This is a genomic window from Prevotella rectalis (assembly GCF_900607215.1).
GTDB classification, from domain to species: domain Bacteria; phylum Bacteroidota; class Bacteroidia; order Bacteroidales; family Bacteroidaceae; genus Prevotella; species Prevotella brunnea.
Genome location: NZ_LR027822.1, coordinates 738,600 through 786,976, shown reverse-complemented (window position 1 = coordinate 786,976; position 48,377 = coordinate 738,600). Strand labels below are relative to the sequence as shown.

Sequence of the window (48,377 nt, the reverse complement as noted above, 5' to 3'; positions counted from 1 at the left end):
ATTGAGAATACAAATAAACTAATCAGACAATATATACCGAAAAAGGATTCGTTTGAACATTACACAGACAAGAGAATTATGTCGATACAAAAGAAATTGAACGAAAGACCGAGAGAAAAATTAAACTTTTCTACTCCAAAGTGTGAATTCTTCAAATACGTTTTATAATTTTGCACTTGCTGGTTGACTCTGCGGTTTGAAGATTTGTATAAGTTTGTTGTTTCCTTTTAAGCAATAAATTGTGAATTTGAAGTTTTTTGTTTATCTTTGCAAAAGTAACGCGCGCGCGTGCCGATGGGTGTGTCGCGCATGGTCGTTTGGATGGCTTGCGGGAACAAACAAGCGAAGTGGAAAATTTTGCCTTGTGTGGTTTCGGCTTTTGGGGCATTTGCTTGTGTGTCATCGTGAATGAGGATGTTTCCCCATGCCATTCCGATATATTCCGAAAACAGTTTTGAACGAAACAATCGAACAATCAATCATCAATCAAAAACAAACAATAAACTTATGAACAAAAAAACTTGGATGGTCTGTGGGCTTTTCTGCCTTTCTCTCACTATGCAAGCACAGACAAAGGGTGGCGGTATCGACACGAAGATGATGCAAAAAATTACCACGGGACATAATTCCGCGGCAAATCGAGCAATCTCCAATGCCATTGCCACCAACTCTATCGACAATTTGGCTAAGAATTTCCGCAATTCGGGTGCCATTGACACACACTTCAGCGTAGAAACACCCAAACAAAACATTCACGACCAGAAAAGCTCCGGTCGCTGTTGGCTCTTCTCGGGTTTGAATGTGTTGCGTTCTAACTTCGCACACCGACATAATGACTCGCTACGTGTGGAACTGTCGCATGTTTATCTCAGTTTCCACGACCAGTTAGAGAAATCGAATCTCATGCTTCAGGGAGTGATTGACAACGCCGCAAAGCCCATGACCGACCCCATTGTGCAGTTCTTCTTCAAAAGTCCGATAGGCGATGGGGGTACTTTCTGTGGTGTGTCCGACTTGGTGGACAAGTATGGATTGGTGCCCATGGAGGTCATGCCCGAAACCTATTCTGCGGAGAACACTTCGAGAATGGCTCGCATCGTGTCTTCAAAACTGCGCGAATTTGGATTGGAACTTCGCAAGATGGTGGCTAACAAGAAATCGGCAGCTGCCATTAAGTCGCGCAAAACCGAGATGTTGGGTGAGATTTACAACATCCTCGTGCTCTCTTTGGGCGAGCCGGTGAAAACCTTTGAATATGCTTTCAAGGATAAGAACGGCAGACAGGTGGGGAAACCAAAGACCTACACGCCACAGACATTCCGCGATGAGGTGGTGGGCAGAAAACTGTCCGGCACGTTTATCATGGCGATGAACGATCCACGCAGGGAATATTACAAGACTTACGAGGTGGAATATGATCGCCATACCTACGATGGACAAAACTGGAAATACATCAACTTGCCGATGGATGACATTGCGAAGATGGCGATTGCATCGTTGAAGGATTCCACGAAGATGTATTCCAGCTACGATGTGGGCAAACAACTGGATCGCAAACGTGGCTATCTTGACTTGAATAACTATGATTATGGAACGCTCTTTGGCACCACATTCCCCATGAACAAGGCGGATCGCATCGCCACTTTCGACAGTGGTTCCACCCATGCCATGACACTTACCGCCGTTGATCTTGACGAAAGCGGTAATCCTATAAAGTGGAAAGTGGAAAACAGTTGGGGTCCGACGAATGGTCAGAATGGCTGTCTCATCATGACCAACGACTGGTTCAACGAGTATTCTTTCCGCTTGGTGGTGGATAAGAAGTATGTTCCGGCACATATCTTGAAAGCCGAGCAACAGACTCCCATCATGGTTATGCCTGATGACCCCTTGTTCCAAGAGGATAAGTAAGCGGATAAGGGCAGGTTCAGACCTTTCTTATATCATTTCTCCCTCAATTGGTTTTCCGATTGAGGGATTTCTTTTTGCCACTCACCAAGTGATGGCGTTCTTGATGTCTCATGTGGAAAACGGTTCGGATAGGCGTTTTTTGTAATGAGGAGTAAGAAAAATAGGGAAAACAGATGAGAAATAAGACGAAAATCACTACATTTGTAACAAGAATTAAATAAGAAACAGACAAATGGTTCTACCGATAATATTATTTCTCTTATTGCTGATAGCCCCCGATGTTTATCTTTGGATGGCATACATCCTGCCTTGCGAATCGGTGATGATGGATGTGGCGTGGTTCTTGCCATCAATCGCCACTGTTGCCTCGTTCGTTCTCGTGAATCGTGGCGTGTATCATAACACTTTCTTCAGGATTATGTTCGCCTTGGTGTTGTTCTTTGCCTTGCCGAAGCTCGTTTTCGTGCTGCTGCAATTCTTCTTTTCGTGGAAGACAGCGATAGTAGTGCCGGTGCTGATACAAGCTGTGTTCTTCTACGGAATCTTCTTCGGTTGGCGAAGGATAGTGGTGCGCACAGCCGTATGCGAGTCGCGGCTTCTTCCCAAGTCGTTCGATGGATATAGAATCTTGCAGTTCAGCGACCTGCATCTCGGTACGTTCCGACAAAATCCAAAGTTTATCAAGTCGTTGGTTGAAATTATTAATGAGCAGAAAGCCAACCTTATCGTGTTCACGGGCGACCTTGTGAACATCCATGCCGAGGAAGTGCGTCCCTTCCTGTCTGACCTTTCCTCGCTTTCCGCTCTCGATGGGGTGTATAGCGTAATGGGAAACCACGATTATTGTGAGTATGGAATGGACGCTGCCCGGGAAAAGAATGCTCGGAATGTGAACCATCAACTTTCAAAGGCAGAACGCAATCAGCGCGTGTTACAATATTTGGAAACAAAAATGGGTTGGAGAATGCTGATGAACGAGCATGTGAACATCTCTCGTTTGCGTCGGGAGGATGGGGTGATTAAGAGTGAATCCATTGCCATCATTGGAGTGGAAAACACCGGAACGCCACCATTCAAGGATATGGGAAACCTTCCGAAAGCAATGGAAGGACTTGTGCCCGGAACATTCAAGGTGTTGTTGAGCCATGATCCGACCCATTGGCGCCGCGAAGTGCTGAAACAAACCGATATTGCCTTAACGCTGTCCGGGCACACGCATGCCGGACAACTGAAGATAGGTAAGTTCTCGCCTGCCAAATGGGCGTACAATGAGTGGGGAGGCAAGTATGTGGAGGGCGAGAGCATGCTCTACGTGTCTCTCGGATTGGGCGGAACGGTTCCTTTCCGTTTTGGGGCATGGCCCGAAGTAAATGTCATCACGCTGAAAAGGAAAGCATAAATTTCCTTCCTTGTTGTGGTAAACGACCGCACGACTGACCCTCGAGTTTGTTTCTACGAATGAAACGATTTTCAGATAGGGGATTGGCTGCACTGAACAGCACCGTGAAATTATATTACAAAAACTGCGTTCGAGATACGCTTCCTAATCTATTGATAATCAAGACAATATTAATTGCAATTTAAAAGCTTAGCTTTTGCACTCCAATTCATGACCTTTTGCATTGCAAAAGCTTACCTTTTGGAAAGCAAAAGGTAAGCTTTTGATAGATGAATGAAGAAAATTTAGGACACTATTGAACTTTTCCCATATCGCGGGGGAAGGATTTTCGCGTTTTCAATGCCTCGGCTAAATAAAGAGAATTGGGATAAAAGAACGGACGCAGCGTGCGCCTCCTTTCCATTCGTCTTGCGAAATTGGGGTTGGCATCACTGCGTCCGTGCAGATGATTCGTGCAGAAGATTACTTGATGATTATCTTCTTTCCTTTATGAATGTAAACACCGCCTTTCACGGGGTTCGTTATCTTTACACCACTGAGCGTGTAGTAAGGTTCGTTATCGATGGTGGCTTCTGTGTTCACTTCGTCAATGCCTGTGGCATTCTTATGAACCATGACATTACCGGCAACACAATTAAAGTTGTAGTTCTTTGCTTCAGCGTTTTCAGCGTAGATGGTGTAGAGCCCGGTCTTATCCATTGCGGTTACCACATTGCCATCTTTGTCTTTAATGATGAAGGTCGGTTCTTGCGTGAGGGTACAAGTGGTCTCACCATTCTTGAGGTTGCTCAAAGTGTAGGTCGGGGTATAAGCATCGCCAAGGTTGATGGACTTGCTGTCCACGGTGAGGGTAGCATTCGCTTTCGTTACGACGAGCGTGCCGGGGACGAGTTGCAACATATCCGATTCGATGGTGCCTTTGGCTATCTTGATTTCGTATTCGCCCACTTCATCAGTTGGTTTGGCTGCACAGGTGATGGCAGGTTCGCCCACGAAGTCGTCGCCCTCGAAGCGATAACCGAACTCAGGATTTTCTTCTCCGTAGGTACGAGTTGCAGTGCGTACGTAGATGTCTGTTCCGAATGGAACGATGTTATCGTAATCCACGAAGAAGTCTTTCCATTGGTCCGCAGTCTTGTAAGCGTCCTCGGAATGGAGCGGAACATAGAGCTTGGTAATGGCTTTGTTAATGTCGGTAAAAACGCCTTCACCCAATTGACATGGTGTCTTGGCAAACACGCGAATGCTGTTGAACGCGTAGCTACCTTCAAATGCGCGACTCTCTATTTTCTGCACTGTTTCGGGTATCATAACATCAGTGATGCGCTGACAGCCGGAGAAAGCGTAAGGACGGATGGTCTTCACCTTGGAGTCCACCGTGAATTTCTTTGCCACCAACGGCAATACCTCGATGAGCTCCGTGCCGTCCTTAGAGTAGAGTACATTATCGCGCAACGTATAATCCTTGTCGGCTCCCTGTGGGATGACAATTTCGCGGATTCCGCCGAGCTTTCCGAAAGCACCATTGCCTATCTTCTTGATAGATGTGGGCAATATGAGCTTTTTCAGACTCTGACAACCGAAGAAAGCGCGTTCGGGAATTTCGTTGTTTGCCGTTGTGAGGTTGCCTTCCACGAGATAAGGCTCACCTCCTGCAATGATGTTGGCATCTTTGAGGTCGATGGTTTCAACGGCACCGTTTGTGGTGTTGCCGTTTTCATCCCTGCCGGTTAGACTGCGAAGGAACTTGAGGTCGGTGGAATTGATGGAACCCTTTACGATAAGGGATTGGAGAATGTCCCGATCGGAAGTCGTGATATTGCCTTTCAGTGTTCCCGGCGTAGCGAGCGTAACCGTAAGTTCCTTGTCTCTTGCGGGGCGGTTGGGCGCAATTCCTATAATCATGCTCTGAGCTTCTGAGAATTGGTAGTTGCTCGGATTCAGGAGGTTGATGTCGTAGTAACCCTTATCTTCGCCATTCCATCCCCAGTTTACATAGATTTTCCCCTCTTCGTTGTAACCGCAGAGCACGAAAGCATGTCCGCCGTTACTCGGGTTCTTATCGCTTGCTCCATAGAAGATGGCTCGGTGCTCACTTATTTCCTTGAAAATAAGATCCATCCATTCTACATCCTTGCCAATATAGTCGATTCTGTAAAGCAGCTGTAGGGTTTCGGGATATTTAAAGTAGGTTTTCAGTCCCGTGAAAGCCTTGCTAATGGGCGTACCGGATACATCAGAACCGTAGTCCATCTCGGAAGCGAAACCACAGTCGCGCATCAAGAGTGCTACGGCATTGGCCTCGGTCTCGCTATATGCACCCTTCTTATATACGTCAAGCATATCGTTCCATTTGTATTGGCTCTTTGAGAAATCCACGGTGAATTCCTTTTTTGACTTGTCTGCTTGAACCACGTTCAAAGTCTTTGTACCAATTCCGCTATCGGGGTACTTGTTATAATGAAGGATTTGAGCCATGGCGGTGGCTACACATCCGGTTACGGCTCTCTCACCTCCCTGATAGTTCTGTCCGGGAATGTTCCCTTTCTTTCCGGCGGGTGGACAAAGAAGGTTATAAGGCTCTTGTTGCCCCCATTCCACGTTCACGAACGATTCCACTTTCTGCGGATATTTGCTGGGATTGGGCTTGATACTCTTCAGCGATTGACCTTTGGCTACAATGTTTTTAACGGCCTTTTCGGCAGCCTGTAGATACCATCTGAAGTTTTCGTTTTGTGCGTTCGTGCTGAATTTTGTTTCCGAATAGCCTAACACTTCCGGCGCAAGGTCGTCGTTACTGATAATGGCAAATCCGCCTTCGGGAATCCCTACCACGGTAAAAGCTTCGTTCTCGGATAGTATTTGGAGTTTTGCTCCGGCTTTTACACGTGCCTTATGTTTGGCGGAACCGGCTGTCAGGGCACGTTGTGCAGCCTTGATGATGGCAGCCTTGTCTCTTGGTGCTGCATAGGTTGTTAGCGCGAAGGTGGCAAACAAGGCTATGCAAGCAATGTTTCGTATTTTGTTGTACATGATTTCTTTTTGTTTTATTTGATAACGATAGGGCAAAGTGAGCTGTTTTTGCTCACTTCGCCAATACCGTTTACTTGTTAATCATCACTTTCTTACCATTGATAATGTAAACACCGCGGTGCAAAGAGTTGAGGTCTTTCGCGTTCTTCAACACTTGTACACCGTCTAAAGTATAAACATTGTAAACTGATGTACCGTCGCTCTCAATGTTGCGAATGTCGGTTACTACTTCAATACTTACCGGTTCCGACTCCATGCCTCCCGCATAAACAGCGGTTATACTGTAAGTATGGGTTCCATCCGTGTCGGGTTGGTCGTTGAAGCTACTGTTCTTGCTGTTGCCAATCAAGATTCCATCGCGATAGATGTTGTAGCTTACCGGCGTATTGCCCTTCATGAAGGTGATATCGTCGAGCATGAACATGGTGACGGTTTTTGCCGGTGTGTTCTGACGGATGGCAAAGAAGCGCGTGTTTTCAGGCAACTCAGCCGTGAATTCCGTCCATTCACCGGTTTTTACCGTGTACGTATCGCCAATCTTCTTAAACTTAAGAATGTTTTTCGGATTGGTATCGGTGGAGTAGCGCACCTCAAAAGTCTCCGCGAAACTTCCCGAGTTCTTCGCCCAGAAGCTGATGGTCTGAGCCTTGCCGGGCAACGCCGGACTGATGAGCCAGTTGTCGGAAGCCATTGGGACGGCTTTGGAGAGGTTTGCAACCTGTAGGAATGACATGGCACACTTGTCTCCGGAATGTGTGGTAACATGTTTCTTGTACTTGTTGTCCGGGTAATCTTTCGGTTGAGCCACGATGAATGCAAACTGTTCGCGGTTGTGTGGGAACTTGAAGTTCTCACCGTCAAGCGATACGTTGTAGCCTTTGTCGGCATCGACGAGTGTCCACTCACCCATGGTTGTTGTCCAAGGATCGTAGCTCTCGAAATCTTCTGTTATTACGGGTGTCTCGATTTGCGGTTCTTCCCAGCTGATGCTTACGCTCGACTGATTGTCGGCAGATTTGGTAATGTTGGTAGGCTTTGGCATGTTTGCTTCTGCATAAGCGATGGCAGCGGTGCTGGTATTGTTGTTCTTTTCGATATCTCCCGGCGTGATTACTTCCGCTTTCACGTTAATTTGTTCCCCATTGTCGTTCAAGGAGGTCTGATAGTTCACCGGAATCACTTCCGACTCGGTAGTCTTCAGTGTCTTGGTGAGTGCGATTTGCTCCGTTTCATTATCGTTTACGAATACTGTTACAAGCGTATTAGCGGTCAAGTCGCTCTTTCCAAGGTTTGTAACTCTTACCTTGAAGTCTGCCTTATGTCCTTTGTTTACCGTGTTTGGAGCTATCAATTCCACAGCGGCATCGGTAGGCAGAGGGTCGATGAAATGAATATTGTCGATATAGACAGGAGCATCCGCCTGTTCTTCTGTTGCATCTCCGAGGATGCTGAAGCGAATATAGTTCTTCTTGGTTAGTTCTTTCGGCAGGTCGATGACAGCCTTTTGCCAGTCGGTGGCATCTGAAACAGTGCTGAAGTCCTTGATTACGATGCGCTCTGCCGCTCCGTTCATGGGCTGGGCAATGAACATTATCTTGCGTTTTGCGTTGGGAGCAGCCTTGTAATCAAATACAAGTTGAGGATTAACGGCACCACGCAGACTTACCTTTCCAAGCATAATCATAGCAGTTCCGGTTTTCTTTGGGTCGAAGCTGAGACATCCATTGTCGCCGTCTGCCGATTCTCCCTTGAGCAAGACCCATTCATCGCCATTGGCTGTTGGTATGCTTGCCATGAACATCTTGTCTTCCGCTCCGGGAGCGAAGTCGTAGTGATGTGGCATTTGGTAAGGTTTGCCCACCAGCATGGTGGTAATTTTCATGCCACCGCTACCTGATGCGTTGCGTGGAGTAACCGCCCAATAGACAATTCGCTGTGGACCCTCAAAGGTTTTGTAGTCGTCTATGGTAAATTCTGTAACACCCTTCTCGGTCTGTCCGATTTCCTCGATTTGCGTTGCCGATTTTACTTCATGGATTTGATACCATATACCCACCGGATTAATGACCCCTCCGTTTGCTGCTTTTGGAGCGTTCCATGATAGTTTAACTGAATTTAGCTGATCTGCAATGGTTATCGCGTCAAGTTTGGCTGGTTTGTCTTGTCCCACTTTGATGGTAATGGTGGCTTTCTGTCCCACGCCGTCTTCGTTATAGGCAAAGATGTCGTAAGTGTTATTGTCGTGTTGTGCATCTTTGTCGATTACGGTGTATTCCTTACCCGGAACGGCGGGTTTAATAGTTTGAACCTCGCGTTCACCTGACATTACCACAATCTTTTCGAGTGAAGTGATGGCTTCGCCCTTACGGTTCTTCGTTGGGGCGTTGAACGTGATGAATGCCTGATCCAATCCGCTTGGCTCTGTTTCACCTCTTAAGTTGGTTACCACGTCCGGTGCGGTTGGCAGCGGACCTATTTCCACCTTGAAGTTATCCATTGCAACGTAGAAAGAGCCGGCATCGGAAACCGCGTGGAAACCAAAGTTATAGTTTCCGTCTTCAGTCGGTGTGATTTCCTTTTCGTAGTGTGTAGTTTCCGAATTCTTTCCGGGATAAAGCGTAACGGGCATCAATACTTCTGTCAGTTTTTTCTCATCTTCCGAGGCATCTTTTCCCCATTTCACTTCCAGCTTTTCCTTGTAAGCTGCAGGCGTGAGGATATCATATTTCACGAAGTATGTATATCCGGCTTTCAGATGTATGGGAGGAGAGATTAACCAGCTATCGCTCTTGCCCTTTAAGCTGCTGCCGCATTTCATGTACTGACCTTCTTCATCCCATGCCCAATCGTTGTAACTCATCGCTACGTGATTGATTTTCACGAAAGAATCGCCACTTGCTTTTGTATCGAATGTCTCTTCGTAATTTGGTTCATAAGCCTTGCCGAAGTAGAACTCTTTTGTCTCGTTGTAGTCGCCCTCAACGTCGCCATTAACGGCTTCCACCAAATAATAGTAGCTGCTGTATTTTCCCGGTGTGAGATCTTCCTCGAATGAGAGCCCTGACTGCTTTTCGCTGACGAGTGTTTCCTCGTCGTTATGCACTCTGTACACGTTATAGGTAACGTTGCCCACGTAGGTTCCGTTGAGGATTTCCGTTGGAGCGTCCCATGTTAGCTTGATGTGAGCGTTGTTCTCACCACTTCTTGTCAGTTCGATGTTTTCCGGAGCGCCCAATTCAGCGAAGCCCACCCAAAGGTTTTCGGTGTATTTGGAACCTTCTCCCGCAGCGTTGGAAGTAGTAATTTTAAAGTTGTTCATTCCTGCTTCAGCCGTAACCGTTGCTTCAGCCATTGCTCCCGGATTTACGTTTCCTTCGGCAGCCTTATTGCCATTGATATAGATGGTGTAGGTCAGTGCCGTGGCAGGTAATGTTTTTCCCGCGTAGGTTGTAGTGGGTGCGGTGAATTTCACTTTACCCGTTAGCGATTCTTTGATAAACTCATAGGAAACATTCGTTACTTTGTTTGGTGCGTCATCCGCTGCATCGGCAGCCGGGATTGCCATTCCGACTATTGCATTGGGGAGTGTGCCAACTGCATTAGCCGCGCCTGTTTGAAGATTAACGGTATAGAGTTTTGATACTCCGGTGGCATCCGTTGCTGCCCAATAGAATATGCCTGAAACCGGATCAATCTCACCGGTCTGTTCGTAGTAGGTTTTGTCGGATTTCAATAAGTTTACTCCCGTTGCGCCCACGAGCGTTTCGTTACCTGTCGCCGGGTCGATCTTGTACAGGTTGCCGTCGGTTGCCACACCGTAAGCGAAATGATCTTTTCCGTAACCCAATGCCACATAACGGTTTTGGCAAGCCTTGATGGTTGTACGGCTCTGTGAGGCATAATCGATAAAGCCCCATTCCAGGTTTTTCAGATTTTCATCGAAGAATTGTCCGAACACTTTGTTGGAACTCGGGTCTTTGGCTGTTTCCGTAGCCAGCAATGACTTGTTGAAAATCATGGCAGGTTCGTCTGTAGTGGGTTTCCATGTGTCGGTGTTGTACTCGTAGAGGTCTAACATCGTGTATCCCCCAAAAGTAGATACGCTCATTCCGTAGAATTTGTTACCGATGAGCGCGCAACCTCCATTGAACTTCACTTCGAAGCCCATATTCGCGAGCGTGTTGAGGCTGATGGAGGCAGATGGGGTGAAAGATACTATCTCGCCATAGTCGTCTTTCACGAAACTACCCAATAATTCCGTTTTACGAGCCGTTAGTGTGGGGTCGTTGGGTACGGATGTTGTGGGATATACCGGCATCATGGCAGGGAAGGGAGTTGCCATGCTTTTCTCTTTTGGTATCATTTGGTTGAATAACGAAAAGTCAGCGGAACGATTGCCACGCTGTTGTGAAATTCGTTTTTGAATTTCATGCTTGCGCGTCAAATGCTTGTTCAGCCTCGACTGCCCCAACGCGGGGACGGTCATGCAGATTGCAATCAGACACGCACAGAAAAAGGTAAATCTTTTCATGTCATTGTGATTTTGTTAAAATACTATTCTTTTAAAGTTATTTTCATATTCTGTTGTCTTTTACCGGCTTGCGATGGATGCCGGCAGAACGATTGTTCGGAAACTCCTTGAGACTTGAAACTTGACTCGGTATAAGCAGTTGAGAATTTGTTTAACGCTCAAGCAAAATCCGGTTCAAGGAAGTTCCAAAGAACCAAAACAGTCTTTCGCTAAATAATTTGTCATTTCATAATAAGGTTAAAATCCAGACACCTTAGCTTAGGTCGGTGCTAAATTATACATTTTTTTTAAAACATCCAAATTATCATGGTTTTTTCTGATTAAAATTCTCCTTTTCGGAACATTGCGTGTCTAAGGATAAGGATAAAACATAAATCAGCACTCAATTTAGCCCCCAAAAATCAACTTTTATCAAGGTTGAAAGAGATGTCGATGGAAAGAGAAAAAATTTGATTTGAAAACACATTGATAATCAGATGTTTACAAACTGCTTTTCAAAAGCTTAGCTTTTACAACGCAAAAGCTTAGCTTTTGGCATGCGAAAGCTAAGCTTTTGAAAAGCAATAGCTAAGCTTTTGCAAATCAATTGCTATCTTATGGAAATCTTATCGCTTTCGGCTTGTTTCCAAATGCCCGATTTTTGGTTTACCGTACTTGCCGTGTTTTGCGTCCGGCTTGTATGCCGCGATGAAGAAAAAATGAGATTTGTGGGGCTGAATGCTCATAATCGAAAAAAAATACGTAAGTTTGCATCACATTGTACAACTATGGAGAAGACTAACAGCAAACCGGACAAAACATCGCAAGTTGTCATCCGTGTAGCAGCGCATCATCTGTCGTTTTCGATTGCCGATCCTCAAACGAAAGAGAAGATGGTCTATGAGAAATACGATCTGAACGAAGGCATCGCCATCGCTGCCAATCTGCGGGAGGCTTTCCGACATTCCACCTTGTTAAGAAGCAAGTGTAAGCGGGCGTTGTTGCTCATTGACAGTAGCGTAATGTTAGTACCTGTCGATGAGTTTCGGGAGCAAGGCGCGGAAACTCTCTACAAACACACGTTTCGGCTAAGTCGCAGCAGCGATGTGGTGAAAACCATGCTGCCCGACCTTAACGCCATGGCGGTGTTCAGCGTAAACAAAGACCTGAGATTGGTGGCAGAAGACAATTTTGAAGAAGTGGGAATACGTCCGCTCATGCAACCGGTTTGGTCGCGTCTCTACCATCGAGCTTTCGTGGGAACACGCAGAAAATTGTTTGTTTATTTTCATGACAAACAACTGGAAGTCTTCTGCTTTCAGCAAAATCGTTTCCGGTTCAGCAACGTTTATGAAGCAACGCGATTGAACAATATCCTGTATTACATTCTTTATGTTTGGAAGGAATTGGGCATGAACACCGCTTGCGATGAGCTGCTGCTTTTGGGAAACATTCCAAATCGCGAACAATTGGATGAGGAGTTGCGCAAGTTCCTGCAGCGTTGCTATGTCATCGACGATGAGACCGACTTCGCCAACGCTTCCATATCAAAGCGCAAAGACATTCCTTACGATTTAAAAGCCTTGTACTTGGAGTAGAACATCAGAACAATTGTGCGTTCCAAGCAAATCGAGACTTAGCGAAGGGAACGCAAAAAACCTCACCACACACCATGCGAATCATCACGGGAAAATATAAAGGCAGACGTTTCGACATTCCTCACACGTTCAAAGCCAGACCCACCACCGACTTTGCGAAAGAAAACATCTTCAACGTCTTGAACCAATACGTAAGCTGGGAAGACGCCACGGCACTCGATTTGTTCGCGGGTACGGGCAGCATCTCCCTCGAATTGCTCTCGCGGGGATGCAGAGAGGTGGTAAGCGTGGAGAAAGATCGCGACCACGCACGCTTCATATCGGAATGTATGGGAAAGATTGACGCACGGAACGACATTCTTATCCGTGGAGATGTGTTCAGGTTTCTCAAGAGTTGTCGCCAACAGTTCGACTTTATTTTCGCAGATCCTCCTTACGCGCTTCCCGAACTTCCTACCATCCCCGACATTGTCTTTCAAAACGAGCTGCTGAACGAGGACGGCATCTTTGTTTTTGAACATGGGAAACAATACGATTTTGCGGAACATCCTCATTTTTTTGAACACAGGAGTTACGGAAGCGTGAACTTTACGTTGTTTCGGAAGATGAAACTATAGCAGCGGACTTAGCAAACGCACTAAAGACTCCCACAAGCGTTGCAGGAAAGAACGATGTGTGATGTCCTTTAGCTCCTCTAAAGGAACACTATGGGCTTCATCCTTATAAAACAATTGTTTCACTTTCAGTGCCATTCGTTCATCGTAGAAGAAAACATTTGCCTCGAAATTATTTTCAAAACTCCGAAAATCAACATTACTGGAGCCGATGGAACACAGGCTGTCGTCGCTGACGAGTAGCTTGGAATGATTAAATCCGGTCTTATAGAGCATTACTCTCACTCCGGCTCTCACCGCCTCCATGACGTAAGTCCGGGAAGCCCATTCCACAATCTTCGTGTCGGTTTTCAAAGGAATCATCAAGCGCACGTCAATTCCCGATACAGCAGCGGTTCTCATGGCAAAGAGGATTGGCTCGGTGGGTAGGAAATAAGGCGTTTCCATATAGACGTAAGTCCTCGCGTTCAAGAGAATTTTCACATATCCTTGCTCTATCTCCGGCCATTGGCTGGTGGGACTGCTCGTTACTATTTGTGCCAAGCAGTCGTTCGGCTCAACACGTGTGTTGGGATAGTATTTCCTATCCGTAATAAGGGTTCGGTCCACATAGAACCAGTCGATGAGAAATGCACGCTGCAAGCCATATACCACTGCTCCAGAAATCTTTACATGCGTGTCGCGCCATGGTTGTTTGCCGCTTCCTTGTATGTAGCGGTCGGCAATATTCATCCCACCGATAAACCCCACCGTTCCATCAATTACGCATATCTTGCGGTGATTGCGATAATTCACTTTCCTTGTGAAGAGCGGAAAACGAACGGGCATGAACGGATGTACCTCGATTCCTTCCTCTCTCATCCGCTCGAAGAAACTATCCTTCGTTTTCCAAGAGCCGACATCATCGTAGAGAAAGCGTACTTCCACCCCCTCTCGGGCACGAGCTATCAGCGCATCAGCCACAAGATGCCCCGTGGCATCGTCCGTCATGATGTATGTAATGATGTGGATGTGATGCTTTGCTTTCGCGATGGCTTGGAGAAGAGCCGGGAAAAACTCATAACCGGATTCGTAAATCTCAGTTTCATTGTTCTTGAACGGCAATGCCCAGTTTTGGTTTACGAAGAGTCCTATCAATTCCCGGTGCCGATTGGGTAGTCGAAGGTTTCTCTGCTCCACGAATTCGAGCATGGAACGTTTCGTGAGTTGATCGAGACTGTTCTGCCAAATATGCTTTTCCTTGCGTGTTCGTTGCCCGAAGAAGAAGTAAAGAACTATGCCCGCCAATGGCATGAACACAAGTATCAATGCCCACGCCATAGTCTTTGCCGGCTGACGGTGTTCCATCAGGACGGTAACCAGCGCGACTAAAGCCACAATCGTGTAGGCAACTAGGACTATCCAATGGATGTATATCATTTGTTCTATTTCTTTTTGGCGCGTATTTGCTGTAAATAAGCCAGCTCTTTCAATGCGAAATCGTAACTGTAAGGGTCGTGGAGCATGGTGTTTAGCAGACTTTCTGCTTCGTCATGTCTTTCCTGCTCTATCAAGATGTATGCCTTCCGCCGGTGCAGAAAAGAGAGAAAAGTCTGTATATGTTCTTCGGGTGGCTCATTATCGTTGGCGTTCTCATAATTTTTGCTTACGTCTCGAATGACATTATCAATGAAAGGTAAAGCTCGGAAGTCGCGCAAGTTTATCATGCAGTTGATGTATTCCTCCGTATGAATAATCCGATTCTGAAAGATAGTGAGTGTAAGATAATAGAAAGCTCTTTGGTACTGTTTCAACTCATTATGACAGAATCCCAGCATGTAACAGATATCGAAGAAACTTTCCCATTGTCGCACCGTCAATTCGTGGCGTTCCTCCTTGAGCAGAGAGAAAGCGTTTTCCAAATGCAGAATGGCTTCAAAGAAATTTCCTTGCAAATAGAGTTGTTTCCCTCTGTATGCATACTTCGCGGCATGAGGAGAAGCAATTTCGTTAATCAGTTTTTGCTCCTCATTCAGTGAGTCGGTATCTTCCTTTTTTGTTCTGTCTTTGGCATCTTGCCACATGTAATTGAACTCATCGGTTCGTTGTTTCTCCGTTCTTAAATCAAATCCCATCACTGCCGTTACAGTCATTGGCTTCAAGAAGTTGGTCGTTTCATTAAAATTACTTTCGAGCGGCGATGGCATCAGTGTGGAAGTAACTCTGTAACACAATGCGTCTTGCGTGCTTTCTGCCTGCTCAACGAAGATGGTCATATATCTGTTTTGTTCCGATTCCAAAGGATTGACGAACGAGAGCGTCATGGTTGCCGTCTTTCTTGTGAACGCTTGATTGGCAATCAACAAGGAAGCGATTTCAAAATTCTCTATTTCCGCTCTTTCAGTCATTGTGTTCATCTTATCGGTGAAGATGGATAAATGAGTCGGAACAAAGTCAAAGCAGCCGTAAGCCTTATCCATCCATTGTTTCAAGGTTAGCACCTTTGTTTCGTTGGGTTGCCATTTTTCCATCGGCTTCTCGTGCATTGCTTCGTGTTCGCGCAGCAGGAAGAACTCGCGAGTAATCTGTGAGGTTATCAACTCCATGTCTTTCCCCTTATACTCCTTGTTACGGTTTATCAATATGTCAAGTTCTACGAGGAAATGGTTTCTGCCTTTGAAGAGTTCGTCCAAAGAACGTGCCAAAATCATGCTTTCAGCACCGGCGAATAACAAGAAGTTGTAATGCAAATCCACTTCCACTTCATCGATTCTTTCGTTGAGCCGGTAAGTGAAATGCAGTCCGTTGGATATCGAGTTGTATTGATTGCATAGTTGTCTGACATTGTTTAATTCCGGCATCGGGGCGGCAGCCATACCATAAATCGATAATTGTATGTTGCTAATGCCCATCTTTGCCACTATGACAAAGTGTTCGCCCTGATAAGTAAGATGCATAACATCGTTATTCCCTTGCTTTTCCCAGTCATTATCACAGCCAAGTTCTTTCAAGCCTTTGCTTACCAGCTGTTTATTGACAGCCGGAGATAATCCGGAAAGTGGGGTTTCGCATCTGAAAAGGTCTTTTATTCTTTCTATCATACTACTATGTCGTTTCCCAACCTTTTTGCCATTACGTTGCGCATCTCCTGTAATCGTTTTATCTCGGCCATGAGTTCCATCATTTTGCTCATGTCTTTTTCCTGCGAAAGTCTCGCTTGTAAATCCTTTAAATGGCTCTTTACGTAATCCAAGCGAAAATCCAAAACAAGATGAACGACCCTATCTTTCAAATCGATTTCTCGTTCTTTCACTTGCATGCTCTCGGAAAGTTGAAATTCATCCACGCTCAATTTCACTGCTAAGGTAGAGATGAGAATATCGGGATGATGCGTAAAATATTCCTCTGTCTTAAATTCGGAATCGTTGCCATGCTCGACTGCCTCGCGAAGAATTTGCATTGATAGCGGATTGTCGAACGACAAGTTATCCAATCCCAAGTCGTAAGCGATGTATTGTGCCACATTCAGATTGATGGTCTCTCCCGTTTCCTCGTTTTGTATATCACGAAAAATGATTTTATTGCCATCCCTTACGATTGCCTGAACAAGCAAAGTCTCCACCTTTGAGATTTGATGCGATGGAGTAGGTGCTGACTGTTCGAGGGCAAAATTGGGAGTTTCTTTCCTCTCCGTTTTCCATTGTTCTTCTTTTCGCTTCTGTTCCTTGTTATTATAGATGTAGCGATTCATCTGGATGATGAGCGTTTGTTCCTTCATTCCGGTGCGATGCGCGCATTCTCTGAGATAAGTATCGCGCAGGATGGGGTCTTTTATGACGGCTATACTTTGAACGATGGAGCTTACAGCTTCGGAACGCTTTACGGGATCGGTAACGCCTTTGAGGAGAATGTTAATCTTGAAGACGATAAAGTCGGTCTGATTTCCCTCAATGTATTTACGAAATTCCTCCGCGGAGAGTTTCTTTGCCATCTCGTCCGGATCTTTCCCATCGGGAAGCAGGAGCACTTTCACGTTCATGCCCTCCGAAAGCAGCATGTCCGTACCGCGAAGTGCAGCGTGTTGTCCTGCCTCATCGCCATCATAGAGTAGCACGATGTTGGAGGTGAATCTTCTTAGCAGTTTTATTTGGTAAGTAGAGAGCGCGGTTCCGCTGTTTGCCACAACGTTTTCAATGCCACATTGGTGCATTGATACCACATCGGTGTATCCTTCCACCATATATACAAGGTCTAATTTCGCGATGGTTTTCTTTGCTTGGAAGATGCCATAGAGTTCTCGTTCCTTGTGATAAATCTCGCTATCGGGCGAGTTTACATATTTCTGTGTTACACCTTTTGTCCTTGAGTCCAACAGTCGTCCGCCAAAAGCGGTTACTTTTCCACTTACGCTCATCCATGGGAAGATGACGCGTCCATTGAAGCGGTCGAAAATCTCTCCGTTGTCGCGTTCAAAACACAATCCCGTCTTGACAAGATATTCTTTCCGGTAGCCTGCTTGCAGAGCTGCCGAAGAAAAACTCTGCCGTCCCGAAAGGCAAAAGCCCAATCTAAACTTCTCTATGATGTCATCGCGAAAGCCTCTGTCTCGAAAGTATCGCAGTCCGATGGCCTTTCCGTCCGCATGATTCTTTAGTGTTTCGTGGAAATAGTCTGCAGCCCACTCATTGACAAGGAACATTGACTCGCGCTCGTTCTCAAGTTGTTTCTCCTCAGAGGTAAGTTCGCGTTCTTTCACTTCAATGCCATATTTCCTTGCCAGCCATTTCAATGCCTCCGGATAAGTCATCTGTTCATGCTTCATGATGAAGTTTACCACGTTCCCCGCCTCGCCGCAAGCGAAACATTTATAGACCCCCTTCACCGGACTTACCGAGAACGATGGGGTTCGGTCATCATGAAAGGGGCACAAGCCCTTGAAGCTTGTTCCTGCCTTACGAAGCGAAACAAATTCGGAAATCACATCGACAATGTTTGCCGCGTCCATGATTCTGTCCACTGTGGGTCTGTCGATCATCTGTTATCTCTCGTTCGTTAAAGAAAAAAATCATTGAGGTGTAGTTCTGCAAAGATAGCAAATTATCCTCATAATCAGATAAGATTTATTTTATTTCCCATGTAATAAGCGAAAAGAGAGGGGAGAATTTCCATACGGATTTCCCACCTCTTTCCTCAATCTCACAAGAGACGAGTTATCCGTAGATAATCTTTCCGTTCTCGTCCTTGTATTCGTCCAATCCCTTTTCGTAAGTCGCCATGGCGCGCAGGCTCATGCCTACATTCGAGAAGCCTCCGTCGTGATAAAGGTTCTGCATCGTTACCTTCTTTGTCAAGTCGGAGAACATTACCATGCAATAGTCGGCGCACTCATCAGCGGTGGCATTCCCCAGTGGCGACATGCGGTCGGCAAAGTCGTAGAGCTTGTTCATGCCTTTTACGCCCTGACCGGCTGTGGTCATGGTGGGCGACTGCGAGATGGTGTTGATGCGCACATGGTGCTCGCGACCGTAGATATAACCGAAGCTACGTGCGATGCTCTCCAGCAACGCCTTTGCATCGGCCATGTCGTTGTAGCCGAAGAATGTGCGTTGAGCCGCCACGTAGGTCAGTGCCACTATGGAGCCATATTCGTTTATGGCATCCAACTTCTTGGCACTCTGTATCATTTTGTGGAACGACACGGCGGAAACATCGAGCGTCGTGGAGAGCATGTTGTAGTCAAGGTCGTCATAAGTGCGATGTTTGCGCACGTTGGGAGACATACCGATGGAGTGTAACACGAAATCAATTTTCCCTCCCAGCACCTCCATGGAACGTTTGAAAACGTTTTCCAAGTCTTCCACGCTCGTGGCATCAGCGGGAATGACCTCACAATTCAATTTCTCGGAGAGTGCGTTCACCGTTCCCATCCTAACCGCCACGGGTGTGTTGGAAAGCGTGATGGTGGCACCTTCTTCCACGGCGCGTTCCGCTACTTTCCACGCGATGGATTTCTCGTTGAGTGCACCGAAAACGATGCCTCTTTTTCCTGTTAATAAGTTATTGCTCATAAGTTTTCAATCCTTAATAAGGCTGTAAATTTACGCAAAAAAGTTGAGTAAAGCTGTTTATAATTGTTAAAATGGGCAAAAACACGCTCAATGGTTGCGTAGAAAAGTGGAACTCCTTTTGACGTGAACAGGTCTTTTCTCCACGTCATGAAATTTCTTGAACGGCATCGGTTCAGTGCTTCTTGTCAGGATTTTTCACAACCGTGTTTCAAAAGCTTAGCTATTGCACGCCAAAAGCTAAGCTTTTGGAACGTAAAAGCTAAGCTTTTGGCGTGCAATAGGTCAGCTTTTGGAGACGAAAAAGCAGGGCGTTGATTATCAGTCGTTTATAGAGATGGGGATGGAAACTGAAATGTAAGGTTTATTTACTTCCCTTTAAAGCTATCGATAACCTATGTTTCGGCAAGATTGAAACCTTGCTTCAACCCACTATTCATTATCCACGCAACATGAGGTCAGGTTCGATTCTTATCCCATAATCATGTCATTGTGAACCAGCAAAAACAGCATTAAGCGACTATTCTCCGTAATTTATTTGTCAGTTATACAAAAAAAACGTACTTTTGCTTTCAAATATTCTGATGAGCACAAAACAGAAACAACACATTATATAATTATGAGTTTGAAAATTGTAGTACTTGCCAAGCAGGTACCTGACACAAGAAACGTGGGTAAAGATGCCATGACGGCAGAGGGAACGGTAAATCGCTCCGCATTACCCGCCATTTTCAACCCGGAAGACCTGAATGCGCTTGAGCAGGCTCTCCGACTGAAAGAACAACGCTCCGGAACCACGGTGGGGGTACTAACCATGGGACCTCCGCGTGCAGGCGAAATCATTCGGCAGGGACTGTATCGAGGAGCCGATACCGGATGGTTGCTCACCGATCGCAAGTTTGCCGGCGCAGACACACTGGCAACATCATACGCTTTGGCAACCGCCATCCGTAAAATTGGCAATGTGGATATTATCATAGGTGGGCGACAGGCCATCGATGGCGACACGGCACAGGTGGGACCACAGGTGGCGCAAAAGCTGGGACTTAACCAAGTAACTTATGCGGAAGAGATTATTAAGATGGAAGATGGAAAGGCTACCATCCGTCGCTGCATAGATGGAGGTGTGGAAACCGTTGAGGCTCCGCTGCCCGTGCTGATTACGGTGAATGGAACGGCAGCACCGGCACGCCCCTGCAATGCCAAACTCGTGATGAAATACAAGTATGCCACCTGCCCGATGGAACGTAAAGGGAATGAGGCGTGGAGCGAACTTTATGAGGAACGTCCCTACCTGACATTAAAACAGTGGTCGGTGGCAGATGTGGATGGAGATGAGGCACAATGTGGGCTTTCCGGCTCGCCGACAAAGGTGAAAGCAGTGCAAAACATTGCTTTCCAAGCCAAGGAAAGTAAAACACTCACCGCCGCGGACGAGGACATCGAGGGATTGATAAAGGAATTGTTGGATGAGAAGATAATCGGATAAGATGAATAACGTATTTGTATATTGCGAAATAGAAGAAACTACCGTTCAGGAGGTTTCACAAGAGTTGCTTACCAAAGGACGTAAGCTCGCCAATCAATTAGGAGTGGAACTTCATGCCGTTGTGGCAGGCTCCGGCATAAAGGGAAAGGTGGAAGAACAAATCTTACCTTACGGAGTGGATAAACTTTTCGTGTTCGATGGTGAGGGACTCTTCCCTTACACTTCCGCTCCACATACCGATATCCTCGTAAAACTGTTCCAAGAGGAGCAACCGCAAATAGCCTTGATGGGCGCAACGGTCATCGGACGCGACCTCGGACCACGCGTGTCGTCATCGCTGACTTCGGGATTGACTGCTGACTGCACACAACTCGAAATCGGAGAATACGACGATAAGAAGACGGGAAAGCACTATGACAACATCCTTTATCAAATTCGACCGGCATTCGGCGGTAATATCGTTGCCACAATCGTAAATCCCGACCATCGTCCGCAGATGGCAACGGTGCGATCGGGAGTGATGCAAAAAGCTGTTTACGAAGGAAAGGCAAAGAACGAGGTAGTCTATCCGAAAGTGGCTGAATATGTTTCGGAAGCGGCTTACGCGGTGAAGGTAATCGAACGACACGTGGAAGCGGCGGGAAACAATCTCAAAGGTGCTCCGATAGTCGTGGCAGGAGGTTACGGAGTGGGATCGAAAGAAAACTTTGAACTGCTCTTCCAACTGGCAAAAGAACTGCATGCGGAGGTGGGAGCTTCGCGCGCGGCAGTGGATGCCGGACTCATCCCGGACAACCGACAAGTGGGGCAGACGGGAGTAACGGTGCATCCGAAGGTTTACATCGCCTGTGGCATATCGGGACAAATCCAACACATCGCGGGAATGCAGGATTCGGGCATCATCATCTCCATTAACAGCGACCCGGACGCACCCATAAACAAAATCGCTGATTATGTCATCAATGGCAAAGTGGAGGAAGTGGTACCGAAGCTGATAAAGTATTACAAGAAAAACAGTAAATAATAAAGGCAACACACACTATGGCTAATTATTATACAGACCAACCGGAGATAGAGTTTCACTTGAATCATCCGTTGATGAAGCGAATCGTTGAATTGAAAGAACGCGACTTCGCCGACAAGAAAAACTATGAGGACGCCCCCGTGAACTACGAGGATGCCATTGAGAATTATAAGCGAATTTTGGACATTGCCGGAGACATTGCGGCGAATATCATAGAACCCAACTCGGAGGAGGTGGACAAAGAAGGTCCGCACCTTGTGGACAACAGAATGCATTATGCAAGTAAGACTTACGAAAACCTGAAGGCTACGCGACAAGCCGGTCTGTGGGGTGTCAGCATGCCACGACGTTTCGGCGGATTGAACTTGCCCAATGTGGTCTTTTCCATGCTTTCCGAAATGATATCTGCTGCCGATGCGGGCTTCCAAAACATTTGGTCGCTACAATCATGTATCGACACTCTCTACGAATTTGGTAATGAGGAACAACGGGAGAAATACATCCCACGCATCTGCAATGGAGAAACCATGTCGATGGACCTCACGGAACCGGATGCCGGATCCGACCTGCAACGCGTCATGCTCAAAGCCACTTTCGACGAGAAGGAGAACTGCTGGCGACTTAATGGGGTGAAACGATTTATAACCAATGGCGACTCGGATATCCACCTCGTATTGGCACGCTCGGAAGAGGGGACACATGACGGACGAGGGCTGTCGATGTTCATCTACGATAAGAAGAATGGGGGAGTGGATGTCAGACATATTGAAAATAAATTGGGAATACATGGCTCGCCCACTTGTGAACTGGTGTATAAAAACGCAAAAGCGGAACTATGCGGAAACACTCGCATGGGACTCATTAAATATGTGATGGCACTCATGAACGGAGCGCGTTTGGGAATTGCCGCGCAGAGTGTCGGCGTGGCGAGAGAGGCTTACACGGAAGGATTGAACTATGCCAGGGAACGCATACAGTTCGGAAAGAAAATCATAACTTTCCCTGCCGTTTACGATATGCTGTCGAGAATGAAAGCCAAACTTGACGCAGGACGCTCGCTGCTCTATCAGACGGCACGTTATGTGGATATATATAAAGCACTGGATGATATTGCTCGCGATCGCAAACTCTCACCGGAAGAAAGGAAAGAAGCCAAACAATACAATCGCCTGGCTGACGCTTTCACTCCGCTATCGAAAGGAATCAACTCGGAATATGCCAACCAAAATGCCTACGATGCCATATCAATTCATGGCGGCTCGGGCTTTATCATGGAATACAAGAGTCAGAGATTGTTCCGCGATGCCCGCATCTTCTCCATCTATGAGGGAACTACACAGTTGCAAGTGGTGGCTGCGGTGCGTTACATCACCAACGGAACGTATCTTTCCATCATGAAAGAGATGCTGACCAATGAGGTTTCATCAGAAATGGAATCCTTAAAAGCTCGCGTTGCTAAACTCGTTACGCTCTATGAAGAGGCACTGGAAAAGGTGAAAGCCGACGAAAATCAGGACGAACAAGACTTCTTGGCTCGCCGACTTTACAACATGACGGCGAGCATAGTGCAGGCATTGCTTCTCATTGAGGACGCAAGTAAGGCTCCGGAGCTCTTCGCCAAGTCTGCCAACGTGTTCGTTCGCATGGCGGAAGAGGAGGTTACGGGCTGCGCTGCTTACATTCAAGCGTTCAACGCTTCCGATTTGGAATATTTCAAGGCAGCAGAGGAAAATAAGGAGTAAAGCAACCGCATTGCCAAACAACGTCCGTGGAGTCGAAAAAGGTTCTCGATGGGAGTCTCCACGGACTACTCTTTGATTCTGCATAATTGGTCTTTAGGCTCTTTTTGTCTCAATTATAATAAACAACACAATGATGAAGAAAATATTATCTGCTTGTATGGTGCTGTCCGCCTTGTTCGCTTTTGCGTCTTGCAACAACGGAAACACCAAAGGAAAAACGGAGGAAACCTCACCCGATACTCTCAGTCTTATAGGTAAATGGATAACCACTGGTCCCATTGATTCCACTGAATTGGGAATAGAACTGAAAGCAGACGGAACGGCAGCCTCCATCAATATGCCCACACTTCCATACGATAAGTGGAAAAAAATGAACGATAGCACCATTACCATTCACGGAAGAAGTATCTTCGATGGAGAAACCACGGAACTTACCGACACCTTTGATATTGATAAAGCAGACAATGCGTTAAAGCAAAGGAACACCGACATCATCTACCGAAAGTCCTCTGTACGGTAATGGGGCATTCCTGTTTGCTTCAAGTGGTACGTATGGTAATCTCGCCTCATGTTTTACCTGCCTAAGTTTAATAATCTGTTTCTTGCAGTTTTGGCATTGAATTCCAATTCATAGTCTGCAAATCTTCTGTGGCCGGCACATAGGTAGTTATAGGCATTTCTCTTTGGAACGCCCAAACCGGGTTATCGCTATTGTCTTTTCTATCCTCAAAGTAGAAGTTTGTCAAATCAAAGATAACCATGCGGTTAATGATATTGAACAGATGGTCAGTCTTCCGCCATAAATGGCTTGCAGACAAAACCATTTTGCTCCTATTTCGCGAGCATTGGTATGTTTAACGGTGTTTACATCAGCAAGACATTCTGCCCTGTTTCAAGAAATTTCTGATCAACACCTCTCTGTTCAAGCAAGACAAAAGAGAAGCATATTCTTTATTTGGTCAAATCATTGAAAACGCGAAAATCCTTCCCGGGGATATGGGAAAAGTTCAATAATGTCCTAAAATTTCTTCATTCATCTATCAAAAGCTAAGCTTTTACTTTTCAAAAGGTAAGCTTTTGCAATGCAAAAGGTCATGAATTGGAGTGCAAAAGGTGAGCTTTTAAATTACAACTTTTATCATTCTGATTATCAGTAGGTTATGATACGTTTCCCGAACGCAGTTTTTGTAATGTAATTTCGTGGTGATGATTGGAGCGAATGTTCCCTGTTAAGCGTCTGTTTGCCATCACCTGAATGACAAGCTGTGCGTTACATGCCTCATAAAACCTGCTCGCCCGCTTTTTGATGGCTGACGCATCTGAAAAGCGGGCGAGTTGGTTTGTTTTATCATTGCTTACACGAGATGGCTAATCACCTCTTCTCGCGAAGCCGGCAGATAGTCGATTACCGGAATTTCGGGCATGGTATAGCAACCCGGCGACAAACGCATGGAGGCGCGGGCGCAATTCACCAGCACTTGTGCGGTCAGTGCGGGGTTGTTGATGCTCATGTTGAACTCGAAACGCTGATTGGGGGTCTTTCCGCTCACGCCCTTCCGTACCAAGTTCACGCCGTGCCCCATGTCGCGCACATCATCAACGCTTGCCACGGCAAACACATGTGTTTCATCATTGGCAAAGTAAGGGTCGGCTTTTATCTCCGCCGTAACGTCTTCCAAATTCGCGTCCTCTTCCAATTCCACATAGACCATGCGACGATGAATGCTCTCTCCCAGAGGGATGGTTACCGAAAGTGCGTTCTTCACCCCTTTCTTGCCTCGCACGCAGACCGAGTGTCCCATCGACATGCCCGGTCCGAAGTTGGTGTAGGAGAGTCCTTTTGGTGCCAGACTTTCCATCAACACGCGCACCACCGAGTCGGAACCCGGGTCCCATCCCGCTGCGATGATACTCACTTTGCCTGCTTTCAGACAGTTGGCAGTTTGCCTTGTGCGATAATCGAGGATGCTTGTGTGTATGTCGAACGAATCAACGGTATTGATGCCCGCTGCCACTATCTTTTCCGAATAGTCCGGACAGCTGCGTGTTGGAGCGGCGAGAATAGCCACATCCACATTTTTCAGTTTCCCAATGTCGTCCACCACTTCGTAGGGTGTCAGTTCCAACGGTTTGTTTTTGTCCCCTTGTCGGCGCACGACGCCTGCTATTTCAAAATCTTTTGCCGCTTCCAATGCCTCCACGGCATAGTGTCCGATGTTGCCGTAGCCCACCACGGCTGCTCTGATTTTTTTCATTTTCTGTTGTCCTTTCATGTTTTTTACCTTCTATGAATTTGCAAATATAAATCAAAATCATGAAAGCCATCAGAAAATACACACTTTTTAAATAAAAAAACTCACCACAAAGCAAGTTGAATTGCACGAAGAGAAAGAAAATCGCACGATGTTCCCATTGTGAACCATTTGCCTCGATGACATTACAAAACGATGAAAAAAAAGTGTTTAATCTGTTTCGACGTAAATTTCGCTTTGAAAATCCATTTTTTTATACTATCTTTGTATCATATTAAGTTGAATTATAAGTATTAATTAAAAGTGTAAGTTATGGTAAAATCATTACGTTTCATGGCTACACTGCTTCTGTTGGCAGTGTTTAGCGCAGTTTCCGGGCAAACCGTTGTCTTTCAGGAAACATTCGATGAAGTCGCCGGTACGGGCGGTAACGATGGAGGATGGTCCCGCTCGGTAGCAAATAATCCAATCAGCTCATTCAATGGGTGGAGTTTTACGAAAGGCTACAAAGGCGACAAGTGTGTGAAGTTTGGAACAGCTAAAGCAGGCGGAAAAGCTGTAACGCCGGAGATAATGCTCAACGGCAACGGAAAGCTCACTTTCAGGGCAGGAGCATGGAAAGGTGACGCTACCACACTGAAATTATCAGTCACGGGTGCCACACTTGATAAAGCTGAAGTTACAATGGTAAATGAGGCGTTTACGGAATATACCGTAAACATTACCAATGCCACAGCTCCCATTAAAATCACTTTCGAATCGCCGAAGGCAAAAACTCGCTTCTTCTTGGACGATGTCGTGGTATCAGATGCTTCCGGGACGCCCAAAACAGCTACCACACTGACTTTCGCTCACCCTGAGGATTATGCGTTTACGGTTGCCGATGGAGAGCAGACTTTTACAAATTTGGCAACGCTTTCTCCGTCAGTAGAAGGGGCTGTCATTACTTATTCCAGCGACAATGAAAACGTTGCCATCGTTGATGGAAACACAGGCGAAGTCTTGACGGCAGGCAAAGTGGGTACTGCCAAGATAACGGCTACATACGAAGGCAATGACAGTTATTCCGGTTCAACGGCAAGCTACAAAATCATCGTTACCGACCCGAATGCCAAAGGCTCGCTCAACAATCCTTACTCTCCCGCAGAAGCCGTGGCAGGAATTAACGACGGCACGTTGCTGAACCAAGAATATTATGTGAAAGGTGTTATTTCCCAAGTTAAGGAAGTAAGCACAAAATACGGCAATGCCACCTATTATATATCTGCTGACGGTAAGACGGATGGAGAATTCATGATATTCCGCGGATACGATATTGACGGTGCGAAGTTCACTGAGGAGACTCAAGGCAAAATCATGCAGGGAGCAACGGTTGTTGTTTATGGAAAACTCATTAAATACGGTACCACGCCGGAGATGGGGGCACGCAATAAAATCATCTCTTACACAGCTCCAACAGCCGTTACCGCTACCATCGGTGCCACAGGCTATGCCACGCTTTATTATAGTGGCTGTGCGCTGAAGGTTCCCGCCAATGTTACAGCCACCACCTATAAACTCAATGGCGACAAGTTGGCAATCAGCCATACCTACAACGAGGGCGATGTAATCGCAAAAGGTACAGCAGTGGTCATCAGAGCAACAACAGCCGATTATGAATTCGCCATCGCGGAAGAAGAAGGCTTGGCCGATAACGAGAATATCCTGATGGGAACCGATAACGAGACGCAGCTCACGGCAGATGCCGAGGCATACTTCTATCAGCTGAACGTCAATGCCGAATCAGATCCCGCTTCCGTCGGCTTCTATTGGGGCAACGCAACGGGCGAGGCATTCAAGAACGCCGCTCACAAGGCATACTTGAAATTGCCGAAGACGGTAGAGGCGAAAAGCTGCTTCCTTCTCAGCGATGCAACCGGAATTAACGACATCGTTGCCAACGAGACTCTGAATGAGGATGCTCCGATGTACAATATTGCCGGTCAGCGTGTGAACAAAGGCTATAAAGGCATCGTGATACAGAACGGAAAGAAATACATCGTGAAATAATCGCGGTACGCATCGCAAGCATTTCACAAGATTTAGAAAAATAAAAACTTAGCGTCATGGAAAAATACATAAAACCAGAAACAAAGTGCATGGCTGTTTTGGAAACCGCCACACTTCTCGCGGGCTCCATAGAGTTCCATCCCCAGCCGGGTGGAGGCCCTCAGTTGAGTCCGAAACAACTTCAGTTACCGGATAATCTCATGGAGGAAGGAACAGACATCGATAAAGATGCCTATCATCCTTATACCTTACAATGGGAGTAAACTGAGCTTTCTTCGGGAACGTAGTCTGGAAAGGTATTAGTACCGGAGACAGACAATCATCTATTCATATTGATTGGAGGGTGTGTCGGGACATGGACACATCCTCTTTTCAGCTATCAACGGTTACCGATATATCTCAAAAGACAATCACGTGGCGATTCCGTTCACTACGTTTCTCCACCGGACACCCATCATGCCTGCACACCGAGGGAATAAGCACAGAACCTTATGGATATATTAATCGTACAAAAAATAATCTGTGGAAAGCCATTGATAATCAATCGCTTAAAACGTGCATTCCAAAAGCTAAGCGTTTAGCATTCAAAAGCTAAGCGTTTATGATGCGAAAGCTAAGTTTTTGGCTGTCGCTTGAAATTCTTATTGATTTTTTTAATGACCGATGGAGGATAAAATCACCTCCCGATACAATAATATGCATCGAATTTCGTTATTTGGAAAATATATTTCGGTTGCTTCGGTAACAAGAGAAAAGAAAAAATATTGTTATGATAGAATATATCAGGGGCGAACTGGCCGACCTGACCCCCGCGTTGGCAGTGGTTGAAGCCAATGGTGTGGGGTATGCGCTGAACATCTCGCTCAATACCTATAGTGCCCTTCAAGGTAAGAAAGAAGTGAAACTCTATGTGCATGAGTCGCTCATGACCGGAGGACGGGACGATAACTTTACCCTCTATGGTTTTGCCATGAAGCAGGAGAGACAACTCTATCAACTGCTTATCACCGTTTCGGGAGTGGGAGCCAACACCGCACGCATGATTCTCTCTTCCCTGACGCCCTCCGAACTATGTAACGTTATCGCCAACGGCGACGATAAAATGCTCAAGACTGTGAAAGGCATCGGATTGAAGACGGCACAAAGAATTATCGTCGATTTGAAAGATAAGATTGTGCAGAGTGGCATTGCCGAAGAACTTCACGTGAGCAGACAACCCGGAGCACCAAATGTAAACTCAGCCGTGAAAGACGAGGCGGTGGGCGCGCTGACAATGTTGGGATTTTCGCCCGCTCCTTCGGCAAAGATTGTTACCGCAATATTAAGCGAAGCTCCCGACTTGCCTGTGGAGCAAGTGGTAAAACTGGCATTGAAGCAAATAAAATAAGGAAAGGCGTACGGCTTCCATGCCGCCGAAATGAAACTCAGGCTATACATATTGTTACTTCTCATCCCTGTGGCAGGCATCAGTCTGCTGGCATGGGAACGAAACGTCACGGGTGGGCTGCCATTCGCGCGAAAGTGGGTTGCCGCCACTGCTCCGCCAGACACGACACGAAAGGACACGATAACTTTACGACAAGTGGAGATTGAGGATGAGGAAATACCCGATTCACTCTTGCATCCGCGTTGGAAGGTGCAACGCACCGTACCCATTACCTACGGCGACCTTGAGCAAGGCTCCTACGACCTCGCGCGTCCGGAGAACATCCGACAGACGGTGGAGTACAACGATTCGCTCAACAGATATGTCATTGGTAATAAGATTGGGAACACCTACATCACCGCCCCTGTCATGATGACTCCTGAGGAGTACATGGCATGGAGCGAAAAACGAAGTTTTGCGGATTATTATCGGTCCAAGAACAAAGAAATACTGGAAAATAAAGGAAAGGAAAAGTTCGATTTTACCGATATGCACTTCTCGCTCGGACCGGCAGAGAAAATCTTTGGTCCCGGAGGTGTACGCATCAAGACACAAGGAACGGCAGAAATGAAGTTCGGTGCCACTCTGAAAAACATTGATAACCCCGCCCTACCCATCAGAAATCGAAAGACAACCACCATGAATTTCGATGAGAAAATAAACCTGAACGTCAATGGGAAAGTGGGCGACAAGGTGAACATGAACCTGAATTACAACACCGATGCAACGTTCGACTTCGACTCGCAAAACTTCAAGCTGCGCTATGAAGGTAAGGAAGATGAAATTATCAAACTCGTTGAAGGCGGAAACATCTCGTTCCCATCGAACAACTCGCTGGTACAAGGAGCGTCTTCGCTCTTCGGTATTCGAACGGATTTGCAGTTTGGAAAGCTAAAATTGCAGACCGTACTGTCGCAAAAGAAGTCTTCCAACAAGAGTGTCAGCTCGAAAGGAGGCAAACAGCTCACGCCCTTTGAGTTCTCGGCAGCCGATTACGAAGAAAATCGCCACTTCTTTCTCTCTCATTCGTTCCGAAATAGGTACGACGCCGCCATGAAGACACTACCCAACCTTACGACAGGCATCACCATTAACCGTGTGGAAATATGGGTTACGAATAAGACCGGAACCACAAACAACACGCGCAATATCGTGGCATTGAGCGATTTGGGAGAAAATCTGAACGTGGGTCGTCCCGACCTTTGGGGCAGTGGCTCGGGTGCTGTTCCATCAAATGCCGCCAATGGGGAATACGCCGCTATCGCGCAAAACCATCCGGAGGCACGCGACATCGACCAATCTGCCACCGTGTTGGAAGGAATAGGGCTTGTCGGGGGGAACGATTATGAGAAGTTGTCCAACGCGCGGTTGCTGAACAGCTCCGAATATACAGTGAACAATGCACTCGGATATGTGTCGTTGCGATCCGGATTGCAAACCGACCAAGTACTGGCGGTGGCGTATGAATACACCTATGGTGGCGTAACCTATCAGGTGGGGGAGGTTGCGAGCGACCGAACAAACGTCTCGGAAGCTCTGTTCGTAAAATCTCTGAAGAATACGAGTAACAATCCGCGACAGGCAAACTGGGACTTGATGATGAAAAACGTGTATTATCTCGCTTCTAACATTGAACGCGACAAGTTCAGACTGGACGTAAAGTTTCAGAGCGACACAGCGGGTGTTTACCTTTCTTACATCCCCGAACCACAAGTGAAAGACCGCACGCTGATAAAAGTGTTGGGAGCCGACCGCTTGGACAATAACAACAACGCGCATCCCAATGGCTATTTCGATTTTGTGGAAGGCTATACGGTAACGAACGGACGCGTGTTTTTCCCCGCTGTGGAACCATTTGGTAATTATTTATATAAGTACCTGACAGCAAACGGTGTGGCGGAAACAACCGCGAAGAAGTACGCTTTCACTGAATTATACGACTCGACAAAAACCATTGCCAAACAGATAGCCGAGAAAGACAAGTTTCTGCTGATTGGACAGTTTCGCGGAACGAGTGCCAACGTAATCTCGCTGGGGGCGTATAATGTGCCACAAGGCTCCGTTACGGTAACGGCAGGTGGCGTAACCCTCACGGAGGGGTCGGATTACAGTGTGGATTACAGTGCCGGAGAAGTTACAATCCTCAACCAAAGCATCATAGACGCAGGTACGGCGGTGAACGTCTCGTTGGAAAGTCAGAGCGATTACGGTCAGGAACGCAAAACCATGTTTGGTTTGAATTGGGAATATGATTTCTCAAAGAACTTCATCATTGGCGGAACTTTTATGCACCTGTCGGAACAAGCCTTGACAACGAAGGTGAACATGGGGGCAGAACCTCTGAACAACACTATCTGGGGACTGAACATGAGTTGGAAAAAGGAAAGCCAATGGCTCACCAATATATTGGACAAAATTCCCTTCCTGCACCTTACACAGCCCTCACACATCTCTTTCTCGGCAGAGTTCGCACAGCTTATCGCCGGACAAAGCAAGGGAACGCAGGATAACGCGTCCTACCTGGATGACTTCGAGAATACCAAGAATACCATCGACGTGAGCCAACCCACCAACTGGAGCATCTCAAGCGTGCCCTCCGACTTCTCGGAATCGTCCGATAAGACAACGCTTCGCAGTGGTTACAACCGCAGTTTGCTGGCATGGTACAACATCGATCCGCTCTTTACACGACGCAGCAGCTCGCTCACACCGGGACATATCAAGAGCGACTTGGAACAACTCTCCAATCATTACGTCAGGGAGGTCTATGTTCACGAACTGTTCCCTAATCGCGACCAAAGCAGTTACAACGGTTCCACATCCACATTACCCATCCTTAATTTGGCTTTTTATCCGACGGAGCGAGGTCCTTACAACTTCAATCCCACACTGGACTTGAACGGTCGATTACCCAATCCCAAGCAAAAATGGGGCGGAATGATGCGAAAACTTGATAACAACGACTTCGAGGCTGCCAATATCGAATACATTGAATTTTGGATGCTCGACCCCTTCATCTATACCAATAAACAAGCGGACGCCAAAAACTATGGTGGCGACTTCTATATCAACCTTGGTGAGGTGTCGGAAGATGTGTTGCGCGATGGCAAGAAGTTCTACGAGAGCGGTATGCCGGTGGATGGAAGCAAGGCTTGGACAACCACACAGTGGGGAAAAATTCCCACACAGGCTACCGTAACCTACGCTTTCGCCACCACAGCAGGCAGTCGCGCCTTGCAGGACGTGGGCTTGAACGGATTGAACGATGAGGAAGAACAACGATTCGAGTCGTATCAAGACTTCCTGACCTATGCTCGGGCAAATACAAATCAGGCGGTTTTCGACTCTATTTGGGCGGATTCGGCAAACGATAACTATCATTATTATCGTGGGTCGGACTGGGATAGAATGCAGGCTTCCATCCTTCAGCGTTACAAAAGGATAAACAATCCGCAGGGAAACTCACCCGACAACGACAACCGAAATGAGCGTTACGACACCTCCTACAAGACAACGCCTGACGTGGAAGACATTAATCAGGATTACACACTGAACGAATATGAGAAATATTATCAGTACAAGGTAAGCATTCGACCGGAAGATATGGAGGTGGGACGAAACTATATCGTCGATAAGCGGACGGCTTCTGTGAAATTACGGAACGGAAAGACGGAAGATGCCACATGGTATCAATTCCGAATACCGGTGAGAGAGTATCAAAAGCGCGTGGGATCGATTGGCGATTTTACCAGCATCCGCTTCATGCGCTTATTTCTTACCGATTTTGAGAAACCCATCGTGTTACGCTTTGCCACTTTTGACCTTGTCAGAGGAGAGTGGCGACAGTATTTGCAGACACTCACCAACTCCGCTTCCACATCGGGCAGCATGGAAGTCAGCGCAGTGAGCATAGAAGAGAATAACGACAAGACACCGGTAAATTACGTCCTGCCACCCGGAATCAATCGCGAGCAAGACCCCACACAGCCTCAACTCGTGCAAAGCAATGAGCAGGCGTTGGCGATGATGGTGCACCGGCTCGGCAACAAGGAGTCGAAAGCGGTCTATAAGAACACCACACTTGACATTCGGCAGTACAAACGCTTACAGATGTTCGTTCATGCCAACGCGTTAGAACAAAACACGACCAATCTTTCTGACAACCAATTGGCGGTTTTCATACGTTTGGGGTCGGATTATAAGAACAACTATTACGAATATGAAATCCCATTGAAGCTGACTCCTCCCGGTCGCTATGACACTTATTCAAGGCAGGGGTGCGAAGCGGTATGGCCCGCAGAGAATATGCTCGACATTCCCGTCTCGCTCTTTACCACCGTGAAACGTCTGCGCAACGAAGGACGCGGAAATGGTACGGCAAGCTACAACCGGGAATTCTCTATCTACGATGAAAACCGTCCCGGCAATCGCGTCAGCGTGATGGGCAATCCGACGTTGGGCGAGATAAAGACGATGATCATTGGTGTGCGCAACTTGTCGGGAGTCGAAAAGAGTGGGGAAGTGTGGCTCAACGAGATGCGTTTACTCGAATTTAACAACGAAGGTGGTTGGGCGGCAAAAGGTCAAATGAACGTTCAACTTTCCGATTTTGGTACGATAGATGTGAATGCCACTCACAGTACAGAAGGCTTTGGCGGATTGGAACAAGGCGTGAACGAGCGACAACAAGAGACCAATACCGACGTTTCGGTTACCGCCAATCTGGAATTGGGTAAGTTCTTCCCCGACAAGGCAAAGGTTTCCGCACCGCTTTATTACAGCGTAACCAAGAATGAGAGCCGTCCCAAATACAATCCGCTCGACACAGATATGGAATTGAGCGATGCTCTCGATGGTGCCGCAACCCGACAGGAGCGCGACTCCATAGAATCGATTGCCGTAACGAAGCGCACCACCACCAATTTCTCTTTATCGAATGTCCGCGTGGGCATACAAACCAAGCGACACCCGATGCCTTACGATCCTGCCAACTTCTCCTTTTCGTACAGTCATTCCCATTCTCACACTTCCGGCGAGACTACCGTTTACGAGAATGAGGACAACTGGCGCGGAGCGATGAATTACAGTTGGACACCTGTGTATAAGCCGTGGACACCTTTCAAGAAAGCCATTAAAAGCCAATCAAAATATTTCGACTTGTTCAAACGGTTTGAACTGAACTGGTTGCCACAAAATGTAGCGTTCAACACCGAGATAACCAGAAGTTATTACGAGTTGCAGGAGCGCGACATGGAAGCAACCGAGAACAACATGTTGCCCCTCACATTTAACGAGCAGTTCCTGTGGAACCGCGATTTTTCCATTCGATGGGATTTCACTCGCAATCTCCACGTGAACTTCCAGAGCGCGACCCATGCAGAGATAGAAGAGCCATACACACCTATTAATAAAGACCTCTATGCCGACAGTTATGCAGCGTGGAAGGATTCGGTATGGACGAGCATCAAAAACTTTGGGACGCCGCTCGATTACCAGCAGAATTTCACGCTTTCTTATCAGCTGCCGCTGAATCTCGTCCCAATATTCGACTGGATCAACTCTGACGCTAATTACACGGCAGCATACACTTGGGTGCGCGGAACTGATTTGGAGGATGGAACGTCTTTGGGAAATACGATTACCACCAACCGAATGCTCAATATCAACGGAACCTTGAATTTCGAGCGACTCTACAATCACGTCCCATTCCTGAAAAAGACAAACGAGCGGTTCAGGAAGTCGCCCAAATCGAAAATCGACCAAAGGAGAAGGCTGAACGAGCGAACTGTAGTCGATGATAAAAACTTGAAACTCGACAAGCAGAACAAAAACTACAAGAAGTCGTTGCCGAAGAATGCCAAGAGCTTTGAGCAGGAAGTTACCTTGCCTGCCGATAGTGCCATCGTGGTTTCGCACGCGAAGAAAACCAAGCGCATAAGGGTTTCATTCAAGGATGCCGACGGACACGCCATGAAACTGAAGTGGAAGAAGATGGATGAGAACCGTGTGAAACTCTACAATAAGACCGATTCCACGCTCAGACTGAAACTTACCGTTACTCCCAAAACACCTCTCGATAATCAAGGATGGTACAAAACCGCTCAGTGTGTTGCCCGAGCCTTGATGATGGTACGCACGGCGAGCATCTCTTATCGCAACCAATATTCCATGTCGTTGCCCGGATTCATGCCTACCATTGGCGATGCGTTTGGTCAGACGCGCGGACAGGGTGCATTATCGCCGGGACTTGACTTCGCGTTCGGATTGGTAGGCGATAGTTATATCGACAAGGCGCGAGAGAACAATTGGCTCTTGATGGCAGACAGCGTGGCTACCCCTGCCACTACCAACAAAACGGAAGACCTGCAACTGCGCATGACGCTCGAACCTCTACGCGATTTAAAGATAGACCTTAACGCCAGTCGCACGGAAACGGTATCGAAGAGCATTCAGTACATGTACGTAGGCAATCCCACCACACAAAGTGGTACGCTCACAATGACAACCATCTCGTTAGGAACCGCATTCGAACGTCAGGGAGATGCTAACAATGGGTATCGCAGTGCTGCGTTCGAGAAATTCGCGAAGTCGCTCGATGTCTATCGCGACCGCGTGGAGGAAAGCTATCAAGGGGCACATTATCCGGCTTCGTTCGGAGGAGGAACGTTCAACCCCGCTGTGGGAGCCGTGAATAAGTACAGTGCCGATGTCATGATTCCCGCTTTTCTGAATGCCTACACGAGCATGTCGGGGAACGGACTGAACCTGTTTCCCGGCTTGCGGAGTCTGCTGCCCAACTGGACTCTGCGTTATAGTGGTTTGTCGCGCTTGGCTGTCTTCAAGGACATCTTCAAGAGTGTTAATATCAATCATGCTTACAAAAGTATCTTTGCCATAGGGTCGTACCAAAGTTACAGCACGTGGCAGGAATACATGAACGGACTCGGCTTTATCGCTGACGCAGGTTCAGGTGCGCCCTTGCCAAGCTCAATGTACAATATCTCTCAAGTGAGCATCAATGAGGCGTTTTCACCTTTATTGGGCATTGATGTAACGATGCAAAACAACCTCACGGCACGATTGGAATACAGGCAGACGCGTGTCGTATCCCTTTCCATGACCAGTGTGCAGATAACCGAGGCAACCTCAAAGGACTGGGTGCTCGGATTGGGCTACCGTGTAAACAACGTCAATCTCTTCGGAGGACGCAACCCTCGTTTGGTGAAAAACCTCAAACAAAAGGGAGCGAACAACAACCAGCGGCAGAACAATTCCAACAATGCTCGCAACAGTGGCGGAATAAACCATGACCTGAATCTTCGTCTTAACATGAGCTATCGGCGACAAGCTGCCATCACGCGCGACATTGCTACCTTAACCTCGTCGGCTTCGAGTGGCAATACCGCGTTCAAATTCTCCTTCACGGGCGATTACACCTTGAGCCGATTGATTACAGCCAGTCTGTATTACGATTTGCAAATCAACACGCCGCTACTTTCATCAGGCAGTTATCCCACCACCACACACGATTTCGGACTCAGTCTGAAGATGAGTCTGACCCGATAAAACAAGCCATGAAGCATGGCAATTTCAACGATGAATTTCCAAACAGTGAGCTTTCGCCTCGCAAAAGCTAAGGTTTTGCATTGCAAAAGGTAAGCTTTTGACTGCCAAAAGCTTACCTTTTGAAATGGAAGTTGTAAGGTGTTGAATTTCAAACGATTGCAGACTTCGTTTTTTTAAGTCCGTTTCTCAGTGCTTTTCGGCTGCCCGGAAGCCGGAGCTCTCTTTCAAAACACGAAGAGAAAATGCATTGGACATTCGGAGACCATAAATTGCCAATGAGCACTTTTCTGTCTGATTTTTTTTGTACTTTTGCAAGATGAACTTAGTTTCCGGAATATGAACAGAACCTTTGAACATCGCATAATGTTGCAAGAATGGTTGGCAATCGTGCTTTTTGCCGGTGCTTCCTTGTACTGCCTTCTCCATCGGGAGAGCTTTCTGCTTGTGGGCATGGGCATCTGCTTTGGTATAGCCACGTTTGTGTCCATCTTCAGAGTGATAGGCACTGCCTATACCATTACAACCGATGGGAAACTGATTATAGACCACGGCAGATTTCACCGTAAGAAGACCATTCCGATAGATAGGATAGAACGATTGGAAGAACTGCCGTTAGCCTTTTCCTTGGGGAGTTACGTACTCTTGCATCTGAAGAGTGGGAAGATTATCAGTCTGCAACCGTACAACCGAGAAGGGTTTATCGCTGAAATAGAGAAACGAATATGAAATTAAGATACATATATCTATTCTTGATGAGCATGCCGGCAGTGTTGCCTGTTACAGCTCAAGTGCGTTTGGATAGTGCCGAGGTGGCTCGCTCGATGAAAGGCGAAGAACCCAAAGCCTTAATCGTCGCGACCAATGAAGCCGAAGATGAAGCCGAAGAAGATGACGACTCGATAGCAAGTTTTCAAAACGACAGTGCACTCTCATGGCAGGAGAAGATAAAAGTTCGCTTGGACGGCATCTTACAAGGCGACCTGATGGAAACAACGCAGGTGGGAGTGCAGGTGTGGGATCTGACAGCAGACAGTTGTCTTTACGCCTATCGCCAACGCGCGCAGTTGCGACCGGGATCCACCATGAAACTAATAACCGCCATCACTGCTCTTTGCAGATTGGGGGCAGATTACAGCTTCAGCACGCGAATTTATTATACCGGAACCATCGACGATTCGCTCCATGTGCTCAATGGAGACATCTATTGCGTGGGAGGAATGGATCCAAAGATAAATAGTAGAGACATAACTGCAATTGCCGAGTCGGTGCGCGATTTGGGCATTACCACCATCAAAGGAAATTTCTATGCCGACCTCTCCTTTAAGGATAAAAAAGATTACGGAAGCGGCTGGTGTTGGGACGACAAGAACCCACTGCTGACACCACTGCTTGCCGGCAGGCACGACAATTTCATCACGCAACTCAGACATCGGCTTAGAGCAATGGGTATCGGGCACGAAGGAAGTGTGAACGAGCGAACGCTTCCCAAGGATGCGCAACTCATCACGACACGCTTCCATTCCATTGAAGAAGTCATGCACCGCATGATGAAAGAAAGCGACAATCTCTACGCCGAAGCCATATTCTATCAAATCGCTGCTGCCGGAGGAGGTGCGTGGAGCTCTGCCCGGCAGGCACGCGAAGAGACAAACAAGCTGATAAGAAAACTCGGATTAAATCCTTATCATTATCATGTGGCTGATGGTTCCGGGCTTTCCCTGTATAATTATGTCAGTCCGGAACTCGTAGTACGAATGTTGCGCCATGCCTATAAGAACAGCGATATTTACAACACGCTAATCGGGACGCTGCCTGTTGCCGGCGTTGATGGCACGCTGCGTAAGCGCATGCGACACACATCGGCGACAGGGAATGTGCGCGCCAAGACCGGTACGTTGAAGGGGGTCAGCTCACTGGCAGGCTATCTCACAGCCTCCAATGGGCACAGCCTGTGCTTTGCCATCATTCTCAATGGTGGGATGTATTCCGGTCCGGCACGCCGGTTGCAGAATAAAATATGTATAGCTTTAACTCAATAAGTGATTATGGATGATATCAGAATTTTTGTAGAGACAGTCCTAAACGCTCTCGGTTTACAGGGAGCTTCCGTACCGGTGGTCAGACATTTGCTGCTGGTAGTTATTGCCGTTTTTCTCACCTTGCTTTCCGGCTGGTTGTGCAGGAAGCTCTTGGTGCCGTTCGCTCTTCGGATAACAAAAAAGACGCCTTCGCAATGGGACGATGTCCTCTTCGATGAGAAAGTGCTCCTAACGGCATGCAGCATCGTTCCCGCTGTCGTTCTGTGGGAGCTGCTACCTATGGTTTTCTACCAATTCCCCATTGTCAGGGAAATGCTCACGCGACTTACGGCCGTCTATATTGTCATCAATTCCACACGCCTCATTGTACAAACCGTAAACCGGATCAGCCTCCTTGGTGGAGATAACGGAAGCTCTAAGAAACAATACATCAAGTCGTTTGTCGGTGTGCTACGCATCATTGTCATCTTCATTGCCGTCATTATCGTGATAGCCGTATTGATAAACAAAAGTCCGATGTCGCTTTTCGCCGGCTTGGGAGCAACATCTGCCATCTTGATGTTGGTCTTTAAGGACACCATTGAAGGATTGGTGGCAGGCATTCGACTGACAAGCAACGAGATGGTGAGTGTGGGCGATTGGATAACTGTTCCCGGAACTCCTGTGGATGGCAACGTGATTGATATAACACTCACGACGGTAAAGGTGCAACAATTCGACAACACCATTACCACCGTGCCTCCCATTACATTGGTAAACGGAGCGTTTCAGAACTGGAAAGGAATGCAGGACAATGGAAATCGACAAGTGAAACGCAAGATTTTCTTTGACGTAAAAAGTGTGAAACTCATCGATGAGGAGCTTCGTCGGAACTTGTTGGAGAAGCAACTTGCCAACCCCGAACAATTGAAAGAGAGCACAGTGAACATCGGACTGTTTCGCAGTTACCTTGAAGCCTATTTGAGGAAACGCACTGACGTGAATTCAAACATGACTTTAATGGCTCGTCAGCTTGAGGCAACGCAAAGCGGAACACCCATCGAACTGTATTTTTTCATAGGCACCACGGATTGGGTATCTTACGAAGCCTCTGTTTCCGATATTTTAGAACACATCTATGCCTATGCGCGGGAATTTGGATTGAATGTGTATCAGATGTTTCCGGAACAATAGAAGCGCAACGAAATGGCTTGAGAGGTGCAGTTGGGGATTAGCTGAAAAAACAGAAAAGGAGGTAATGACAATGGCTTCAGAGACAAGAAAAAATATAGTTTGCAACAGAATACCGGAGAAATTTTACAATCCCCGGACGGCAGTTGAGCAATCGGAGCTTACGCGCTTCGAGAATATTCCCACATCAATATTCCCAACAGTGGAAGGGGGAGCAGAAAAGGTGGCAGATACCATTGAACGCACCATCAGAATACGACAAGAGGCAGGTGAGCCTTGTGTGCTTCTCTTAGGTACGGGCAATTCTCTAACGCCCATATTCAACGCATTGGTAGCCAAACATCGGAAAGGATTGAGCTTCTCCAACGTAATCATCTTCAATGCTTACGAATATTATCCTTTGAAGGATGAGGGACAGAATTCTGCCATGTGCCAGTTACGCGAGCGGTTGTTAAACCATATCGACGTGAAACCTCAAAATATCATGTCGCCCGATGGACATGCTCCACAAGATAAGGTTCAGGCACATTGTCGTCTTTACGAACATCGGATTAGTAGCTACGAACGTATTGACATTGCGTTATTGGGGATTGGCAGGATGGGAAATATCGCCGCGAATGAACCGGGGTCGGGCATCACCTCCACAACGCGTCTTATCTTAATCGACAACACAGTCCGACAGGAAATGACCTTGAGTTTCGGATCACCGGATCGAGTGCCTCCTTGCTCGATTACGGTCGGGGTGCAGACCATTTTGCGAGCTGAAAGAATCTTCCTCGCGGCATGGGGAGATGAAAAGGCAGAGATTATACAAAAAACGGTGGAGGGAAAAATGACAGAAACATTTCCTGCCACTTTTCTGCAATCCCACGGAAACGCACAAGTGATTACCGACATGGCAGCCGCAGGCAGACTGACCCGCGTGGTTCATCCATGGTTGGTGGCTGATTGCGACTGGAACGACAAGCTGACGCGTGCGGCATTGGTCTGGTTGTGTGGCATAACGGGCAAGCCGATATTAAAACTTACCAATAAGGATTACAATGAGCATGGGCTTTCTGAGCTATTGGCTTTATATGGTTCTGCCTATAATGCCAACATAAAGATATTCAACGATTTGCAACATACCATAACCGGGTGGCCCGGTGGTAAACCCAACACCGAAGATGCCTATCGCCCGGAACGTTCAAAGCCTTTCCCGAAACGTGTGCTGGTATTTTCTCCCCATCCCGATGATGACGTTATTTCCATGGGAGGCACACTGCGCAAACTCGTAGAGCAGGGACATGATGTTCATGTGGGTTATCAAACCAGTGGGAACATCGCCGTAAACGATGAGGAAGTGATGCGTTATATGCACTTCGTCAATGGATTTAATAAGTTGTTCGGTACTGATAAAAATGAAGTAATAAGGGGTAAATACAAGGATATAAAAGATTTCCTGCTTGCCAAGAAAGAAGGGGATACAGACCCGAAAGATATTCTCGCCATCAAAGGACTCATACGCCGTGGAGAGGCACGCACCGCCTGTGCGTTCAATCACCTGCTTCCAACTCATGTCCACTTTCTCGACATGCCATTCTATGAGAGTGGAAAGATAGAAAAGTTTCCCATGTCGGAAGCTGATGTGAAGATTGTGCGCAACCTAATGGTTAAAGTCAAGCCTCATCAGATTTATGTTGCGGGCGATTTGGCAGACCCACACGGCACGCATCAAAAATGTACTGAGGCTGTACTAACAGCTATCGAAGAAGAAAAAAAAGCAAACGCAAGCTGGATATCCGATTGCAGAATCTGGATGTATCGGGGTGCATGGGCAGAATGGGAGATAGAGAATATAGAAATGTGCGTCCCAATGAGCCCGGAAGAGCTGCGAGCAAAGCGAGACAGTATTCTGAAGCATCAAAGTCAGATGGAAAACGCACCGTTCTTGGGCAACGATGAACGACTTTTTTGGCAACGCGCGGAAGACAGAAATCGTGGAACGGCAACCATCTATGATAAATTGGGGTTAGCTTGTTACGAGGCAATGGAGGCATTTGTGGAATATAAGCCTTAGCCACGGTATATTAGAACGAAACTATCTGCATTTATTCATTTATCCGACTGCACAGATTGCATACCGCATACCCACCTAATTTCTCCCACGTCACACGAGATGAACCGGTGTTTGCTCTAAAGCGGCATAGAAATGATTTTTTCTAAACCCTTTAGAGCGAAGACAGACAACTTTTTCAGAAAATAGTCAGTGCATAAAGATACACCACAGCTGCTGGAAGAGCCATCAGCGATGAATCGAATCGGTCGAGCATACCACCATGACCGGGCAAAATATTACCGCTATCCTTTACACCCAGTGTGCGCTTGAAAAGACTTTCTACCAAATCGCCCCATGTACCGAATACAGCAACAACGATACCCAACCCTATCCACTGTGGAATGGTGAGCATATTGACGTTGCCATCTTTTCCGGTGAAATAGCCTATCAACACCGCCACCGCAATTACGAGGATGCCACCTCCAATACTGCCCTCCCAAGTCTTTGCAGGGCTGATGCGCGGAAAGAGTTTGTGCTTTCCGAAAAGCGATCCTGAACAATATGCGCCTGTGTCGTTGGTCCACAAAAAGATGAACACGCTCAAGGGCAAAAGCAGGTCGATGGTTGTCTGTCCATTGAGATCGTGCTGAAATGCCAGAATGTTAATCATCGAAATGGGAAGGACAATATACATTTGTCCCAACATCGTGTAAGCCCAATTCAAGATGGGATTCTCGTTCTTTAGATAAAGCTCTGACAGGAAAAGATAAATAATGGTAAGAATATAGGGTACAAACACGCTGAAACCCTCAACAAAGCCTAACCGCTGACCGGCTAAAGCAACGAAGAAGTAAACCCCCGCGACAGTAGAGATAAACCGATTAATATTCACATGCTCCATTTGTGAAACAAGTGTCGTAAACTCCCACAACGTCAGCCCGGTGATAGTAGCAAACAACAACACCATATAATGGGGAGAAAGAAAGCCTGCCACCATGATTGTCACGAAAAGCACACCGGTAACGGCGCGTGTTATCAGATTTTTTTGCTTGTCAGTCATTCTCTTTCCGGGTATTTTGCGATTGCTCAGAAGTGGTATCGACAGCCTTTTCGCTTTCTGTTTGAGAATTATTCTCGCCTGTCTTTACAGCCGCCTCGTGATCGGCTTGCGCTTGTTTCACCTCATCCGGCATATCCTCCAATCTAAGTTCAGACTTTTCCTCCAAGTCCATCAATTCCTGAGTGCGACTTACCCATGGACGTTTCCCGAATATTTCCTCCACGTCTTCAGCCATAATCACCTCTCGCTCTATGAGGATTTGAGCCAAGCGGTTGTGTCCTTCCTTATGTTCGGACAAAATGTGTTTGGCGCGTGCATACTCATCATTTATCATCTTTAACACTTCTTCGTCTATCGCCTTAGCAGTGGTTTCCGAATAAGGCTTTTGGAAACCCGGATCTTGATTGTTGTAATAACAAATATTGGGCAGTTTATCGCTCATCCCCGCATAGGCTATCATGCCAAACGCGCTCTTCGTGGCACGTTCGAGGTCGTTCATGGCACCGGTTGAGATGTGCCCGGTAAACAATTCCTCCGCAGCTCGTCCACCAAGGAGCGAGCACATCTCATCGAGCATTTGCTCCTTCGTCGTGATGGGGCGTTCTTCGGGCAGATACCATGCTGCACCCAGTGCCTGCCCACGAGGAACAATGCTTACTTTCACAAGCGGATTGGCATGTTCACAGAACCAACTGACGGTGGCATGCCCTGCTTCATGGAGGGCTATGGTGCGTTTCTCCTCCGCCGTGAGTATCTTCGTTTTCTTCTCCAACCCTCCAATGATGCGATCAACGGCATCAAGGAAATCTTGTTTGCCTACGACTCGCTTATTGTGTCTCGCCGCTATCAGCGCAGCCTCATTGCATACGTTGGCTATATCGGCACCAGAAAACCCAGGGGTCTGACGCGCCAAAAGGTCTATATCCAAATTTTTATCGAGTTTCAGAGGACGCAAATGCACTTGGAATATCGCCTTGCGCTCCGGAAGGTCGGGCAAATCAACGTGTATCTGCCTGTCGAATCGTCCGGCACGGAGCAATGCCTTGTCGAGCATATCAACGCGGTTGGTGGCAGCCAACACAATCACGCCACTATTTGTGCCAAAGCCGTCCATCTCGGTAAGTAGCGCATTCAGCGTATTCTCACGCTCATCGTTGCCACCCATGGATGGATTTTTTGACCTCGCGCGACCTACGGCATCTATCTCGTCAATAAAAATAATGCACGGAGCTTTCTCTTTTGCCTGACGGAACACATCTCTTACCCTGCTTGCACCAACTCCAACGAACATTTCCACGAAGTCAGATCCGCTCATGGAGAAGAAGGGTGAGCCGGCTTCTCCTGCCACGGCTTTGGCAAGGAGCGTCTTACCGGTTCCCGGCGGTCCAACAAGGAGTGCTCCCTTTGGTATCTTACCTCCCAACTCGGTGTATTTCTTGGGGTTTTTAAGAAACTCCACAATCTCTTGCACTTCCTGTTTGGCTCCTTCCTGACCTGCCACATCCTTAAAGGTTATCCCCAATTCACCGGCTTTTTCATACAGTCTGGCTTTCGACTTGCCTACGCTGAACACACCGTTACCACCACCGGCTCCTCCGCTCATTCGGCGCATGATGAAAATCCAAAATCCAATGATGAAAATCCATGGAATAAGACTGATTAGGATATCCTTAAATCCATTCTCGTCTTTGTTCTCATAGCTGTAACCTTGAATTTTTCGATTCTTCACAGCGGCGTTGAGGAATGTCTCAAGATTATCGATGGAGCCTATTTCAACAGTGATGTATGGATTGTTGCCAACCTGTGCCGTGCCCCGCTTGAAAATTTCCCGGATATGATCGGGACTGACATACATTTTTAGTGAGCTCTCGTTCTTATTGATTACAACTCGAGTGGCATAACCTTTATTAATATATGTCTGAAAAGTAGTATAATCTTTTCTGATGCTATCCCCACCTTCGAACATGTTTTCCGGACCGCCCGTTGTGAAGAATATCAACGCGAAAATAATGGCAAGCACATAGAGCCAGTTCATGTTGAACTTTGGCATTTTCGGCATGTTGGGTTTGTTGTCCAAATTCTGATTGTCCATTTACATAAATTTATTGATTATTAAAATCCGACCGTTCCGACATCCATCCTCAGTCTAAATCAGCTATTGAGGTGAGTGTAGCGTCTTCCCAAAGATGCTCAAGGTCATAATAAGTCCGGGTTTCCGGAACAAAAACATGAACCAAAACATCGACAAAATCCATGGCAACCCATTTGTTGTTGCCCAACCCTACGCAATTCACGGGTTTTTCTCCATTCCGCTCGCGAACATAGTCGCCTACCGATTCTGCGATAGCTTCTACCTGTTGGGGGGAGTTACCGTGACAAATGACGAAATAATGGCAAATGGTGCCATCGATCTTCGACAAATCTGCAATTACTATGCCATGTCCCTTTTTGTCTTGAATGCCTTTTGTTATGGAATCTAATAATCTCTGTGTTTCGTTCATTAATAGTTCTTAAATTATGTGCCACAAAGATAGTGCAATTCGCTTGAAAGGCAAAATAAATTTGTTTTATTTTGCAAATTATATCACCGATTTCGCTATCTTTTCCAAATAAACAGAAAGTGTTCGTAAAAAAGAGATGGAAACGAGGGACAATGAACGTCAAAAACATGCACTGAATAGCAGGAGCTTAGATATTACATTTTAAAAACTAAACTTTTAAAATCAGATTTATAACGGGGTTATTTTCAATGTTATACAAAACGTATTATTTGTTATGGACAAACGTTTTCCTTATTTGAAGTGAAGCTCGTATCTTTGATGTGCGGAATGTCTATTTTCCGTGCTGACAAACTAACACTCAAGCAAGGTGTCATGGTGGAATAAACTTTTTTTGAAAAAACGAGTAGATTTATTTGGAAGTTCATAAAAAACGCAGTATCTTTGCATCACGATAACATAGAATTATGTTCTATTGGGATATGGTGTAATGGTAACACTACAGATTCTGGTCCTGTCATTCCTGGTTCGAATCCGGGTATCCCAACCATCAATAATAAAAAAGCCTGCTTGTCCGAGCAGGCTTTTTTATTATTGCCACGCAGGGGATTGACTGTGCAAAGCTGTTCGGTATATCCGAAGCCAACATACTGCCATCTTTCAAAAAAACGCTATCAACGTCTTCTTGTTGATAGCGGTTTTTAAAAGTTCGCATTTAGTTATGAGCCCTTACGAGCTGGCACTATTCTTTATTTTCGGCATCAATGGCTTTTATTTTCTGCTTAGTCTCCTCCATATCGTCTTTCAACTTTTGAATGCGTCGTTTCATGTCATCAATCAAGCTGTTGCCTTTCTTACTACTGATATTGAGGAAACCGAGGTTATTTTCGTAGGTATTGATCTCCTGCTTCAATTGTTCGTATCGGCGCAGCAGTCTTCCACGTTCGTTATCCAGCGCGTTTGCCCCACGGTCGGCAACTTTCTTGAGGTTGTTTTTGAAATTGTTAATTCTGCGTTGCGAAGCAGTGATGTTCAGTTCCTTGTAGAGTTTGTCGAGAATATCGTGATAAGCCTTATAGACCTTATCTTTCTCTTTGAATGGAACGTGCCCAATCTCATTAAACTCGTCTGATAACCGACGCACTTTTTCCTGTATGTTCTCAGCCTCTGTTTCCAACAACTGAGAAAGTTGTTCGATGACTTGTTTCTTCTTCGCAAGATTTTCTTGTTCTTCGCTGCGAACGTCTGCATGTGCCGCATTGCGAGCATCGAAGAAATGATTGCAAGCCGACAAAAAGTCGTTCCACAGTTGATCGCCATATTTCCGCGGTACCATACCGATGGTTTTCCATTCCTTTTGCAGTGCTATCAATTTTTCGGTTGTTTTCTTCCAATCCGTGGAATCCTTGAGTGCTTCTGCTTGTTCCACCAACGCTTTCTTTTTCTCCGCATTTTCTGCAAACTGCTGTTTCAACTTCTTGAAGAACTCTCCTTTCCTTTCAAAAAAGTCATCGCATGCCTTTCGGAATCGCTCATAGATTTTCACATTCATCTTTTGAGGGGCGAATCCAATGGTCTTCCATTCTTTTTGAATTTCGATAATCTCCTTGGTCGCGTTTTCCCAATCGGCAGAACCTTTGTTCTCGCGTGCTAAGATGGCTTCCAGTTTTTCGCACAGCGAGGTTTTCTTGGTAAGATTTTCTTCCTCACGCGCCCGAAGGTTCTCAAAGTGTTGCTGGTGGCGTTTGTTTATGATGGTGCTTGCAGCCTTGAAGCGAGTCCAGATTGCTTCGCGCAAGTCTTTGTCCACCGGTCCGGTTTCTCTGAATTCCTGATGAAGTTCTTGCAGCTGATGAAACGCGCTGACCACGTCCTCTTCACTACCTAAACGCTCGGCAGCCTCACAGAGTTGGGTCTTTTTCTCCAAGTTCTTTTTGAAGTCGTATTCTCTGGCTTCCCGATTAAGGTTGAGCAGGTCGTAGAACTGTTCGATGTAGAGCTGATAGTTGCGCCACAACTCGTTGTTTTTTTCAGGTGGAACAGGCTTTACGGCTTTCCATTCTTGCTGCAAGGCTTTTACCTCTTGGAAGTTCTTGTTGGCTTCTTCCGGCGTAGTTGCCATGGATTTCAATTTTTCAAGGATAGCCTCTTTGCGTTGAAGGTTTTCCTGTTTTAATGTTTCTTGTTCCAAGAAAGCTTTTTGTCGTTTCTCTTTGATAACAGACATGGCAGCCTTGAAGTTCTCTTCGTCTTCGTCCGGAAATATCTGATACTTCTCAGGGTCGCCACCCTCCTCAATATAAGTTTTTTGTTTGGCTTCTCTTTCCGCGAGATGCATTTTGTAGAACGCGGTCTTCAAGTGTTCCACTTCCGTTCTGTCGGGGGTTTCATCGGCGATTGAGATTTCCTTGATGCGTTCTGCGATTTCTTTTTTTGAGGTGTAGTTTTTAGTTTTCTTCTGCTCGGGACTTGTCGTGTCCGCATTTTCCGCAGCATTGGATTTCGTGTTTTCTTCCACTACATCATCTTTCACCTCTTGTTCTGCAACATTCTCTTGCTGCTTTACATCTTCTGTTCCCTTGTTTAGGGAATTCTCTTGAGAGTCCATCATGTCACTTTTTTTAGTTTATGATTTGGGTTTATCCTTTACTTGTGTTCATAGTTCGCTACTCTTGTAGCGAGTTATGCGCATGAAACAATTGTTATAAAGTGCAAACTTAGATAAAAAGTTTTAATCTGCCTAATTTATAATCGTATTTTTTCTATCTATTTTCTCTTTTCTGACCGCGCAGAGTCAACCAGCAAGTGCAAAATTATAAAACGTATTTGAAGAATTCACACTTTGGAGTAGAAAAGTTTAATTTTTCTCTCGGTCTTTCGTTCAATTTCTTTTGTATCGACATAATTCTCTTGTC

Annotated in this window: 27 protein-coding genes, 1 tRNA gene and 2 pseudogenes; 18 read left to right on the top strand and 12 right to left on the bottom strand. The window is 46.5% G+C overall.

The genetic code is table 11. The features are described from left to right. The 3 genes and pseudogenes from E0E16_RS14685 to E0E16_RS11560 all read left to right on the top strand — a co-directional run. Positions 1 to 168 (top strand): annotated as a pseudogene (locus E0E16_RS14685) (IS30 family transposase); the annotation flags it as partial. A 339-nt stretch (positions 169 to 507) separates the two neighbouring features. After that, on the top strand, positions 508 to 1,911 hold the full coding sequence (locus E0E16_RS11565; RefSeq protein WP_130830411.1) for a C1 family peptidase: 1,404 nt from the start codon (positions 508 to 510) through the stop codon (positions 1,909 to 1,911). Positions 1,912 to 2,143: 232 nt separating this feature from the next. Then, positions 2,144 to 3,310 (top strand): metallophosphoesterase, encoded by a 1,167-nt coding sequence (locus E0E16_RS11560; protein ID WP_181951342.1) that lies wholly within the window; start codon positions 2,144 to 2,146, stop codon positions 3,308 to 3,310. Positions 3,311 to 3,772: 462 nt separating this feature from the next. On the opposite strand, the gene E0E16_RS11555 is transcribed toward E0E16_RS11560, so the two are convergent. Both E0E16_RS11555 and E0E16_RS11550 read right to left on the bottom strand, forming a co-directional pair. After that, entirely contained in the window at positions 3,773 to 6,343 is a 2,571-nt protein-coding gene (locus tag E0E16_RS11555; protein ID WP_130830410.1) for a C10 family peptidase, read from the bottom strand. A gap of 70 nt (positions 6,344 to 6,413) precedes the next feature. Beyond that, positions 6,414 to 10,874, bottom strand: a complete 4,461-nt coding sequence (locus tag E0E16_RS11550) for a choice-of-anchor J domain-containing protein (RefSeq protein WP_130830409.1) — start codon at positions 10,872 to 10,874, stop codon at positions 6,414 to 6,416. Between the two features lie 767 nt (positions 10,875 to 11,641). Between E0E16_RS11550 and E0E16_RS11545 the strand changes: the two genes are divergently transcribed. Continuing rightward, on the top strand, positions 11,642 to 12,451 hold the full coding sequence (locus tag E0E16_RS11545) for a DUF3822 family protein (protein WP_130830408.1): 810 nt from the start codon (positions 11,642 to 11,644) through the stop codon (positions 12,449 to 12,451). 74 nt (positions 12,452 to 12,525) lie between these two features. After that, complete coding sequence (locus E0E16_RS11540; protein ID WP_130830407.1) at positions 12,526 to 13,068, top strand: RsmD family RNA methyltransferase; 543 nt, start codon at positions 12,526 to 12,528, stop codon at positions 13,066 to 13,068. Here E0E16_RS11540 and cls read toward each other — a convergent pair. The 4 genes from cls to E0E16_RS11520 all read right to left on the bottom strand — a co-directional run bounded on the left by cls (position 13,063) and on the right by E0E16_RS11520 (position 19,112). After that, positions 13,063 to 14,484 carry a cardiolipin synthase gene (gene cls / locus E0E16_RS11535; RefSeq protein ID WP_130830406.1) on the bottom strand — a complete coding sequence of 474 codons (1,422 nt, stop codon included), beginning with the start codon at positions 14,482 to 14,484 and terminating at the stop codon, positions 13,063 to 13,065. The two genes, E0E16_RS11540 and cls, sit on opposite strands and share 6 nt — an antisense overlap. Before the next feature lie 5 nt (positions 14,485 to 14,489). After that, complete coding sequence (locus E0E16_RS11530) at positions 14,490 to 16,145, bottom strand: hypothetical protein (protein WP_130830405.1); 1,656 nt, start codon at positions 16,143 to 16,145, stop codon at positions 14,490 to 14,492. After that, entirely contained in the window at positions 16,142 to 18,079 is a 1,938-nt protein-coding gene (gene dnaG / locus E0E16_RS11525; RefSeq protein ID WP_130830404.1) for a DNA primase, read from the bottom strand. The genes E0E16_RS11530 and dnaG overlap by 4 nt, the downstream gene beginning before the upstream one ends. 175 nt (positions 18,080 to 18,254) lie before the next feature. Next, positions 18,255 to 19,112, bottom strand: coding sequence for an enoyl-ACP reductase FabI (locus E0E16_RS11520; protein ID WP_130830403.1), 858 nt, complete (start codon positions 19,110 to 19,112; stop codon positions 18,255 to 18,257). A 616-nt stretch (positions 19,113 to 19,728) separates the two neighbouring features. On the opposite strand from E0E16_RS11520, the gene E0E16_RS11515 reads away from it, so the two are divergent. From E0E16_RS11515 to E0E16_RS11500, 4 genes are all read left to right on the top strand, one after another. Next, positions 19,729 to 20,598 carry an electron transfer flavoprotein subunit beta/FixA family protein gene (locus E0E16_RS11515; protein ID WP_130830402.1) on the top strand — a complete coding sequence of 290 codons (870 nt, stop codon included), beginning with the start codon at positions 19,729 to 19,731 and terminating at the stop codon, positions 20,596 to 20,598. 1 nt (position 20,599) lies between these two features. Next, positions 20,600 to 21,622: an electron transfer flavoprotein subunit alpha/FixB family protein gene (locus E0E16_RS11510; protein WP_130830401.1), complete on the top strand. Its 1,023-nt coding sequence runs from the start codon at positions 20,600 to 20,602 to the stop codon at positions 21,620 to 21,622. 17 nt (positions 21,623 to 21,639) lie between these two features. Further along, complete coding sequence (locus E0E16_RS11505) at positions 21,640 to 23,364, top strand: acyl-CoA dehydrogenase family protein (RefSeq protein ID WP_130830400.1); 1,725 nt, start codon at positions 21,640 to 21,642, stop codon at positions 23,362 to 23,364. 130 nt (positions 23,365 to 23,494) lie between these two features. After that, positions 23,495 to 23,884, top strand: a complete 390-nt coding sequence (locus tag E0E16_RS11500; RefSeq protein WP_255418180.1) for a lipocalin family protein — start codon at positions 23,495 to 23,497, stop codon at positions 23,882 to 23,884. A 67-nt stretch (positions 23,885 to 23,951) separates the two neighbouring features. Here the strand turns inward: E0E16_RS11500 and E0E16_RS11495 are convergent, their stop codons facing one another. Both E0E16_RS11495 and E0E16_RS11490 read right to left on the bottom strand, forming a co-directional pair. After that, entirely contained in the window at positions 23,952 to 24,188 is a 237-nt protein-coding gene (locus E0E16_RS11495) for a hypothetical protein (RefSeq protein ID WP_130830399.1), read from the bottom strand. Between the two features lie 531 nt (positions 24,189 to 24,719). After that, positions 24,720 to 25,619 carry a diaminopimelate dehydrogenase gene (locus E0E16_RS11490; RefSeq protein WP_130830398.1) on the bottom strand — a complete coding sequence of 300 codons (900 nt, stop codon included), beginning with the start codon at positions 25,617 to 25,619 and terminating at the stop codon, positions 24,720 to 24,722. A gap of 309 nt (positions 25,620 to 25,928) precedes the next feature. On the opposite strand from E0E16_RS11490, the gene E0E16_RS11485 reads away from it, so the two are divergent. From E0E16_RS11485 to E0E16_RS11450, 8 genes and pseudogenes are all read left to right on the top strand, one after another. Beyond that, positions 25,929 to 27,665: an Ig-like domain-containing protein gene (locus E0E16_RS11485; RefSeq protein WP_130830397.1), complete on the top strand. Its 1,737-nt coding sequence runs from the start codon at positions 25,929 to 25,931 to the stop codon at positions 27,663 to 27,665. Between the two features lie 56 nt (positions 27,666 to 27,721). Next, on the top strand, positions 27,722 to 27,928 hold the full coding sequence (locus tag E0E16_RS11480; RefSeq protein WP_130830396.1) for a hypothetical protein: 207 nt from the start codon (positions 27,722 to 27,724) through the stop codon (positions 27,926 to 27,928). Between the two features lie 506 nt (positions 27,929 to 28,434). After that, positions 28,435 to 29,052, top strand: a complete 618-nt coding sequence (gene ruvA / locus E0E16_RS11475) for a Holliday junction branch migration protein RuvA (RefSeq protein ID WP_130830395.1) — start codon at positions 28,435 to 28,437, stop codon at positions 29,050 to 29,052. A 204-nt stretch (positions 29,053 to 29,256) separates the two neighbouring features. Then, positions 29,257 to 36,657, top strand: a pseudogene (gene sov, locus E0E16_RS11470) (T9SS outer membrane translocon Sov/SprA); the annotation flags it as partial. Between the two features lie 336 nt (positions 36,658 to 36,993). Continuing rightward, complete coding sequence (locus E0E16_RS11465; RefSeq protein WP_130830393.1) at positions 36,994 to 37,383, top strand: PH domain-containing protein; 390 nt, start codon at positions 36,994 to 36,996, stop codon at positions 37,381 to 37,383. Beyond that, positions 37,380 to 38,696 (top strand): D-alanyl-D-alanine carboxypeptidase/D-alanyl-D-alanine endopeptidase, encoded by a 1,317-nt coding sequence (gene dacB, locus E0E16_RS11460; RefSeq protein ID WP_130830392.1) that lies wholly within the window; start codon positions 37,380 to 37,382, stop codon positions 38,694 to 38,696. Before E0E16_RS11465 ends, dacB begins: the two co-directional genes overlap by 4 nt. Positions 38,697 to 38,702: 6 nt before the next feature. After that, complete coding sequence (locus tag E0E16_RS11455; protein WP_130830391.1) at positions 38,703 to 39,869, top strand: mechanosensitive ion channel family protein; 1,167 nt, start codon at positions 38,703 to 38,705, stop codon at positions 39,867 to 39,869. A 70-nt stretch (positions 39,870 to 39,939) separates the two neighbouring features. Beyond that, positions 39,940 to 41,925, top strand: a complete 1,986-nt coding sequence (locus E0E16_RS11450; protein WP_130830390.1) for a glucosamine-6-phosphate deaminase — start codon at positions 39,940 to 39,942, stop codon at positions 41,923 to 41,925. A 175-nt stretch (positions 41,926 to 42,100) separates the two neighbouring features. On the opposite strand, the gene E0E16_RS11445 is transcribed toward E0E16_RS11450, so the two are convergent. The 3 genes from E0E16_RS11445 to rsfS are packed head-to-tail and all read right to left on the bottom strand — an operon-like array spanning position 42,101 to position 45,465. Further along, positions 42,101 to 42,964, bottom strand: a complete 864-nt coding sequence (locus E0E16_RS11445; protein ID WP_130830389.1) for a phosphatidate cytidylyltransferase — start codon at positions 42,962 to 42,964, stop codon at positions 42,101 to 42,103. Next, on the bottom strand, positions 42,957 to 45,056 hold the full coding sequence (gene ftsH, locus E0E16_RS11440) for an ATP-dependent zinc metalloprotease FtsH (protein ID WP_130830388.1): 2,100 nt from the start codon (positions 45,054 to 45,056) through the stop codon (positions 42,957 to 42,959). The genes E0E16_RS11445 and ftsH overlap by 8 nt, the downstream gene beginning before the upstream one ends. 49 nt (positions 45,057 to 45,105) lie before the next feature. Next, the gene (rsfS, locus tag E0E16_RS11435) at positions 45,106 to 45,465 is read right to left on the bottom strand and encodes a ribosome silencing factor (protein ID WP_130830387.1); all 360 of its coding nucleotides are present in this window, start codon (positions 45,463 to 45,465) and stop codon (positions 45,106 to 45,108) included. 473 nt (positions 45,466 to 45,938) lie between these two features. Between rsfS and E0E16_RS11430 the strand changes: the two genes are divergently transcribed. Beyond that, positions 45,939 to 46,012 (top strand) — tRNA-Gln (locus tag E0E16_RS11430). A 192-nt stretch (positions 46,013 to 46,204) separates the two neighbouring features. Here E0E16_RS11430 and E0E16_RS11425 read toward each other — a convergent pair. After that, positions 46,205 to 48,073 (bottom strand): DUF349 domain-containing protein, encoded by a 1,869-nt coding sequence (locus tag E0E16_RS11425; protein WP_130830386.1) that lies wholly within the window; start codon positions 48,071 to 48,073, stop codon positions 46,205 to 46,207. Positions 48,074 to 48,377: the final 304 nt, after the last annotated feature.

What these genes read in the sequence shown, in the direction of transcription:
- E0E16_RS11565 (WP_130830411.1), top strand. Translation starts at nt 508, where the DNA reads ATGAACAAAAAAACTTGGATGGTCTGTGGGCTTTTCTGCCTTTCTCTC.
- E0E16_RS11560 (WP_181951342.1), top strand. Translation starts at nt 2,144, where the DNA reads ATGGTTCTACCGATAATATTATTTCTCTTATTGCTGATAGCCCCCGAT.
- E0E16_RS11555 (WP_130830410.1), bottom strand. Translation starts at nt 6,343, where the DNA reads ATGTACAACAAAATACGAAACATTGCTTGCATAGCCTTGTTTGCCACC.
- E0E16_RS11550 (WP_130830409.1), bottom strand. Translation starts at nt 10,874, where the DNA reads ATGAAAAGATTTACCTTTTTCTGTGCGTGTCTGATTGCAATCTGCATG.
- E0E16_RS11545 (WP_130830408.1), top strand. Translation starts at nt 11,642, where the DNA reads ATGGAGAAGACTAACAGCAAACCGGACAAAACATCGCAAGTTGTCATC.
- E0E16_RS11540 (WP_130830407.1), top strand. Translation starts at nt 12,526, where the DNA reads ATGCGAATCATCACGGGAAAATATAAAGGCAGACGTTTCGACATTCCT.
- cls (WP_130830406.1), bottom strand. Translation starts at nt 14,484, where the DNA reads ATGATATACATCCATTGGATAGTCCTAGTTGCCTACACGATTGTGGCT.
- E0E16_RS11530 (WP_130830405.1), bottom strand. Translation starts at nt 16,145, where the DNA reads ATGATAGAAAGAATAAAAGACCTTTTCAGATGCGAAACCCCACTTTCC.
- dnaG (WP_130830404.1), bottom strand. Translation starts at nt 18,079, where the DNA reads ATGATCGACAGACCCACAGTGGACAGAATCATGGACGCGGCAAACATT.
- E0E16_RS11520 (WP_130830403.1), bottom strand. Translation starts at nt 19,112, where the DNA reads ATGAGCAATAACTTATTAACAGGAAAAAGAGGCATCGTTTTCGGTGCA.
- E0E16_RS11515 (WP_130830402.1), top strand. Translation starts at nt 19,729, where the DNA reads ATGAGTTTGAAAATTGTAGTACTTGCCAAGCAGGTACCTGACACAAGA.
- E0E16_RS11510 (WP_130830401.1), top strand. Translation starts at nt 20,600, where the DNA reads ATGAATAACGTATTTGTATATTGCGAAATAGAAGAAACTACCGTTCAG.
- E0E16_RS11505 (WP_130830400.1), top strand. Translation starts at nt 21,640, where the DNA reads ATGGCTAATTATTATACAGACCAACCGGAGATAGAGTTTCACTTGAAT.
- E0E16_RS11500 (WP_255418180.1), top strand. Translation starts at nt 23,495, where the DNA reads ATGATGAAGAAAATATTATCTGCTTGTATGGTGCTGTCCGCCTTGTTC.
- E0E16_RS11495 (WP_130830399.1), bottom strand. Translation starts at nt 24,188, where the DNA reads ATGGTTTTGTCTGCAAGCCATTTATGGCGGAAGACTGACCATCTGTTC.
- E0E16_RS11490 (WP_130830398.1), bottom strand. Translation starts at nt 25,619, where the DNA reads ATGAAAAAAATCAGAGCAGCCGTGGTGGGCTACGGCAACATCGGACAC.
- E0E16_RS11485 (WP_130830397.1), top strand. Translation starts at nt 25,929, where the DNA reads ATGGTAAAATCATTACGTTTCATGGCTACACTGCTTCTGTTGGCAGTG.
- E0E16_RS11480 (WP_130830396.1), top strand. Translation starts at nt 27,722, where the DNA reads ATGGAAAAATACATAAAACCAGAAACAAAGTGCATGGCTGTTTTGGAA.
- ruvA (WP_130830395.1), top strand. Translation starts at nt 28,435, where the DNA reads ATGATAGAATATATCAGGGGCGAACTGGCCGACCTGACCCCCGCGTTG.
- E0E16_RS11465 (WP_130830393.1), top strand. Translation starts at nt 36,994, where the DNA reads ATGAACAGAACCTTTGAACATCGCATAATGTTGCAAGAATGGTTGGCA.
- dacB (WP_130830392.1), top strand. Translation starts at nt 37,380, where the DNA reads ATGAAATTAAGATACATATATCTATTCTTGATGAGCATGCCGGCAGTG.
- E0E16_RS11455 (WP_130830391.1), top strand. Translation starts at nt 38,703, where the DNA reads ATGGATGATATCAGAATTTTTGTAGAGACAGTCCTAAACGCTCTCGGT.
- E0E16_RS11450 (WP_130830390.1), top strand. Translation starts at nt 39,940, where the DNA reads ATGGCTTCAGAGACAAGAAAAAATATAGTTTGCAACAGAATACCGGAG.
- E0E16_RS11445 (WP_130830389.1), bottom strand. Translation starts at nt 42,964, where the DNA reads ATGACTGACAAGCAAAAAAATCTGATAACACGCGCCGTTACCGGTGTG.
- ftsH (WP_130830388.1), bottom strand. Translation starts at nt 45,056, where the DNA reads ATGGACAATCAGAATTTGGACAACAAACCCAACATGCCGAAAATGCCA.
- rsfS (WP_130830387.1), bottom strand. Translation starts at nt 45,465, where the DNA reads ATGAACGAAACACAGAGATTATTAGATTCCATAACAAAAGGCATTCAA.
- E0E16_RS11425 (WP_130830386.1), bottom strand. Translation starts at nt 48,073, where the DNA reads ATGATGGACTCTCAAGAGAATTCCCTAAACAAGGGAACAGAAGATGTA.